52 protein-coding genes and 1 tRNA gene (2 of these 53 only partly in view) are annotated in these 57671 nt (G+C 41.2%); 29 read left to right on the forward strand and 24 right to left on the reverse strand.

Annotated elements, in window-relative coordinates:
• A protein-coding gene (locus HCN54_RS14210) for a hypothetical protein (RefSeq protein ID WP_167598305.1) crosses the window boundary here: on the reverse strand, positions 1-172 show its start. The gene continues 218 nt to the left of window position 1, outside the view; the window shows 172 of its 390 coding nt (coding positions 1-172); the start codon lies at positions 170-172; its stop codon lies beyond the left edge, outside the window.
• A gap of 133 nt (positions 173-305) precedes the next feature.
• Between HCN54_RS14210 and HCN54_RS14215 the strand changes: the two genes are divergently transcribed.
• Together HCN54_RS14215 and HCN54_RS14220 are read left to right on the forward strand one after the other, a co-directional pair.
• On the forward strand, positions 306-1433 hold the full coding sequence (locus tag HCN54_RS14215) for a glycerate kinase (protein ID WP_167598306.1): 1128 nt from the start codon (positions 306-308) through the stop codon (positions 1431-1433).
• A 2-nt stretch (positions 1434-1435) separates the two neighbouring features.
• Complete coding sequence (locus HCN54_RS14220; protein ID WP_167598307.1) at positions 1436-2773, forward strand: GntP family permease; 1338 nt, start codon at positions 1436-1438, stop codon at positions 2771-2773.
• Between the two features lie 77 nt (positions 2774-2850).
• Here HCN54_RS14220 and HCN54_RS14225 read toward each other — a convergent pair.
• Both HCN54_RS14225 and rseP read right to left on the reverse strand, forming a co-directional pair.
• Positions 2851-2924, reverse strand: a tRNA-Asn gene (locus HCN54_RS14225).
• Between the two features lie 178 nt (positions 2925-3102).
• Positions 3103-4419: an RIP metalloprotease RseP gene (rseP, locus tag HCN54_RS14230; protein WP_167598308.1), complete on the reverse strand. Its 1317-nt coding sequence runs from the start codon at positions 4417-4419 to the stop codon at positions 3103-3105.
• Positions 4420-4684: 265 nt separating this feature from the next.
• On the opposite strand from rseP, the gene HCN54_RS14235 reads away from it, so the two are divergent.
• The 6 genes from HCN54_RS14235 to HCN54_RS14260 all read left to right on the forward strand — a co-directional run bounded on the left by HCN54_RS14235 (position 4685) and on the right by HCN54_RS14260 (position 9486).
• Positions 4685-5365, forward strand: a complete 681-nt coding sequence (locus HCN54_RS14235; protein ID WP_167598309.1) for an SCO family protein — start codon at positions 4685-4687, stop codon at positions 5363-5365.
• 93 nt (positions 5366-5458) lie between these two features.
• Positions 5459-5695: a ferrous iron transport protein A gene (locus tag HCN54_RS14240; protein WP_072981740.1), complete on the forward strand. Its 237-nt coding sequence runs from the start codon at positions 5459-5461 to the stop codon at positions 5693-5695.
• Positions 5688-7790: a ferrous iron transport protein B gene (gene feoB, locus HCN54_RS14245; RefSeq protein WP_072980689.1), complete on the forward strand. Its 2103-nt coding sequence runs from the start codon at positions 5688-5690 to the stop codon at positions 7788-7790. Before HCN54_RS14240 ends, feoB begins: the two co-directional genes overlap by 8 nt.
• A gap of 5 nt (positions 7791-7795) precedes the next feature.
• Positions 7796-7936 (forward strand): hypothetical protein, encoded by a 141-nt coding sequence (locus HCN54_RS14250; protein WP_164916909.1) that lies wholly within the window; start codon positions 7796-7798, stop codon positions 7934-7936.
• A gap of 83 nt (positions 7937-8019) precedes the next feature.
• On the forward strand, positions 8020-8754 hold the full coding sequence (locus HCN54_RS14255) for a hypothetical protein (protein ID WP_167598310.1): 735 nt from the start codon (positions 8020-8022) through the stop codon (positions 8752-8754).
• Positions 8755-8757: 3 nt separating this feature from the next.
• Positions 8758-9486 (forward strand): hypothetical protein, encoded by a 729-nt coding sequence (locus HCN54_RS14260; protein ID WP_167598311.1) that lies wholly within the window; start codon positions 8758-8760, stop codon positions 9484-9486.
• On the opposite strand, the gene HCN54_RS14265 is transcribed toward HCN54_RS14260, so the two are convergent.
• The 3 genes from HCN54_RS14265 to HCN54_RS14275 are packed head-to-tail and all read right to left on the reverse strand — an operon-like array spanning position 9483 to position 11467.
• Positions 9483-9908, reverse strand: coding sequence for a hypothetical protein (locus tag HCN54_RS14265; protein WP_167598312.1), 426 nt, complete (start codon positions 9906-9908; stop codon positions 9483-9485). The genes HCN54_RS14260 and HCN54_RS14265 overlap by 4 nt on opposite strands.
• 52 nt (positions 9909-9960) lie before the next feature.
• Positions 9961-10782 (reverse strand): ZIP family metal transporter, encoded by an 822-nt coding sequence (locus tag HCN54_RS14270; RefSeq protein ID WP_167598313.1) that lies wholly within the window; start codon positions 10780-10782, stop codon positions 9961-9963.
• 34 nt (positions 10783-10816) lie between these two features.
• Positions 10817-11467 (reverse strand): metal-dependent transcriptional regulator, encoded by a 651-nt coding sequence (locus tag HCN54_RS14275; protein ID WP_167598314.1) that lies wholly within the window; start codon positions 11465-11467, stop codon positions 10817-10819.
• 89 nt (positions 11468-11556) lie between these two features.
• Here HCN54_RS14275 and HCN54_RS14280 point away from each other — a divergent pair, with 89 nt between their 5' ends.
• The 5 genes from HCN54_RS14280 to HCN54_RS14300 all read left to right on the forward strand — a co-directional run bounded on the left by HCN54_RS14280 (position 11557) and on the right by HCN54_RS14300 (position 17459).
• Complete coding sequence (locus HCN54_RS14280; protein WP_167598315.1) at positions 11557-13917, forward strand: TonB-dependent receptor; 2361 nt, start codon at positions 11557-11559, stop codon at positions 13915-13917.
• 28 nt (positions 13918-13945) lie between these two features.
• Positions 13946-14416, forward strand: a complete 471-nt coding sequence (locus HCN54_RS14285; RefSeq protein WP_167598316.1) for a thioredoxin family protein — start codon at positions 13946-13948, stop codon at positions 14414-14416.
• A gap of 42 nt (positions 14417-14458) precedes the next feature.
• A complete protein-coding gene (locus HCN54_RS14290; protein ID WP_167598317.1) occupies positions 14459-15607 on the forward strand; it encodes a lycopene cyclase family protein in 1149 nt (382 codons plus the stop codon).
• Between the two features lie 64 nt (positions 15608-15671).
• On the forward strand, positions 15672-16601 hold the full coding sequence (locus HCN54_RS14295) for a helix-turn-helix domain-containing protein (RefSeq protein ID WP_167598318.1): 930 nt from the start codon (positions 15672-15674) through the stop codon (positions 16599-16601).
• 93 nt (positions 16602-16694) lie between these two features.
• Positions 16695-17459: an SDR family NAD(P)-dependent oxidoreductase gene (locus HCN54_RS14300; RefSeq protein ID WP_167598319.1), complete on the forward strand. Its 765-nt coding sequence runs from the start codon at positions 16695-16697 to the stop codon at positions 17457-17459.
• Between the two features lie 57 nt (positions 17460-17516).
• Here the strand turns inward: HCN54_RS14300 and HCN54_RS14305 are convergent, their stop codons facing one another.
• The 4 genes from HCN54_RS14305 to HCN54_RS14320 form a co-directional block, all read right to left on the reverse strand.
• Positions 17517-18098 (reverse strand): hypothetical protein, encoded by a 582-nt coding sequence (locus HCN54_RS14305; RefSeq protein ID WP_167598320.1) that lies wholly within the window; start codon positions 18096-18098, stop codon positions 17517-17519.
• 60 nt (positions 18099-18158) lie between these two features.
• Complete coding sequence (locus HCN54_RS14310; RefSeq protein WP_240924896.1) at positions 18159-19514, reverse strand: glycoside hydrolase family 43 protein; 1356 nt, start codon at positions 19512-19514, stop codon at positions 18159-18161.
• 115 nt (positions 19515-19629) lie between these two features.
• Positions 19630-23691 (reverse strand): T9SS type B sorting domain-containing protein, encoded by a 4062-nt coding sequence (locus tag HCN54_RS14315; protein WP_167598321.1) that lies wholly within the window; start codon positions 23689-23691, stop codon positions 19630-19632.
• A 212-nt stretch (positions 23692-23903) separates the two neighbouring features.
• The gene (locus tag HCN54_RS14320) at positions 23904-24653 is read right to left on the reverse strand and encodes a TerB family tellurite resistance protein (RefSeq protein WP_167598322.1); all 750 of its coding nucleotides are present in this window, start codon (positions 24651-24653) and stop codon (positions 23904-23906) included.
• A 432-nt stretch (positions 24654-25085) separates the two neighbouring features.
• Here HCN54_RS14320 and HCN54_RS14325 point away from each other — a divergent pair, with 432 nt between their 5' ends.
• The 6 genes from HCN54_RS14325 to HCN54_RS14350 all read left to right on the forward strand — a co-directional run bounded on the left by HCN54_RS14325 (position 25086) and on the right by HCN54_RS14350 (position 29517).
• Entirely contained in the window at positions 25086-25496 is a 411-nt protein-coding gene (locus tag HCN54_RS14325; protein ID WP_009781878.1) for a BrxA/BrxB family bacilliredoxin, read from the forward strand.
• A 129-nt stretch (positions 25497-25625) separates the two neighbouring features.
• The gene (locus HCN54_RS14330) at positions 25626-27416 is read left to right on the forward strand and encodes a chloride channel protein (RefSeq protein ID WP_072980721.1); all 1791 of its coding nucleotides are present in this window, start codon (positions 25626-25628) and stop codon (positions 27414-27416) included.
• 3 nt (positions 27417-27419) lie between these two features.
• Entirely contained in the window at positions 27420-28079 is a 660-nt protein-coding gene (locus HCN54_RS14335) for a hypothetical protein (protein WP_167598323.1), read from the forward strand.
• A 16-nt stretch (positions 28080-28095) separates the two neighbouring features.
• Positions 28096-28368, forward strand: a complete 273-nt coding sequence (locus HCN54_RS14340; RefSeq protein ID WP_072980725.1) for a hypothetical protein — start codon at positions 28096-28098, stop codon at positions 28366-28368.
• Positions 28369-28458: 90 nt separating this feature from the next.
• Positions 28459-28650, forward strand: a complete 192-nt coding sequence (locus HCN54_RS14345) for a cold-shock protein (RefSeq protein ID WP_009781881.1) — start codon at positions 28459-28461, stop codon at positions 28648-28650.
• A 99-nt stretch (positions 28651-28749) separates the two neighbouring features.
• On the forward strand, positions 28750-29517 hold the full coding sequence (locus HCN54_RS14350; RefSeq protein WP_167598324.1) for an amidohydrolase: 768 nt from the start codon (positions 28750-28752) through the stop codon (positions 29515-29517).
• Between the two features lie 24 nt (positions 29518-29541).
• Here the strand turns inward: HCN54_RS14350 and HCN54_RS14355 are convergent, their stop codons facing one another.
• Positions 29542-31161, reverse strand: coding sequence for an Ig-like domain-containing protein (locus tag HCN54_RS14355; RefSeq protein WP_167598325.1), 1620 nt, complete (start codon positions 31159-31161; stop codon positions 29542-29544).
• Positions 31162-31252: 91 nt separating this feature from the next.
• On the reverse strand, positions 31253-31930 hold the full coding sequence (locus tag HCN54_RS14360; RefSeq protein WP_167598326.1) for a ComF family protein: 678 nt from the start codon (positions 31928-31930) through the stop codon (positions 31253-31255).
• Between the two features lie 53 nt (positions 31931-31983).
• On the opposite strand from HCN54_RS14360, the gene HCN54_RS14365 reads away from it, so the two are divergent.
• From HCN54_RS14365 to HCN54_RS14375, 3 genes are all read left to right on the forward strand, one after another.
• On the forward strand, positions 31984-32865 hold the full coding sequence (locus tag HCN54_RS14365) for a hypothetical protein (RefSeq protein WP_072980733.1): 882 nt from the start codon (positions 31984-31986) through the stop codon (positions 32863-32865).
• Between the two features lie 117 nt (positions 32866-32982).
• Positions 32983-34518 carry a glycine--tRNA ligase gene (locus tag HCN54_RS14370; protein WP_167598327.1) on the forward strand — a complete coding sequence of 512 codons (1536 nt, stop codon included), beginning with the start codon at positions 32983-32985 and terminating at the stop codon, positions 34516-34518.
• Positions 34519-34619: 101 nt separating this feature from the next.
• Positions 34620-37637 carry a GEVED domain-containing protein gene (locus HCN54_RS14375; RefSeq protein ID WP_167598328.1) on the forward strand — a complete coding sequence of 1006 codons (3018 nt, stop codon included), beginning with the start codon at positions 34620-34622 and terminating at the stop codon, positions 37635-37637.
• Between the two features lie 23 nt (positions 37638-37660).
• On the opposite strand, the gene HCN54_RS14380 is transcribed toward HCN54_RS14375, so the two are convergent.
• Positions 37661-41080, reverse strand: coding sequence for a DUF2460 domain-containing protein (locus tag HCN54_RS14380; RefSeq protein WP_167598329.1), 3420 nt, complete (start codon positions 41078-41080; stop codon positions 37661-37663).
• Positions 41081-41199: 119 nt separating this feature from the next.
• On the opposite strand from HCN54_RS14380, the gene HCN54_RS14385 reads away from it, so the two are divergent.
• The 3 genes from HCN54_RS14385 (at position 41200) to HCN54_RS14395 (ending at position 44128) form a co-directional block, all read left to right on the forward strand.
• Positions 41200-41967: an exodeoxyribonuclease III gene (locus HCN54_RS14385; RefSeq protein WP_167598330.1), complete on the forward strand. Its 768-nt coding sequence runs from the start codon at positions 41200-41202 to the stop codon at positions 41965-41967.
• 78 nt (positions 41968-42045) lie between these two features.
• Positions 42046-43005, forward strand: a complete 960-nt coding sequence (locus HCN54_RS14390; protein WP_167598331.1) for an OmpA family protein — start codon at positions 42046-42048, stop codon at positions 43003-43005.
• A gap of 88 nt (positions 43006-43093) precedes the next feature.
• Positions 43094-44128, forward strand: a complete 1035-nt coding sequence (locus tag HCN54_RS14395) for an NADP(H)-dependent aldo-keto reductase (RefSeq protein ID WP_167598332.1) — start codon at positions 43094-43096, stop codon at positions 44126-44128.
• 115 nt (positions 44129-44243) lie between these two features.
• On the opposite strand, the gene HCN54_RS14400 is transcribed toward HCN54_RS14395, so the two are convergent.
• The 4 genes from HCN54_RS14400 to HCN54_RS14415 form a co-directional block, all read right to left on the reverse strand.
• A complete protein-coding gene (locus tag HCN54_RS14400) occupies positions 44244-44945 on the reverse strand; it encodes an FKBP-type peptidyl-prolyl cis-trans isomerase (RefSeq protein ID WP_167598333.1) in 702 nt (233 codons plus the stop codon).
• A gap of 79 nt (positions 44946-45024) precedes the next feature.
• Entirely contained in the window at positions 45025-45717 is a 693-nt protein-coding gene (locus HCN54_RS14405; protein WP_205881691.1) for a ZIP family metal transporter, read from the reverse strand.
• Positions 45718-45724: 7 nt separating this feature from the next.
• Positions 45725-46450 carry an FKBP-type peptidyl-prolyl cis-trans isomerase gene (locus HCN54_RS14410; RefSeq protein WP_167598334.1) on the reverse strand — a complete coding sequence of 242 codons (726 nt, stop codon included), beginning with the start codon at positions 46448-46450 and terminating at the stop codon, positions 45725-45727.
• Positions 46451-46531: 81 nt separating this feature from the next.
• Positions 46532-47896 (reverse strand): acyl-CoA dehydrogenase family protein, encoded by a 1365-nt coding sequence (locus tag HCN54_RS14415; protein WP_167598335.1) that lies wholly within the window; start codon positions 47894-47896, stop codon positions 46532-46534.
• A gap of 163 nt (positions 47897-48059) precedes the next feature.
• Here HCN54_RS14415 and HCN54_RS14420 point away from each other — a divergent pair, with 163 nt between their 5' ends.
• The 4 genes from HCN54_RS14420 to arsB are packed head-to-tail and all read left to right on the forward strand — an operon-like array spanning position 48060 to position 50601.
• Positions 48060-48392, forward strand: a complete 333-nt coding sequence (locus HCN54_RS14420; RefSeq protein ID WP_167598336.1) for an ArsR/SmtB family transcription factor — start codon at positions 48060-48062, stop codon at positions 48390-48392.
• Between the two features lie 50 nt (positions 48393-48442).
• Positions 48443-48910: a DUF6428 family protein gene (locus HCN54_RS14425; RefSeq protein WP_167598337.1), complete on the forward strand. Its 468-nt coding sequence runs from the start codon at positions 48443-48445 to the stop codon at positions 48908-48910.
• A gap of 19 nt (positions 48911-48929) precedes the next feature.
• Entirely contained in the window at positions 48930-49550 is a 621-nt protein-coding gene (locus HCN54_RS14430; protein WP_410503591.1) for a low molecular weight phosphatase family protein, read from the forward strand.
• Positions 49551-49554: 4 nt separating this feature from the next.
• Complete coding sequence (arsB, locus tag HCN54_RS14435) at positions 49555-50601, forward strand: ACR3 family arsenite efflux transporter (RefSeq protein ID WP_167598339.1); 1047 nt, start codon at positions 49555-49557, stop codon at positions 50599-50601.
• Between the two features lie 22 nt (positions 50602-50623).
• On the opposite strand, the gene HCN54_RS14440 is transcribed toward arsB, so the two are convergent.
• The 7 genes from HCN54_RS14440 to HCN54_RS14470 form a co-directional block, all read right to left on the reverse strand.
• On the reverse strand, positions 50624-51754 hold the full coding sequence (locus tag HCN54_RS14440; RefSeq protein ID WP_167598340.1) for a M23 family metallopeptidase: 1131 nt from the start codon (positions 51752-51754) through the stop codon (positions 50624-50626).
• 36 nt (positions 51755-51790) lie between these two features.
• Complete coding sequence (locus HCN54_RS14445) at positions 51791-52867, reverse strand: PA0069 family radical SAM protein (RefSeq protein ID WP_167598341.1); 1077 nt, start codon at positions 52865-52867, stop codon at positions 51791-51793.
• A 174-nt stretch (positions 52868-53041) separates the two neighbouring features.
• The gene (locus HCN54_RS14450) at positions 53042-54304 is read right to left on the reverse strand and encodes a hypothetical protein (RefSeq protein WP_167598342.1); all 1263 of its coding nucleotides are present in this window, start codon (positions 54302-54304) and stop codon (positions 53042-53044) included.
• Between the two features lie 165 nt (positions 54305-54469).
• Positions 54470-55252 carry an enoyl-CoA hydratase/isomerase family protein gene (locus HCN54_RS14455; RefSeq protein ID WP_167598343.1) on the reverse strand — a complete coding sequence of 261 codons (783 nt, stop codon included), beginning with the start codon at positions 55250-55252 and terminating at the stop codon, positions 54470-54472.
• A gap of 30 nt (positions 55253-55282) precedes the next feature.
• Positions 55283-56746: a sensor histidine kinase gene (locus tag HCN54_RS14460; RefSeq protein WP_072980774.1), complete on the reverse strand. Its 1464-nt coding sequence runs from the start codon at positions 56744-56746 to the stop codon at positions 55283-55285.
• A 28-nt stretch (positions 56747-56774) separates the two neighbouring features.
• Positions 56775-57323, reverse strand: coding sequence for a CopD family protein (locus HCN54_RS14465; RefSeq protein WP_167598344.1), 549 nt, complete (start codon positions 57321-57323; stop codon positions 56775-56777).
• Between the two features lie 95 nt (positions 57324-57418).
• Positions 57419-57671, reverse strand: the final stretch of a protein-coding gene (locus HCN54_RS14470) for a VPS10 domain-containing protein (protein WP_167598345.1). It continues 2930 nt past the right edge of the window; only the last 253 of its 3183 coding nucleotides appear in the window; its start codon lies beyond the right edge, outside the window; its stop codon occupies positions 57419-57421.

Below are 57671 nucleotides of genomic sequence, written 5' to 3' on the forward strand. Positions count from 1 at the left end.
TGGCCAGCACCATCCCAATGCCAACAGCAAGGCTAATACTAATACTTAAAACTGTAATGATTTGGGAATCCCATAAAAACTGTGATCCAAAGGTGACCAGAGCAGTTGTAAATACCCAAGCCAAAGACCATTTAGCCAAGCGATTTCTTGAAGCAATAAATTTTGAATTCATACTATTTGATTTTTGATTAATGTAAAGCTTACTTGACAAAAGTACACTTTTTTAAATGTAAAGCAAACTTTACATTTAAATTTTATTTCAAGAAAAACACTAAATTTCTACGAGACACTTATAGCACCATCTTATGTCCAGAATTCTTATTGCACCAGATTCCTTCAAAGAAAGTCTTAGCGCTACACAAGTTTGCAAGGCAATCGCCGAAGGATTACAAAGCATTAACCCTGACGTACACCTAGATCAATTGCCGTTTTCTGACGGTGGCGAGGGTGCATTTGAACTTTTTGAAGCATTGCAACTGGGAAACACAATTGAATGTCAAGTTTGTGATCCTTTGGGTCGACCTTTAACCGCTGCTTATTACGGATTTAAAGATGGAAAAACCGCGTGGATCGAATTGTCGCAAGCTTCAGGTATCGCGCTTTTAAAAGATGAAGAGAAAAACCCCATGCGCACATCTACATTCGGTACCGGATTACAACTGAAGCATGCTTTAGAAAACGGTTATCAAAATATAATTTTAGGCATTGGTGGAAGCGCTACAAATGATGTCGCGACAGGTATATTTACCGCTTTAGGCGGAAAACTTTTAGATCGCAAAAAAAACTCGGTTCAAGCCTGTGGAGCACATCTTAAAGCTATAACCGATCTTGATTTTGACAGTCTCATACCCGAAATCGCTTCGGCGCAAATCACAGTGGCTTGTGATGTGTCTAACCTGCTGCTCGGAGCAACCGGAGCAGCAACGATCTACGCTCCGCAAAAAGGTGCAACGCCAATGCAGGTTACAGCCCTAGAACAAGGCGCCGAACATGTAGCGCAAATAATTCAACAAAAAACAGGAAAGACTATAACGAGCATCACGGGTGGTGGCGCTGCCGGAGGCACTTCCGCAGGAATGTTTGGCTTCTTTAACAGCAAACTCGAGCCCGGCTTTGAATTGCTCAGCAAACTGGCAAACTTGGAAGAACGCGTAAAACAAGCCGATTTGATCATCACAGGAGAAGGAAAAACCGATAATCAAAGTCAGTATGGCAAAGTGCCTTTTAAACTTGCAGAATTGGCGCGCAAACACCACAAACCGCTTTACCTCTTTGCCGGAAGTGTTCAAGCAGACCAAGAAGTACTAACCGCCGCCGGAATTACCAAAGCTATCGCGATAAAAACGGAAACGATGTCTCTGGAATATGCAAAAAGCAACGCCTTTGCATTGCTTAAAACTGCGGTCGCAAAACACCTAAACACCGAACTGTAATTATGGGATTAGATCTAATTTATATTGTACTCGTTGTTGTTTGGATCATTGCAGGTACGAGTTACCTGCGCTGGCATCCCTTTTTTGTGTTGCTCATTAGCGCCTTAGGTTTGGCCTTTCTCCTCCAGATTCCATTAGAAGAAATCCCGGAAACGATAAGCACCGGTTTTGGAGCGATGTTTAAAAACATCGGCCTACTGATTCTTTTTGGCGCGTGGATTGGCGTTGCTTTAGAAACAACAAATGCGACCACGGCAATTGCCAAAGGCATCATTAAAAAACTGACTATTCTACCGTTGCCTTTTGTGATTAGTGCTTTGGGATATTTGGTTTCAATTCCTGTTTTTTGCGATGCGGCTTTCGTTATTTTGGCTCCGTTGACCAAAAAACTGGCGCTCAATAACACCGCCCGGCGCAACGCTTTAACGGTTGCGCTTTCCACCGGATTGTTTTCTGCACATGTTTTGGTACCACCAACGCCGGGACCGTTAGCCGCAGCTGGAAATCTTCAGCTAGAAAATTTATATCTCTTGCTTTTAGCAGGGGGAATTTTTGGTCTTGTACTGATGCTTATCGGTGCATGTTTCTCGTATTACTTTTTCAGAAAAAGCAATCAGCAGGATGCCTTTGATCGTAACAATCTTCAAAACTATTTTGACCGAGACACCGCCCTCCCTTCATTTTCGGCAGCGATTTGGCCTTTAGCGCTCCCTATTCTCTTAATGGCAGCAGCTTCAATCATCCCATTGTTTTTTGAAGGATCCAATCTATTCATCGATATACTTCTATTTCTGGGTGATCCTGTAATTGCGCTTCTCGCAGGGGTGCTGGTCGCCTTCAGCATATGCAAAAAACAACAACAAGATATTTCTGAAATTATCAAAAAAGGAATGACGCAAGCTGCTCCTATTCTCTTAATTACAGCGATGGGTGGCGCTTTAGGAACGGTTATTCAAACCGCAAATCTTACCGAAGGGATCAATTTAGAATCTTTCAGTAATGGATTGGGCTTGGCGATTCCGTTCTTATTAGCCGCATTACTTAAATCAGCTCAAGGTTCGTCTACCGTTGCAATCATCACCATAAGTTCTATAATGCTGCCGTTACTACCCGCATTAGGTTTTGACTCTGAAATGGGCAAGGTATGGGTCATAATGGCCATAGGCGCAGGATCACTTACTGTTTCGCACGCTAATGACTCGTATTTCTGGATCGTAAGTCAACTGGGAGAAATGCCGGTAAAGGAAGCCTACCGCAAACACACATTAGGCACATTACTACAAGGAGTCGTCGGCTTTGTCATTCTGTTTTGTGCGTATAGTGTGTATTCAGCCTTTTGATGGATAGGATTGTGGTACTAAACGAACTATTACAAAACAAAAAAGCCTCAACTACAGGTAGTTAAGGCTTAATTTTGCTCCCCCTCTTGGGCTCGAACCAAGGACCCTTTGATTAACAGTCAAATGCTCTAACCAACTGAGCTAAGGAGGAATTTAATCTTTCAATTTTTAAAGTCACACAGCGTATCGCAATACTTCTGTTTTCGTTGTGCCTTAAAGAACGTTTCGCTTATTTGCTGAAAGCGGATGCAAATATACACAACTATTTAAACCCACAAAACTAATTTTAAAAAATATTTGATAGATTTTTTATCGTCGTGTTTTGTGGCTTAGCTACCGGTAATCCAGCGGTAAATATCATTTCCGTTAGCGTATAATACTAAGGCAATTAGCAAGAAGAACCCTATCATCTGCGCATACTCAAGAAATTTATCGCTAGGCTTTCTTCCGGTGATGATTTCATATAATAAGAACATTACGTGACCTCCATCTAAAGCAGGAATTGGTAGAATATTCATAAACGCGAGTATGATCGAAATAAAAGCTGTGGTTTCCCAAAACGATAACCAGTTCCAGGTATCTGGAAATAATCCTGCGATCGCCCCAAAACCACCTACTTGAGAGGCTCCTTTTTTAGTAAACACATATTTAAACTGCGCTACGTAGTCGTGCAGCTTCCAGTACCCGTGATTGATTCCTTTTGCGATGCTTTCGCCAAAAGAATACTTAACCACTTTTGATTTATAATTAGCTTTAGGGTACACACCAAAGTTTCCGTTATCGTCTAAGGTTACGGTGGTGTTTGCCAGTTGCCCATCACGAGAATAGGTCACAGCATACTCGTTAACACCTTCCTTCTTACTTCCTTTAAAATCAGTCCACGTATTGATTGGGTTATCATTAATTTGAGTAAGCACATCCCCTTTTTTGAGTCCGGCTTTTGCCGCTGCAGATTCAGGAACTACACTATCTAAAACCGGCTTAATGAGTGGCGCCAATGCATCGGTCTCTCCAGACTGAAACATTGTAGTCCCTATATCTTCTGGGATCGTAATCGTCTCCTCGCTTCCGTCAGTGTGTGCAACGGTAATGGAACTCACATCGCGCAACATCATATCACGATTGATCGCCAAATTGTTTTCGTAAGGCGCTCCATTAACGGCTAAAATCTGATCTCCGTCTCTAAAACCGTATTCTTTAAACCCTTCAGAAACCTCAATTCCGTCAGGCATTTGTTCAGGACCTACCACCGGATTTCCGTAATAGGCAATGATCATTATGTAGATAAAAAAGCCCAAAATAATATTCACAGTAACCCCACCGATCATCACGATAAGACGCTGCCAGGCCGGCTTAGAACGGAATTCCCACTCTTTAGGCTCCTGAGCCATCGCTTCCTTATCCATACTCTCATCGATCATTCCGGCAATTTTTACATAACCTCCTAGCGGAAGCCAGCCAATCCCGTAAACGGTCTCACCTATTTTCTTTTTGAAAAGCGAAAACTTAACATCAAAAAAGAGGAAGAATTTTTCTACGCGAATTTTAAAAAGTCGGGCGGGAATAAAATGCCCAAACTCGTGAAGTACAATCAAAAGTGAAAGGCTCAAAAACAACTGAGCTCCTTTTACAAAAAATGGATCCATAAAATTTATCTAACTAGTGGCAACAAACCACCTCCTTATTAGTAGCAAAAAACATTTTTAATAGAAGTCGATCATCAGTGGTTCTACCTAAGGGTAATTTAACTTTTGGTGATCGCCCAGCGATTAAAAAGTGCACAAAAGTAACCTTTTACATTCGCATTAGAAACTTTGATAGTAAAGCTTAATGTAAAATGCAAAGATTGAAGCATTCTGGCTTTGCTAACCAGCGTTCACGGCGTAATTTTGTAAATACAAAACACGTGTTATGCTTCAGTTTTTTGCTAAATACAAAAAGTTTGCCATCGTGATGGTAATCCTTTCCGCAGTGATCCTTTATACCTTTTATACGTTGATGAAACCGGCGCCCAGCCTTCCTATCTATCAACCTACCATGGTTGACCATAGTTTAGTAGATAGCACGGTTCAGTTTGTAAAGAAATACCATAAAATAGCCGATTTTGAATTGGTGAATCAAAACGGAGACACCATTACTCAAAAAGATTACCCCGGGATTTATGTAGCCGATTTTTTCTTTACTACCTGCCAGACGATTTGCCCGATTATGACGGAACATATGGTGCAAATACAAGAAAAATTAAAAGACGACCCTTCGGTTAAATTACTGTCGCACACCGTTATACCAGCAACTGATACCGTCGCACAACTCAAACGTTATGCGCTAGAAAAAGGCGTGAATGACTCCAAATGGAATCTCGTTACCGGTCCCAAAAAGCAAATTTATGAGCTGGCCCGCAAAAGTTATCTAGCGGTCAAAACGCAAGGAGACGGCGGTAAATATGATATGATTCATACCGAGAATTTTATGCTTATTGATTCTAAAAAGCGCATCCGTGGATTTTATGATGGTACAGACCCTGAAGCCATTGAAAAACTTTTAGAAGATATCGCCATCTTAAAAGCGATAGAAGGTGACGAAAACTCTTAAAACATGCCGCTTTAGCCCAGTTTGTGGCTAAAATCTTTTCGCTTCTATTGGTTTTCGTTTACTTTTGCCTTGTTTAAATTCAATCTAAATAAATTGACTACTTCACTCAACTTACTTAAACGTGGGGAAAAAGCAATTATCGTTTCATTTGAACTTGATAATGTCCCTCTTAAATTATTAGAAATGGGGTGCCTTCCCGGCAATGAAGTAGAATTGGTACAGATCGCTCCTTTTAAAGACCCCATGTACCTCAATATTAATGGCAGTCACTTAGCGATACGCCGTGAGACTGCTAGTTTTATCACAGTAGAAAAGCTCTCTCATGAGTAAACAGCTCAATGTAGCCCTTATAGGAAATCCCAATACCGGTAAGACCTCTGTATTTAATCAATTAACCGGACTAAAACAGCAGGTAGGAAACTACCCGGGAATCACCGTCGAAAAAAAAGAAGGGGTTTGTAAACTTCCGCGCGGAGTAAAAGCACATATTCTTGACCTTCCTGGCACGTACAGTCTTAACGCAAGTTCGCTTGATGAAAATGTAGTCATTGAACTGCTTCTCAATAAAAATGATAAGGATTATCCTGATGTTGCTGTAGTGGTTGCAGATGTTGAAAATCTAAAGCGCAATCTACTCCTGTTTACCCAAATTAAAGATCTTAACATCCCCACGATCCTTGCGATAAATATGGCAGATCGTATGGATCGTAAGGCGATAAGTCTGGATATCGAGAAGCTCGAAGAGCGCCTGAATACTAAAATTGCTTTGGTAAGTTCGCGTAAAAACACAGGCTTCGATAAGCTGAAAGAACTTATTGCCAATTATAAAAACATTACGACAGAACCTTGCGTGAATGCTTCGGTGATCGCTCCTGAATATTTTGAACGGTTGCGTAACGCTTTTCCAAAGCAGGATTTATATAAATTATGGCTGGTCATTACCCAAGATGTGAATTTTGGGAAACTTGATCGCAATGAGATGCAAAGCATCAGCACGTTTAAAACCGAAAGCAAATCAAACCTCAAGCGGCTTCAACAGAAAGAAACGATTGTTCGCTATCAATTCATCAACGGGGTTCTAAAAGAAACTTTGAGCATAGATCATTTGGCAGCAAAAGATCTACGCAGTCGCCTTGACCGTATTCTTACCCACAAGGTTTGGGGATATGTGATCTTCTTTGCGATTTTACTTCTCATATTTCAAGCGATTTATGACTGGTCGTCTTATCCTATGGATTTGATCGATGAGAGTTTTGCTGCGATGGGAGAATGGGTGCGTAACACGATGCCTCCCGGCGCATTTACTAATCTAATTGCTGAAGGAATCATCCCGGGACTTGGAGGAATAGTGATTTTTATTCCACAGATTGCCTTCTTGTTTTTATTCATTTCGCTGCTCGAAGAAAGTGGTTATATGAGTCGCGTGGTCTTTTTAATGGATCGAATCATGCGCCGTTTTGGCCTTAGCGGAAAAAGCGTGGTGCCTCTCGTTTCAGGAACTGCCTGTGCGATTCCTGCGATTATGGCGACCCGAAATATAGAGAATTGGAAAGAGCGCCTCATCACGATTTTGGTTACACCTTTTACGACCTGTAGTGCGCGTTTACCGGTGTATTTAATCATCATCTCGCTTGTGATTCCTGATGAGCGCGTGCTGTATATCTTCAACTTACAGAGTTTAGTGCTGATGCTGCTCTACCTTATAGGTTTTGGAACCGCAGTGCTTTCAGCTTGGATTTTAGACCGAATTTTAAAAATAAAGAGCCGTAGCTTTTTTGTGATTGAAATGCCTAATTATAAGCTTCCGCTTTTTAAAAATGTGGCGTATAATGTGATCGAAAAGACCAAATCTTTTGTGGTTGGCGCCGGAAAAATAATCTTAGCGATCTCTATCGTGCTCTGGGTTCTTGCCTCTAACGGTCCGGGTGATCAGTTTGACAATGCAGAAGAAAACAGCATCGCAAGAATGGAAGCCGGCGAGTTTCCTGAAAGCGAACTCGACAAGCATATTGCTTCTCAAAAGCTCGAGTATAGTTATATAGGTTATATGGGGAAAGCGATTGAGCCGGTAGTTCAACCTTTAGGCTACGATTGGAAAATTGGTATAGCTATTGTAAGTTCATTTGCAGCGCGGGAGGTCTTTGTGGGTACACTCGCAACCATCTACAGCGTGGGTAGTGAAGAGGAAGAAACCATTAAAAACCGAATGGCGGGTGAGGTCAATCCTATACTTGGCGGACCATTATTTAATCTTGCCAGCGGGATTTCGCTATTGCTCTTTTATGCTTTTGCTATGCAATGTATGAGTACGCTCGCGATCGTAAAGCGGGAAACCAACACTTGGAAGTGGCCCATTCTACAACTTGTGGTTATGAGTGGTTTTGCTTATGTTGTAGCTCTAGTGGCTTATCAACTTATAATTTAAAAGCTATGTTACAGAATATATTAGTCGTATTGATCTTTCTAATCGCAGTAGGATATTTGGTAACCAAATACATTTGGAAACCGGCTTTCTTAAACGGAAAGTCTAACGATAAATCCTGCGGAAGCGATAATTGCGGGTGTCACTGATTTTATTAAAAATTATCCTTTATTTTTAATAATTTTATTCAAATACCAAATAATAAGTATTATACTTGTGAAAAAGTATAAAAGTGCGCGTATTACCACCCAACGGAAGATATTATTATATTTTCTGTTTCCTTTTAATTCTGGTTTTTTGTCAGCCTGTACTTAGCCAAGTAGCTATTGGTACCACTAATCCTGACGATGGTAGCGCTTTTCAAATAGATAGCAAAGTTGGAGCTTTGGTTCCACCTAGAATGGCGAATTCTGAAATGCTTGCTATACCATCTCCATTAGACGGCTCAATTGTTTACAACAATACTTTTTCTTCATTATTTCTGTATTCCTCAGGAACTTGGAATGATTTAACACGACCAGACCTTCCGTCTGCCGTTTTACGAAGAGAATATCCTTCAGAGTCAACCAATGGCATCGTAGCCACTGGGAATAATACCTATTACAATTTCCCACTGAATACAGCAGATGTTACTTCGATTGACAACTCATATTTTCAAATCACTGGTAATGGGACCTTAAGAATATTAGAAGGAGGAAACTACATGGTATCTTCAGGTTTCGCTGTAAGCAATTTACCCTCTGGGAACAGAAAGTATATCATTGGTGTCTATAGAAATAATAGTCTTATAGGTTATTTAGTGCGTGGTAATGTCAATTTTCCCTCGGGAACTAACGAATGGGGAACGAGCGGTGTTCTCGTTTTTAGCTTTAATGCTAATGATGTAGTTAGTCTTCGCTATGTACTTAATAATTCAGGAACTAGTCTAAATGCTAGATATTTTAACATAGGTATCGTTAAATTATAACCTATGCTTTGTAGAATTTTCACAGTCTTTTTAATTCCTTTTTTTCTAAATCCTCTGTTTAGTCAAGAAACTGAAGAAAATCAGGTAGGTGTCGGTATTGGCACCTCAACCCTGGCTCCGGGTTCCGCGTTTCAAATTGAAAGTACTACTGGGGCAATGGTTCAACCACGAATGACCTCTTCTGAAATGAATGCAATTCCTACACCTCTTGATGGCGCATTTATTTTTAATACTACCGAAAATGCTTGGTACATTCATAAAGAGGGCTCTTGGCAGACTTTTGTGAGAGTGCAGACCCCTTCAATAATACTTAACCGTGGTCAAACAAATAACGCAATTATCATAACTGACACCACTAACATTACACCTTTTCCATTAAATCAGGATAATACACTCGTTTCAGATATTGATTTTTATCAAGCCACAGAGAATAACGGAGAAATACGTATTTTAAGAAGTGGAACGTATTTGATTTCCGCGGGATTTTCAACGACTAACCTCCCCCCAGGAAGTTTAACCTATCGTCTTGAGGTTTCCTTAAACAACACAACTTCGTCAATTATAACAAACGGTGAAGTAAACTTACCGGGATCAGATTATTGGGGTACTAGTGGAAATATTCTTTTAATACTACAGACTGATGATCTTATAAATATTGGATATATCTTAAAAGGCGCATCCGCTTCAACACGCACTGCAGCATTCTTTAATATTGGTGTGTCCAAACTTTAAAACTGACTCCAAACTACATTCAGCACATAATCTTCTTGTTTGATTTTTGGTTGAGTAGCATTAGGATAAGGTAAAACAGACTGACCCATCAATTCTTGAGCTGAAGAATTAAAGAGTGTTTTAGCCGGACTGTTTAAATTGATTTTTCGGCTTTCAATGGGTTTTCCATTTTTGAAGACTAAAGCCTCTATTTCTACAATGCCTGCCCAAACGCAAGTTGTGTTTTGTGGACAACGGGAGTCGATCACTCTGGTAAGTTCTATTTCAACATCCCCAAATGCAACCCGTTCCCCAAAAGGAACTTGAACCACGAGCTGTGGTTCGTGTACTGCCTCACCAATGACGATTTGACCTTGCTGCGCTTGTGCGTTCAGTCCACAATTGAAAACCAATAGAAATAAAACAACGAGAAATCGCATCATAATGTAGTGTTTCTGTTTCTTAAAGACTTCAGAAACAGACCGCTGTTGCAAATTAGCCTAAACCTACGTCAAGCGTCATCATCAAGATAAAACCGCCAATAAAGCCCATTGTGGCAATATCAGTATGGTTGCCTTGTTGAGTTTCCGGCACGACCTCTTCTACCACTACAAAGATCATTGCCCCTGCTGCAAACGCTAAAGCATAAGGCAATATAGGCTGAAAAGTCATCACCGCATAGGCGCCAACCACCGCCGCGATAGGTTCTACAATAGCCGAAAGCTGCCCGTAATTAAAACTTTTCCAACGGCTGAAACCTTGTCGACGTAAGGGCATCGCCACCGCAAAACCTTCCGGAAAATTTTGTAATCCTATACCTATTGCAAGTGCTACTGCACCTCCAATGGTAGCACCATCAAAACCGGCTGCTACCCCGCCAAACAAAACCCCTACGGCTAAACCTTCGGGGATATTATGCAGCGTGATCGCCAGCGTAAGCAATACCGATTTGTGCCAAGGGCTTCTAATTCCCTCTTTATCTTCTTCCTTAAAGTTAACGTGCAAATGCGGCAACACTTTGTCAAGACCAAACAAAAAAGCTGCACCCAAAGCAAAACCAACCGCAGCAGGAATCACCTTAACAAAACCTTCTCCCGGGCTCATTTCAATTCCCGGCGCGAGCAAGCTCCAAAAGCTAGCTGCCACCATCACTCCGCCGGCAAAACCCAGCATAGCATCAAACAATGCGCGGTTCATTCCTTTAAAAAAGAATACTAAAGCTGCTCCCAATGCAGTCACGCCCCAAGTAAAAAGGGTTGCGTAAAAGGCTCCGGTAACCGGACTCAAGGTTTCAAAATAATTGATGATTTCATTCATAATATTAAAATGCTAACTTTTTAAACGGATTAAATTATACACGCACATAGATATGCTCTGTCGCGATTTGAGAAAGCAGAAGTTCGCGATCGTCAATACGCACTGTCATACTTTTATCAAATTCCTGCACACTTAGAATATGGATCACACTACCCAAACGTATGTTTTGCTGATCTAAAAACTGAAGAAACGAAGACGAAGTATCGTTCACGCCAATACACGTCCCGATATCGCCTGGATTTAACTGTGACACCCGCTTTTTTTCCATTTTTACGACATTTCCTTCTTCATCAGGAATCGGATCACCATGCGGATCGTGCTTAGGATACCCTAAAAACTTATCTAATTCGCGTATAAGCTTATCAGATTTTATATGCTCTAACTGTTCGGCAACGTCGTGAATTTCATCCCAACTAAAATCAAGCTTATTGGCCAAGAAAGTTTCCCATAAGCGGTGTTTACGTATAATTTTCAATGCGGAAACTGATCCCGAATCTTTTAAAACCACACCTTGATAAGGTTGATAATGCACTAACCCCTTCTCATCTAGCTTTTTAATCATTTCTGTAGCCGAAGCAGGCTTGGTATCCAAATACTTAGATAGAACATTGGTACTTACACCTTTAGGATGCTCCTTTTGCAAGGCGTAAATAGATTTTAAATAATTTTCTTCAGAAAAAGTCATATTCATTTTTAAATATACCGCAATAATACGCAAAATATATCAAATATATTTTTTAGGTTTGCCTAAACTTTAATTTTTAAAAACCGTAAATGTCTCTCAATAACTACCTTAAAATCGCTTTTCTGTTCATAACACAATTGGTTTTAGCACAAGAGCAAACCACAATAACCGGTGTAATTACAGATGGTACTGCTCCGGTTCCGTTTGCTAATATCATAGTAGAAGGCACCACAAATGGTGTTGCCGCTGACGAGAACGGATCTTTTGAAATCACTTTGTCTCTTGAAGAAGCTACTTTAGTTTTTAAAGCTGTTGGTTTTAAAACCCAGCGTAAAGCGATTCAACCTGAAAATTTTAAAAATAAACCGCTGGCCATTGAACTTCAAGAAGATCTATTAGGTCTGGAAGAAGTTGTGGTGAGCGCCACCCGTAATCGCATCAGTAAAAAGGAGGCTCCTGTGATTGTAAAAGTGCTTAGCCCAAAATTGTTCAAAGCAACACAATCTATTTCGCTCGCTGATGGTCTTAATTACCAGCCCGGAGTGCGTGTGGAAACCAACTGCCAGAATTGTGGTTTTACACAAGTGCGCCTCAACGGACTTGAAGGCCAATACACACAAATTTTGGTCAACAGCAGACCTGTTTTTAGTGCGCTCAACGGCGTGTATGGTCTGGAGCAAATTCCGGTGAGCATCATTGACCGGGTAGAAGTTGTGCGTAGTGGTGGTTCGGCGCTTTTTGGGTCTAACGCGATTGCAGGAACTGTAAATGTCATAACTAAAGAACCGGTAAATAACAGCTGGGAAGTAAACAGCAATCTGGGGCTAATAGATGGTAAAACAGCAGATCGTACATTGAATATGAACACGTCGATCGTTAGCGAAGATCTATCTACTGGAGTTACCCTTTATGGGATGTACCGCGATCGTGATGCATTTGATGCCAACGGAGATGGTTTTAGCGAAATCACCAAACTCACCAATCATTCTTTTGGATCTAAAGCTTTTTACAGACCTAATGATAACAGCAGGATTGGTTTAGATTTTACGGCAATAAAAGAATACCGCCGCGGCGGAGACCGTATTGAGCTGGCGCCCCAGTTTACAGACATTACCGAAGAATTAGATCACAACACGATATTTACCGGGGCAGATTATGAGTTGTACAATGACAAACGCACGAATAATCTTTCGGTGTATGCTTCTGTGCAACATACTGATCGCAACAGCTATTACGGTGGTTTAGGTGGCGGGCGCACGGCTGCAGACTCTATCGCTGCCAACAACGCTTTTGGAAACACTAAAGATCTCGCGCTGGTTTCCGGAGCAAAATTCAGTCATACTTTTAATAATAAAGATGTTTTAACCAGCGGTGTTGAATATCAATTGAATGATACTGAAGATGTGATCTTAGGATACAATCGTGTTGTAGATCAGCAAGTAAATAGTTTTGGGCTCTACAGTCAATATGAGTGGAAACCTTTAAAAGATTTTACCACCCTTTTAGGCGCACGCCTTGATCATATTTCGGTAGATGGATATTACACCATACAGAATATTGAGCGTACTTCAGAAGTCTCAGAAACTGTTTTGAGTCCGCGTATTACGCTGCTTTATGACATTACAGAGGAATTGCAGTTTAGAGGAGGTTATGCTCGAGGTTTTAGAGCGCCGCAAGCGTTCAATGAAGATTTACACATCAGTTCAGTAGGTGGCGAACAGCGCTTTGCTATTTTGAGCGATGACCTGGAAAGCGAATTTTCTAATGCCTATACCGCCTCGCTGAATCTCACTAAAAATTTCAACAAAACTCAGACCTCATTGCTTGTTGAAGGGTTTTACACAACCTTGCAGAATCCGTTTACACTGGTAAGCACAGGTGCTTCATTACCTAACGGCGCTATCCTTGAAGAATCTCGCAATGGTAGTGGCGCTTATGTTGCCGGGACTAACGTAGAACTTACGGTATCACCCAGTCAAGACTTATATTTTCAAGCCGGAATCACCTATCAAAAGTCGATCTACAAAGAAGATCAAGTACTCTTTGAAAGCGACGGAACCGTACTCGGAGAAAACGACGTGATTATCTCTGAGTTTACACGTGCGCCTAATCTTTACGGCTTTTTTAATGCCAACTGGGTGATTAGTGAAGCCTTTAAAATGGACCTTACAGCAAGTTACACGGGCAGTATGATTGCTCCGCACGTGGTGAGCGACAGCGGCTTTATCGCCCTTGAAGAAACGCCACAATTTATAGATGTGACCCCAAAAGTTACCTATCATTTTGACCTCAAAGACGCCTTTCACATAGAATTGAGTACCGGTGTTCAAAATGTGTTTAACAGCTATCAGGATGATTTTGATCGCGGGCCTCTTAGAGATTCAGATTATATTTATGGTCCCAATCGTCCGCGAACATTTTTCTTCGGAATTCGCTTCGGCGACTTCTAGTCCTTGCAGGACAGGCAAAAATTTGTTTATGAAACAATTAATCTTTTTTCTATTTCTTTCTTGCGGAAGCCTTATTGCTCAAAAGAGTGATCAGCAAATCAACTGGTTAAGTTGGGAAGAACTTGAGGATGCGCTGACTGAAAACCCCAAGAAGACTTTGGTATTTTTTCATGCCGACTGGTGTGCGTATTGCAAAAAAATTGACCGGGTGGTCTTTACCAAGCCTGAAGTCATCGCCAAAGTTAACCGAGATTTCTATGCAGTCAGAATGAACGCTGAAACCACAGACACCATCACCTTTGATGGAAAAGTGTTTACCAATCCACTAGCAAAAACACAGCGCAATGCAGTGCATCAACTGGCTGCACTTTTGGGATCGCGAGAAGATCGGGAATTCTCGCTACCGGTAACTTTGATGTTTGACGAACTATTCAAGGTAAAACGCAGGATCTTTGAGTATTACACTTCGTCAGAACTTTTAAAGTATTTAAACCAATAGACCGTTGCCGGGACGCATTTTTAATCCTAGTTTTAAACTCAGATGCAAGATGCCATAAATCACTTTGACTATATCATTCTCGGCGCCGGACTTTCGGGGTTGATGCTTGCGTATCGCATGAGTCAAGATGCTTTTTTTAAGGATAAATCGGTTTTGATTCTTGATAAGTCTGACAAAAAAATCAATGATCGCACCTGGTGTTTCTGGAGTCAACATACTGCTGAGTGGGATGCAGTGATTAGCAAAAAATGGAAAACTATTCGGTTTAAAAGCGCAGAATTTGATGCTGAAATTCCGCTAAAAAAGTACACATACAGTAAAATTGAAGGACTCGATTTTTACAACCAAATTTTTGAACAGCTTCAGGCTTCGAAAAATTTCCAATTTAGAACGGAAACGTACCTGAGTCATCGTGAACATAGAGTTTCGGTTGAAGTTCAAACAAAAAACAACATATATTCCGCTGAAAAGCTCTTTACTAGCATTCTTCCTCCGGAGCGTCTTAAAAAGCAAACGCAATTCCCTGTTTTACAGCAGCATTTTATAGGGTGGGAAGTTGAAATTCCATCGTCAGTTTTTGAGCCCGACATTGCCACATTTATGGATTTTGATATTCCACAGCGTGGTAACACACGTTTTATGTATGTGTTGCCTACGGCGAAAAATAAGGCGCTGGTAGAGTACACGCTTTTTTCAGAAAAACTGCTTCCAAAAGCAGAATATGAAGTCGCAATTCAAGAATATCTTGAAGAATTAGGTGTTACCGAGTATACCATTCACTCCAAAGAACAGGGCAGCATTCCTATGACGGCTTTTCCTTTTGAACAATTCAATTCAAAAAATATACTTCACATAGGTACTGCAGGCGGCTGGACCCGCGGAAGCACCGGTTATACTTTTACCTACACCCTAAAACGCACAGAACAACTTATTGCTTTTTTAAAGGCGGAACATGATCTTTCTAAGTTTAGCATCAAGGATCGTTATCGCTGGTACGATGCAATTTTTCTGGATGTGCTTTACCGAAAAAATCAAATGGGAGCGCAGTTGTTTACCCGAATGTTCAAGAAAAATAATGTGGATGCAATTTTTAGATTTCTGGACGGAGAAAGCAGCCTGAAAGATGATTTGAGCATCATTTTAAGTATGCCAAAAAAGGAATTCATCAAGTCATTTTTAGGGTTAAAGTAATCTTTAGCTCAAACTTACCTAGATCTTCTTACCTTTGAATTTTACAATTAGGTAATTTCGAATCATGCAGCACACCAGTCTGGAAGCATTTTATAAGGAAGCCGCCATTTTTACCGGCAAAGAAATAGAAACGCTGTTGCCTCCGGGCATCAACAAAGAGATCGGGCATTTTAATGTCTTTGATATTTCTGAAACGATCAGGGCGGTAAAAGAAAAAAACGAAATGCCGTATAACCGCAGAGCCTACTACAAAATCAGCTTGATACGCGGTAAAAACAGAGCAGAATATGCTGACAAGGTGATCGAGGTAAAATCAAACGCATTACTTTTTGCAACACCTAATGTACCCTATCATTGGGTTCCCTTAGATGAAGATCAAAACGGTTCTTTCTGTGTTTTTACCGATGCGTTTTTAACGCAAAGTAAAAGCGGTATCGATCTTGAAAAACTTCCTATTTTTCAGCCCGGAAGTCTTCCCGTATTTGAGATTTCAGATGAACAAGCTGAGGCTATTGCGCCTATTTTCAGCAAAATGAAAACAGAAATCGCTTCTGATTATGAGTTTAAGTACGACTTGCTGCGCACCTATTTACTTGAATTGATTCATTACGGGCAAAAGCTGCGTCCGGCGCATCAGGTGAGTAACAATCAGAATGCCGCTAAGCGCATCATTTCTTTATTCATTGAGCTTCTTGAACGTCAATTTCCCATTGAATCACCTCAGCAACGCTTGCAATTACGGTCGGCTAAAGACTACGCAGATCGGCTTGCGATTCACGTGAATCACCTCAACAAAGTACTTAAAGAAAGCTTAGGCAGCACCACAACAGATATTATCAAAAAACGCATTATTCAAGAGTCTAAAATTCTACTAAAACAAACCGACTGGACGGTGTCTGAGATCGCATTTAGCCTTGGATTTGAAGAGGTAGCTCATTTTTCTAACTTCTTTAAAAAGCAAACTCAACTGTCTCCGCTCAACTTCAGAACCTAGATTACTTTGATTTTTACAAACTATGCTTTGATGCTTGCAAAGCAATAGCCTTTAGTTTCCCGCAACTTTGCAGTATAATTAAATACTACAACTATGGAAACTAAAAACAAAATCGCTTTGATAACCGGCGGAAGCCGTGGATTAGGCAAAGATATGGCGCTTAGCCTTGCAAAAACCGGTGTTGATGTTCTCATCACTTACCACAGTAACGCAGATAAAGCACAAGAGGTGGTGACTGCAATCGAAGCCTTAGGTCAAAAAGCTGCTGCATTTCAGCTAGATACTGCCAACGTTAAATCTTTTGATGGTTTTATCGCACAAATTACCAATCATTTAAAAGAGCAGGAAAGCCATCCCAATTTTGACTTTTTGATCAATAATGCCGGAACTGCGCTGTATGCCCCAATCATGGAAACCACCGAAGAACAATTTGATGAGATGGTGAATATACATCACAAAGGTGTTTTCTTTCTAACGCAAAAAGCATTACCGTATATGAATGACGGCGGAAGAATCATTAATATATCTTCAGGTTTGGCGCGTTTCAGTTTACCGGGATCTTCAACCTATGCTTCTATGAAAGGTGCAATTGAAGTACTCACGCGTTATCTCGCTAAAGAATTGGGTGACCGAAAAATCACAGCAAATGTGGTTGCACCGGGCGCTATTGAAACCGATTTTGGAAACGGACACGTACGTGATGATGCCAAAACCAACGATATAGTTGCTCAAATGACGGCCTTAGGTCGCGCAGGATTACCGGAAGATATTGGCGGTGTTGTTGCCTTTTTATGTTCGCCGGAAGCACGCTGGGTCAACGGCCAACGCATAGAAGTTTCAGGCGGAATGAATTTGTAAGTTCAGCACATATTAAAACAGCACAAAGATTGCTTAACGGTCTTTGTGCTGTTTAATTTAATCTTCAATCAGTTGAGCTGGAAGTAGCCTTTCTAAAATTGCCTTTTGCTTTTCTTCTAGCACTAGAAATTTCCAATCTGTAACTCCATTTTCAGAAATGCTATAAACGTCTTTTTCTGAATGAATCAAGTATTGATCTAGGCTATCATTATAAACCACATTATCCTTACCAAAAGATTGCTCAAAGGCAGCTTGCGTTAAGCTCACCCGCATACCCTTCTCCTCGCTTGTTTCATCTGCTTCTGCTTGTAATTGTATTTCCATATCGTTAGCATAAGTCAACAAAGCGTAGTACTTTCCATCGATCTTTTGTGCATCTTCAACTTTTAAAATTTCAGGATTTTTTATTTTAAAATGAATATCGGGATTATTGAAGGTCTGCTCCATTAAACCCACTAACTGTTCTCTAGGAACAATTTCAAAAAACTCAGGCAACATATAATCCATTGATCTCTCGAATTCTAGATTTACAATAGCGTCTAGATAGTCTGAAAAAGATGCTTTAATATTTGATTTATAATCTTGTGCCTGAGAAATAGTTTGAACTAAAAGAAAAAGGATCACTACTACTCGTCTCATAATTTTAAAGTTGAATTGCGGTTTAAATGTACAACTAAACATTCATTAAAAATCCTACTATCAAGGCGTATACGGCGCAACAACCCTGAGTTTATCTCCTGAAAGATCTACCTCAAACAAATGTGGAACTCTGTGATAGTTACCATTTACCACCGCGTGACTGTGCGCTGCCATAAGTGTTTTATCATCAAAAGTTGTAAACAACATACCGTGACCATAATTGCGTGGCGTGATCGGTTTTTCTTCCTGAATCCACGGTCCGTTTAACGTGCCACTTTCAGAATAGGCTACGCCTTGCACATACTCGTCATAGATCCAGCTGGTCCACAGCATTCCTAATTTTCCGGTTTCGGTTTTAAATAGGAATGGACCATCAGTAACTTTATTGGGTTTGTCATTTCCATCTTTATCTTTTTCGCGAGACCAGGGAGAATCACTCGCTCTAAATAACAATTCGGCTTTTCCCATCGAACCGCTTAGATCAGGTTTCAGTTCAATTTTCTCTATGGTCCCGTTGCCATTATGCAACCATTCGTAACAATACACCATATACGGTTTACCGTCTTCATCTACCCAAAAAGTTCCATCTAAGGTTGGCATATCTGCGGGTAAATAAATGTCGTCTTCCATAGGTTTGTAAGGTCCATCCGGAGTGTCGCTAACCAAAATATGACTCGCACGTCGCTCGATAACATTTCCGTCAACGGTATCGATCTTCACCGCCCTGTTAGTGAAGGTCGCAAAATCATAATACTTGTCTTTGTATTGATGTAATTCTGCCGCCCAGATCATAGGTTTAGGTCCCATCCACGAATTGGGATCGGTTTCTACAACATCAAACGGACCTTCCCAGTATGCCAGATCTTTGCTTTTCCACATTTTACCGCCGGTGCCGGTCATATAGTAGGTTTGGGTCGCTTCATCTGCTAAAATATAGGGATCACTCAGCCTGATAGAATCAATAGCCGTCAAATTAGTTCTATCCTTTTTTACGTGAATAGACTGCCCGGTAAGCTTCCAACTGCCTTTGATTTTTTCGAGCATTCGTATTTCTATAGTTTTGCTTACACTACCATCTGCTGCCGTTGATTGCTCGTCGTGACTTACCCAAGCCTCATCCCCATTGATATGAAATTTATAATTTGAATTCACCGAAGTTCCTCCGTTGCCCATCATACCTTCCGGTGGGTTGATCATCAGTTGAGGGTCAAGATCAATCACCTCCCCATCTCCCGTAGAGATCAAAATTCGACTATAGGGTTTGACCGCCCAGCAGCTTGCGTGACCTTCCACATCGCCTGCACGCCAAGTAGCTGATTCTTTCTCTAAAACATTGATGATCTCGCGTTCTTCTGCGGTTTGGGCAATGGCATTGACAACTACTAACAAAAGCAGCGCTAAAATTTTATTTTTCATAAGAAAGGCATTCTGAATTTGGTTAATCTTCAACCCTTCTAACTTACTGATAAAATTCGGTTTACGATAAGTTTATGAAAATGCATAGGGTCGAAAGCTCTCAAATCAAGTCTTTCTATCTCTTGAGCGTAAAATGCGATTTGAATACTGCCGGAGTATCTTCAAATGTATATTCTACCGTGAACCAGTAATCGTCAGACGGCATATTCTGATTGCGATACGTTCCGTCCCAGCCGGGACCTTGAGGCGATAAACTTTTTAATAATTTTCCGAAGCGATCAAAAATAAAGATCTGCGCTTCAGGGAAATCTTCAAGCGAAGTAATATTCCAGGTGTCGTGATAACCATCATTATTGGGTGTAAAATACTTTGGAAAATCAATCACTTGAACCTCTACCGAAGCAGCACCGCAAGTACCGTTAACTCCGCGTACGGTGATGAGATGCGTACCCGGAGAAACATTTATAAAGCGTGGCGTGTTTTGAAATGCTTGATCGTCCAAACGATATTCATATTCTCCAAAGCCGGCCGTTACCGTAACAGCAATTTCAGAGACATTTTCAAAAGGTTGAGAAACTTCAACATCAAAAACAGGCTCAGCCGACTCAAAAACCTCAACTGTAGTGGGATTATAATTACAGGCTGCTCCTACTTCAGGATTCAATTTTTGGGTAGAAACGCTGTAAACACCAGCTTCGACAGCTGTATACGTGCTGCCCTGCCCTGCTAACTGCCCATCTAAAAACCAACTCACCAAAAACTCTGAAGCATCAAGACCAGAATCGAGTAGCACAGGATTTTCTACTTCTCCGGTAGTAGCATTGCGACACAGTGTTCCACCTTCCACAGAAAAATTTAGAAGTGGATAAACGGTGACTTCAAATACATCTTCGGCAAAACAGTTTGCATTATCAGTGGCTTCGGCATACTTATAAATCGTATAAGTACCCGGCAGCAATTCGTAATCAGCAGGATCAATAGGAGCTTGTTTATTTGGCCCCAAATAATAGCCTTGTGTAAAAGTGGCTTGAGATAAGGTTGGAAGCATGTAGCTGCCACACTGCTCCACATCAGGCTCCGGAACCAAAACCGGAGTTTCAGAAATGGTAACTGTAAAACTACTTTCATCTTCACAGAAAAAGCGGGTTCCATTACGCGTGTAAACAAAAACTTCCTGAGTTGTAATCAATACATCTCCGGGGTTCAGTTGGGTTCCCTGTCCACCAGATTCAGTAAAATAATCACCCACAGCCAGCGCCGGTAAAGTGTAGCTGTCACATTGCGCCGTGTCGTTAAATTGCTCGACCTCCACCCCAAGAATATTTATCGTAAATGTATTTTCGCTATAACAAGAGGTAAAATCATCATACGCGTTATATACATAAATTGTACGCGTAGCAGTGATGACTTCTCCCGCAAAAAGCTGATCTCCCGCTCCCATAGGCTGTGTAAAATATTGTCCATTCTCTAATTCAGGAAGCACATACGGTTCACAACTGTACACGAAGGTCAAATTATCTACAGGAAGTAACGGTCGTATTTCAACTTCAAATTGAGTTTGATTCTGGCAACCGCTTACTTCATTATTGATATAAATAATTTGCGATTCATTGATCACATCTCCGGCGAAAAGCTGCGTGCCGCCGCGTTCGGTTTCGGTAAAATATTCTCCATCGGTTAAAGTGGGTAAGGTGTATGTTTCGCCCTCGCACAACAATTGATCTGGCAGCGTATCTACCGGCGGAATCGCGATCACATTAACATCAAAAAATGCATTTGTGGTACAATTAGATCCTGTAGTTGTATTCACATAATAATAGATACGTTGAGAGGTGGTAAACACCGTACCTTCTGGGATGACACTTCCTCCGCCCGCAGCCGCGGTATAAAACGCACCCTCCTCTACTTCGGGAACGGTATAAGAACCACAAGCATCCAGATTGTCAAATTCAGGAACTATAAAAACACGCCATTCGTGAGAATTGGTGCACCTGGTATCGTCGTTAAAGATATAGATGGTTTGCGTAGAAGAAATGACATCGCCTGCGTTTAGAAGAGTACCGGTGCCATCGGGCTCGGTGTTGTAACTCCCATTGGTTAATGCGGGTAAGGTATAATTATTACAAGCCACTACATCTGCCGGCTCATCAACAGGAGGAAGCGGAAAGACCGTAATATTAAAAGCCTCATCACGACATACCGCACCATTTTCTTCAAAATAAAAATAAATGGTTTGTGAAGTGGTAAGCGCATCTCCCGGGTTTAAACGTGTTCCGCCCCCGCCGGGTCCACCTGCTGCCGTATAAAAACCACCGGCTAAGGTCGAAGGAATGATAAAAGCACCACAAGACTCCCGGTCTGACAAGTCGTATTCAGAAACAAAAGTAATACTGAAAGAGGTCTCATTACTACAACCGTTAGCATCCGGACCGTTATAAATGAATAAGACCATATCTTCTGTAATAATGTCTCCTGCGTTATACGGAGTGCCTCTTCCGTTGGAGCCTGAGAAGTAATTGCCGTTTGTCAAAGGCTCCAGTTCGTATGCATTACACGTGATCACATCTGCCAATTGATCTACTGGTGGTAAATCATTGACTTCAACCGTAACCTCTACCGTCTCGTAGCAGGCATCTTCGTCTGCAAATGAAATCCTTGCCACAAAGTTTTGCGTTGTTGTGCCTTCGGAAATCACATAAGGTGAGAAGACTTCGTTGATCATCGCATCTGCATCGGCTTGATTTTCATAATAGGTAATATTGAAAAGTGCCGGATTTTGACCATTTAAGATTTCGTTATTAAGCTGTGTCAAATCGACTGCCACGTCATTTCCGGGGCGTGCACAGGCTTGTAAAGGGTTGGGAGTAGTAACTCGAATTTCAGGGCGTTGCTCAAGCATAAAAGAATAGCTGCCTCCGCAAAAATTACCTGTATTTAAATTACGCAAACGAATAAATATGCGCTGACCAGTACTCTGAAACGCGTTCAATTCAGACTCTGGAATAGGTTGATTTGTGCTTAAAGCTGTTGTGCTGGCATAATACACCACCTCAAATTGGGCATTACTCAGCCCCAAAGCACTCGCATCGTTTTGGGTCAAATTGAAACTTGAAGGATTTCCGTTATTATAACAAGCAATTAGATCTTCGGGAGCAGTAATTGAAAGCGGACTTACCGCAACTTCGTCTGCGATCACGCAGCCATTATTAGAAACTTCTACGCGGTACGTACCATTATTGGAAACAGTTAACGTACTTCCGGTTTCACCGGGAATAGCACTTCCGTTTAAAAACCATTGATGCGTATAGACCGTAGCGTCTAAACCTGTAGAAAGTGTTGTTGAATCTCCGCTGCATAAAACCAGATCAGGGCCTAGATCAACACTGGTATTGAAACTTCCGCCAGCCAAAAAAATCGCCGAATCAAAGTTAGTATCATTGGAGTCTCCTATCACAATGCGAATATTATAGGAGGTACCGGGCGTCAAAGTACTAGAAGCCGTAAGCACTTGGGTATAGCCACGCATATTAATGGTAGATTGTGCATTGGTCACCTCATACGAATCAAAAAGCCCCGGATTGACCGAATTACAGCTCGCATTATTCTGATCATCCCGAATATTGCGCACGGAAACCTCTTCTCCCGAAGGTGTGAGTGCCAAGTTTTGTGAAGTTCCGGTGTTCAGATCAGTAAGGATAAATGCCACTACATCCTGTGAGGAACACTGCCATTCTCCATATTCATTAGAAGCAAAAATAAAATCAAAGCTAAAATCGCTAGAAAGCGGTACGAAATCAAATTCTAAAAAAGCCGTTTCTTCAATAGGTGCACTTGTACCGGTAGCGTCGTTGATGCTCTGCAAATACGCATCTCCGTTGGTGTTGAGTTCGCTGCTCAATTGAGCTTCATTTCCTGTGTAAGCCCCGCCACTTAATCGTGCATTACCCGTACGTAAAACCACACCATTAGCCAACGGAAACGGACCGCCATTATTAGAGAATAATCCTGCAGCTTGAGTTGAAGAAACAGCAATATTGCTGATCTCAGCGCAAGCATCACCTACAAGAGTGTTCACCAAATCCTGCGCAGGTCGCGGACTATCAACACTTACCTGCTGCGTATAACCGCCTAGGTATGTAAATAAAAAAACTAAGACAAGTAGGTAGTACTTGTTCATCAGAGGGGGCTTTAAAGCGTTAATTAACAACAGTGTAACGTATGGAAACTTTAAAAAGTATGGCCTTCAAAAAAGTTACACCATAAAAATCTTCACATCAAAAATAACACTTAAAAATCTGAAAATCAAAACACTACATACACAACTAAAAAGCCCTTTAATTTCAATAATTAAAGGGCTTTTTAGTTGTACGGATTAACTTCTAGCAAATACTACATCCCGCGCTCTTTTTGAATGGTTTCATACGCGTCCTGCACATTTCTAAACTTTTCTTCTGCTCCGGCGCGATAGGCTTCATCCATATGCTGTAGTTTATCTGGATGGTATTTTTTTGCCATATCGCGATAAGCTTTCTTTACTTCGGCATCAGTTGCAGATTTATCAATCTCTAATATTTTATACGCACTATCAGAATTTTTAAAGAACATCGCTTTAAGTCCTTCAAACTCATTGCGGCTTAATCCTAAATACCCCGCAATACTTGAGATCTGATTCACCTCTGCGGTAGAAACGTTTCCGTCTGCCTGAGCGATCCCAAATAAAAAGTGAACAATTTGTAATCGAACTTCTCTGCGTGTACGCTGTACCAAATACGCACAAATACGCTGCGCATTTACCTCACGCTTTTTCACCACCTCATTAAAGGTTCTAAAAGTCGCATTGGCGCGCTCTTTACCATAAGCTTGCACAAAATACTGGCGCACATAATCCATCTCCCGCTGACTCACTTGCCCATCTGCTTTGATAACTATAGAGCAAAGCGAAAGTAAATTCAGCTCAAAATCTCCCGGAGTTACTGTTTGCTGCCCACCACTAAATGGCGAGCGACTTCTGCCCGAAGCTTGACCGTCACTTTTATTGAAAAACAAATTATCTATGAGCATCCCAATCACATAGCCTGCAACCGCACCTAGAAATCCTCGGTAAGCAAAGCCTATGATGGCTCCTATCCATCGTATCATTTAATCTTTTTTATTCGGTTTTGGTTTATTTGCTTGTTGCAATCAACCCTCCTACTTTTTAATTACTAGCCAACCCGATGATCATCGGGACAGAGTTTTATACCTTTTGGCAGTGTTTATAAACCCGTGCAAAAATAAAGCCTTTGCTACAGGTAGGTCGCAAATATGACAAATTGTTACTCGCAGTGATAGGATTGTACGTCACGTGTTTGGTCAAGACCTGCTTTGTTCTTTAAACGTATGCGCAAAGGATTGAGGCCTTGTGGAGCTCGTTTGCAATGAGCAACATTGCAAACAGCGACGGCCGAAAGCCTGACTTTGCCCCTAGGCAAAGATGCGCCCAAATAAAAAAGCAGATGCTCAACGTAGGGTTTACAACTTATGCCCGACTATTATTTTATATCTTTGTAAACCAAAATTAAAAAAGAACTTATGTATCCAGCAGAATTAGTAAAACCTATGCGTGAAGACCTTACTTCTGTAGGTTTCACAGAATTACATACAACAGACGATGTACAGGCAGCTATGAAAAAAGAAGGAACCACGCTTGTTGTGGTAAATTCAGTATGTGGTTGTGCAGCGGCAAATGCCAGACCGGGAGCGCGTATGGCTTTACAAAATGCAAAAACTCCAGATAATTTATACACTGTTTTTGCCGGTGTAGATCGCGAAGCAACAGAGCTTGCACGTAATTTTATGGTGCCGTTTCCTCCTTCTTCACCTTCAATGGCGTTATTTAAAGATGGTGAATTAGTACATATGTTGGAGCGTCATCATATTGAAGGGCGTCCTGCAGAACTTATTGCAGATAATCTTGTAGATGCTTTTAACGAGTATTGCTAGTAACGTACGCTTGCTAAAATATTGAAACCCTGCCTCTTCGGCGGGGTTTTCTGTTTTGTATAATTAATTTCTAATTATACTATATTTTGATTTATACACCTTACTTTTGCGGCAATAAATCGAGTGATAATGCCTGGTAAAAAACCTCTTTTACATCGCTTTCACGCCTGGCGCTACAAGCATATTTCTAAGACCACATTTATCTATTTTTTAAGTGTGATCACAGGGCTTCTTGCCGGTCTAGGAGCTGTTTTGATCAAGAACTTTACTCACGTAATTCAAAATCTTCTTGAAGGAAAACTCGTTGAGAATTACAGGTATGGGTTTTACTTTTTGTTCCCGATTATAGGTCTTGCTCTTACGGTACTTATCGTAAAATTTATCATTAGAAATCCGCTGAGTCACGGGGTTCCTATGACGCTGCGCGCTATCGCAAAGCGAAAAGGTTTATTACGCAATTATCAGGTTTACGCTTCTTTAATTACCGCGCCGATCACCGTAGGTTTTGGAGGATCGGTAGGATTAGAGAGCCCTACAGTGGTTACCGGTGCAGGAATTAGTTCGTACCTCTCCCGCATCTTTCATATGGATCAAGCGCACCGCAATTTACTGTTAGGCTGTGCTGCAGCGGGTGCTATGTCTTGCATTTTTAAAGCCCCCATAGCAGCGATCATATTTGCCGTAGAAGTCTTTAGTCTAGACCTTACTTTGTTATCGCTGATGCCGTTACTTTTGGCATCACTTTCGGCGATCTTAACTTCCTATTTCTTTTTTGGATCAGATACTATTTTACCTTTTGAGCTTAAGGATGCTTTTACTATTGCAGATTTTCCATACTATATGGTTCTTGGCGTAGTTGCAGGATTGACTTCGGTGTATTTTAGTAAAGCCTATTTTGCGACTCAAAAGTTCTACAGCAGGTGGACCTCAGCTACAACCAGACTTATCATTGCGGGCGCTTCGCTGGGTGTGCTTCTGTTTTTTATTCCACCCTTGTATGGTGAAGGTTTTGACATTATCAACCAGCTGCTTGAGGGCAACACGATAAGTGCTCTGGGCGAAACTTTTTTTAGTGATTATCTTGAAAACATTTGGGTGGTAATCGCACTGCTTGCAGGTCTGGTACTTTTTAAAGTGATCGCTTCTGCCATAACCTTTGCCGGTGGTGGAATAGGGGGTATTTTTGCTCCTGTTCTTTTTATGGGCAGCGTGATGGGCAATTGCATTGCAAAAGTCATCAACAACTTGGGCATTAACGGTGTTCATATTTCAGAAAGTAATTTTACCCTTGTGGGAATGACCGGTTTACTTGCGGGAGTACTTCACGCACCACTTACTGCAATTTTCCTTATTGCCGAGATTACTGGTGGTTACGGGCTTTTTATTCCACTGATGATCACTGCGGCCATCGCCTATGGAATTAATAAATACTTTTTGCCGCATTCGGTTTACGGGATGGAACTTGCCGTAAAAGGCGAACTCATCACACACGATAAAGATCAGGCGGTGCTTACCTTACTAAATGTTGATCAGATCATTGAGTCTAATTTCATTCGGGTTAAACCGAATATGACTTTAGGCGAAATGGTAAAATGTGCAGTCGCGAAATCTACCCGAAATTTATTTCCGGTGGTGAACGAAGAAGACGAACTCGTAGGCGTAATCACCCTTGATGATATCAGAGAAATTATGTTTGATGCGTCGCTGTATGACACGACAAAAGTGGGCAGCTTAATGCACGCCGCGCCGGAGTATATTTACCTAGAATCTGATCCCGCAAAAGAAGTGATGCGCAAGTTTCAGGACAGTGGCGCGTGGAATTTACCCGTGATCAAAGACGGAAAATACCACGGCTTCATTTCAAAATCAAAACTCCTTACCGCGTATAGACGTATGCTGGTGAGCTTTTCAAGAAAATAGCCCATGTTCAAACAAAAGTACGTTATCATTATATGCTGCGTTTTTTGTTTTTCGGCATACGCTCAAGATATCAGTCCGTCAGTTTTTGCCAAACTCAACGGCTTTAGAAACAAGAGTTTTAAAGAAAATGGATTTTATGATATTCAGCTAGGCTTTGGTTTATTCTCAGACTTTTGGATCGCTCCTAAACTGGCTTTTAAGCATAACATTGGGGCGCTAAACGATGCTTCGGTTTTTACGGAAACTACAGAAGAACAGCTACGCACCAATTACACAGGTAATCTTGTAAGCGTAGGAACTAAAATCAGGCTCTCAAAGCCTGAAGACGTTTGGCTCTTCTTTTGGCCCGAATATAGCTTTGGAAACTTTAAGTATACCAGTTCGTATTTTAAAACTGAAAATAACCCCGCACGATTGCAGCTGCAAGAATCAGTTAATTATAAGAACCGACAGGATTACTTTGATTTTGCCCTGGGGCTTGAAGGTTATCTTGACTTTGATCAGCGTTTTTTAATTTCGGCATACTTGGTTTATACGACTTTAGACTTACGTCAGGATTTTGATCAACTTTCATTTACGCAAACCAGGCAACGCCCCATTCCTGAAAAGAACAGCAGTTTAGGGATAGGTGTAAGTTTTGAATATCATTTCAGTAAAAAATAAATTAACTCAAAGTACTATGCGCAACGCGATAATCATACTTTTTTGCATTCTTTGTTTAACCTTAGGTTACGGCTTTTATCTCAGATATTTTACGGAAGATACCCTAACGGGTGATCGGTTTTTAGGCCTAACCATTTTGGCCGTTGCCTTTATTTTGATGCCGATGTTTTTATATCACCGTTGGAAAGACCGCAACGTGAAAGATTATATGCTTGATGAAGATAACATAAGGAAGATGAGAGACTTCAATGAAAGTAAAGAATCACGCAAAAATTCTGAAAATCAATAACTTTTGTAAAAATAAATTTACCTTAAGTTAACTTTTGTGTTGTTTAAACACGTAGCTTTGTATCAATATTAATTTTTTTACAACTTTATAATGAAAGGTACAGTTAAATTTTTCAATGAATCAAAAGGTTACGGATTCATTACTAACGATGACACAGGCAAGGACATCTTTGTACACGCAACCGGTCTTAACGGTGAAGTGTTAGAAGAAGGTGACCAAGTTGAGTACATCGAAGAAGAAGGAAGAAAAGGTATGGTAGCTGCGCAAGTACGCGTACTATAAGCCAAGATATATATAAGTATATTTAAGATTCCAATACCCGCTGCGTTGCAGCGGGTATTTTTTTGTCCTAACCTCAACAGCTTTTTGTACTTTTAAATTATGCAAGACACCTTAAAAATAGCAGCAATTCAAGCAGATCTCGCTTGGGAGAACCCGGAAGCTAATCGTTCGTATTTTGATCAAAAAATAAGCGAGATAGGTGGTGTAGACCTCATTGTTCTACCCGAAATGTTTGCAACAGGTTTTAGTATGAATCCTAAAGGTATTGCTGATACCGGCGATATGGTTGCGTGGATGAAAGCTACTGCAAAAGCTAAGCAAGCCGCACTTGCCGGAAGCTTGATGATTCAAGAGCACGATAACTATTACAACCGCTTTTATTTTATTACTCCTGACGGCAACAGCACTACATATGATAAACGCCACACCTTTACCCTAGCGGGTGAACACAAGGTTTACAAACGCGGTGAAAAACCTGTAATCGCTACCTACAAAGGCTTTAAATTTTTATTGCAGGTGTGCTATGACTTGCGTTTTCCTGTTTTTGCGCGCAATACATCTAATTATGACGTGATGCTCTATGTCGCCAACTGGCCTAAAAAACGCGTTTTTGCGTGGGATACTTTACTTAAAGCACGGGCAATAGAAAATATGAGTTACTGCATAGGTGTAAATCGTGTAGGCCTTGATGGCGGCAATTATGAATACAACGGCTATAGCGGAATTTACGACAGTCTGGGCGCTACTTTAGCTTTCGCGGAAGCGGAAGAAAAAACTATTTATGCAACCTTAAGCAAAGCCCATTTAGAAGAAACCCGCAACCAACTGAATTTTCTCGCCGATCAGGATGCGTTTGAATTGAAATAGCAAAATTTTAATGTGATGTTCAGCTTATTCCTGAGTTAGAATAAAAGTATTTTTAGGATACCAGCCCGAGCGTAAATCCAGCAAATCCGGATAGTATAAGACTTCTTCCGGTTGCTTTTGCTCCAAATAATTTCCGGTATCGTATTTACCATTCTCGTTAAGATCTACGATCACACGTGCATAGTATTTTCCGGGTTCAATTCGGTTAAACTGAAATACTGTGGTGCCCGGTGCTCCAATTATTTCACGTTTTACATCACCTTTTTCGGTCACTAATTGCACTATGTGTTGTACGTCTGCGGCGCCTTGCAACGTTAAATCATACTCACCGTAATCGCCGTAGGCTTTTGTTGAAGCACTAAAATTGAGCGTATCATTCTTAGATTCGTAGAAATCGGTAAGCGCTTCCGGAAGCATTTGAATGCTGTACGATTCATTTTCTTCCGTTTCAAATTTGAGCGACATCTGCAATTTCTCAGGGAATAAATTCACCTGAAACGCTTCAACTAATGTTGAGTCCTTTCGGCTGATTTTGATTTTTGAAGTGTCAACCGCCACCACAGGGATGGTTGTGTTGAACAGATAAGGCTCTTCTAAGATCAAGCTGCTGGTCACCGATTGAATCTGAAGCGAATCTGGCTTTAAACCACGCTTTCTAATGTACATCGTATCTAGCAACTGCTTATTTCCGTAAGTTTCAAAAATCAACGAATCTGTTTCTACCTGAGGCTTGTACCAGTATTGTAACGAATCTTGACCTTTTTTAAGTGTTACCAGGCGTTCAAAACCTTCGGGTTTAGCACTGATCAATTTTACATCTATACTATCAGGATTTCCGGTAAACGGAAACGCAATGCGCTGTGCTGATGCTTGTTTTGGTCTTCCGGTTTCACTTTTTAATTGCTCGTTAAACAAGCGCAAAACATATACGCTATCTGTAGGCACCTCAATAAAACCATCATAAAAAGCGATTTTATCTTTATCTGGCTGAAAGGTATAGTTGTTTGCATCGTCCTTCATCGCTACCAACTTATAACGCCCCTCTTTCACATTGGTAAGTTCAAAAACCACAGTGCTGTCTAAAGTGTTAGTAATGTAGCGCGGCACATCTTTATAAACGATAGAATCAGAATACGTCGAGTCGGCCTCATAAAGCATCACGGTCACATACTCATCTGGTTTTTGCAAGAGCGCATCTCTGATAACCCCGGTTACATTAAGAGAATCTATATAATCCCCAGTAGAAAAAACATATTTAAAAAACGGAAACGCATTACCCTCATTGTTATCTGTAACACTTTCGCCAAAATTGAATTGATAGGTAGTATTTGGCGTAAGCGTATCTGTGATCTGAATATCAATATACCGCGATGCACTCCCCTGCGGACTCACTTGCGCTTTAGGGTTCATCGGTGGAGAAACGATAAGGTTTTTACTTATATCCTTAAGTTTGATATACTCGTCAAAATAGATTCTGATTTCCTTTCGGTCAAAATTTGTGGTGTAATTGGGAGGATCAGCACGCACCAAAACCGGCGGTGTTTCATCTTTGGGCCCTCCTGTAGGAGTACCACGTTTGGCACATTGTACCACAAAAAGCAGTAAAATAGAAACAGAAACGAGCTGTAAAACCTTTTTTGACATAACAGCGCAAAGTAACGATTATTTTTAAAGATGAGACAGCAGTGCTTTTTGATAATCATCAGAAAAGAAGCTGCGTTCTAAAACGAAAAAATCACTGGGCTATTGCCATCACGGCAACGCTCAATTTAATGTCTGGTATTTGCTGCAAGGCGAGCGCACAACCTTCGATGGTTCCTCCTGTAGTGATTAGATCATCTACTAGCAAAATATGCTTCCCTTGAAGGCTTGCGGTTTCGGTAACTGCAAAAGAGTCTAAAACTTCGGTTCCTCTAAAAACACGGTTTAAAAATACCTGTGTACGCGTTGCTTTTGTTCGATATAAAATAGCATCGTGATACGGCTTATTTAAGCAGTGCGCAATCGCTTTACCAAATCCCGCCACCTGATTATAGCCGCGTTCTCGTAATCGAGATTTATGTAAAGGTACCGGGATGACGCAGTCTATCGCAGTAAATGCAGGAGCTTCAGCAAGCTGGCTCCCCAACCAGTTTCCCATAAACGGGCTAAGTTGTTCTTGCCTGCGATATTTTAAATTGTGTATAAGTTGCTGAACCCGTGTTTTCTTATCAAAATAGAACAAAGACGCCTCAAGGTGAATAGTTGTTCTGCCGTATAATAATTTTTGTATAGGGTTGAGCGTTGTAGTATGCAAATGAGTCACAGGCAGGGTGTGCCTGCACGAAGTACAAACAAACGCTTCTCCCTCGCTCAGCAGTTCGTCACAAGCGCTGCATTGATCAGGAAAGAAGAGTTTCAGCAAAGACTTCATCTCATTTTGATTAATTATTATAACTTTCGCACTAAGATATCAAAATAGGCTGCATGAGTGCTACTCGCAATAACAATGCTTTAAAGATTCTTATCGGTATACTTTTTCTATTGCTCCTGGGGATGGGTGGCTACACCTACAAATTTTACCACGAGCTAAGCGCCAGTAAAGTGGCGCTGTCTGAAGAAAAAGAACTTCTCAAAGAAGAGTTGAGTGACCTGTTAACCAATTACAATTCTGAAATTGAGACGAATAAATTGCTCACTTCAGAATTGAAAGAAGCCCGCTCTCGTATTCAAAACTTACTGTATCGTTTAGAGCAATCAAACAGTACACAAAGTACGCTTCAAAATTACAGACGCGAGCTGGCCATCTTGCGTGACGAGCGTGATGCGTTGCGCAAAAAAGCCGACAGCCTGCTGCTCGAAAACGCCCTATTAGTAACTCAAAAAACCAATGCCGAAGCTGCTTTTGATGAAAGCATTGTAGAACGGGATTCACTAAAACAGCAAAATGAAGCGCTACAAGAAAACCTCACAAAAGGCGCTCAACTCACGGTTAGCAAATTTAGAACCAGCGGGGTGATCTTGCGCCGCAGTGGTAAAACGGTGCCGAACGACCGTGCGGGCCGCATTGATAAAATTGAAATTTGTTACACCATCAACGAGAATGTGTTAGCGGCACCCGGAATTCACGATTTCTACATTCAGGTGATCAACCCCAAAAATAATGTGATGGGCGAGCACGTTTCGCTTGCTTTTGGTGAGAATATTTTGATCTATAGCGCGTACCAGCAGATCAACTATCAAAACGAAGAACTACAAAGTTGCGTTTGGATCAACCCAATGGCAGAAGAATTTGACCCCGGAATATACCGTATTAATTTGTTTGAAAATGACCGCTTACTCAGCAATAGCGTTGTAGAACTCGAATAAGGCGGCTTTAAAAATCATCGTATAAAAAACCGCTGCATTGCTGCGGTTTTTTTATTTTTACCTCCTTGTTTCGCAACAGCCAAACAACCAAAATCAAATACAAAAGCAACATACCAAATGGCACAACAGGAAGATCATTTTAAAAAGGTAATATCACACGCAAAAGAATACGGCTACATCTTTGGGAGTAGCGAGATTTATGACGGCTTGAGCGCTGTTTACGACTACGGTCAAAACGGAGCCGAGCTCAAGAAAAACATACGTGATTACTGGTGGAAAAGTATGGTGCAAATGCACGAGAATATCGTGGGTATCGATGCTTCGATCTTTATGCATCCCACTACGTGGAAGGCTTCCGGGCACGTTGATGCATTTAACGACCCACTTATTGACAATAAGGATTCTAAAAAGCGCTATCGTGCCGATGTGTTGATCGAAGATTATGCTGAAAAGCTGAATCAAAAAGCGCTTAAAGAAATAGCAAAAGCAAAAAAACGCTTCGGAGACAAATTTGACGAGCAGGAGTTTGTAACCACAAATCCACGTGTTTTACGTTATCGCAAGGAACAGGAAACCGTTTTACAACGTATGGCGCGTTCTCTTGAAGCAGAAGATCTTGCTGATGTAAAAGCTTTGATCGAAGAGTTAGGCATCGCAGACCCGGATACCGGTTCAAAAAACTGGACAGACGTGCGTCAATTCAACTTGATGTTTGGGACTAAATTGGGTGCTTCCGCAGAAACTGCGACCGATCTCTACTTAAGACCAGAAACCGCTCAGGGAATTTTTGTAAACTTCCTGAACGTGCAAAAAACCGGAAGAATGAAGATCCCTTTTGGGATTGCTCAAACCGGAAAAGCGTTTAGAAATGAGATCGTAGCGCGTCAGTTTATTTTTAGAATGCGTGAGTTTGAACAAATGGAAATGCAATTTTTTGTACGTCCCGGTGACGAACTTAAATGGTACGAGCACTGGAAAGAAACCCGTCTAAAATGGCATTTATCGCTAGGGCTTGGTGAAGAAAATTATCGTTTTCACGATCACGAGAAGCTAGCACATTATGCAAATGCAGCAGCAGATATCGAGTTTGATTTTCCATTTGGTTTCAAAGAATTAGAAGGAATTCACAGCCGTACCGACTTTGACCTTAAAGCACATGAAGAATTCTCTGGTAAAAAGCTTCAGTTTTTTGATCCTGAATTGAATGAGAACTACGTGCCTTATGTGGTGGAAACTTCAATAGGTCTTGACCGTATGTTCTTAGCGGTATTCTCAAAATCTTTAGAAGAAGAAGAATTAGAAAACGGTTCTACCCGTACCGTTTTAAAACTTCCTGCGATTTTAGCGCCTGTGAAAGCTGCGATTCTTCCGCTAATTAAAAAGGATGGATTACCTGAAGTTGCTCAAAAAATCATCGACGATTTAAAATACGACTTCAATGTAACCTATGACGAAAAAGATGCTGTAGGGCGCAGATATCGCCGTCAGGATGCTGCCGGAACGCCATTTTGTATCACTGTAGATCACGATACTTTAGAAGATGAAAGCGTAACCATTCGCGATCGCGACACCATGGAACAAAAGCGTGTAAAAATCAGTGAACTGGCTACAATCTTACACGAAAAGATAGATTTTAAACATTGGGCGCAATAATCACGTCTCATTTTAATAGATAAAAAAGAAGCTCCGCAAGGGGCTTTTTTTGAACCTTATAGGCTAAACTTTCGTACATTTAAAGACCTAATACACTGAAAATGAAACAACGCTACACCTTGAAATTCCATCATACTACTCTTTTAGCTTTTTTTATTGTATTTATTATTAGCAGTTTAGGCACTACTGCTTTTGGTCAGGAAAAAGAAAAGCCTACACTTTATGGTAAAATGCGATTTGTGCGCGAAGTTCCAAGCCTTGCTTCACAGCTTAAAAATGGTACGTTCAAGGCCGCTGATAGATCCCACAATCCAGAAGAAATTAACCCGAAGCGACGCCGCGCAAATCAAGTGGTTCCGGGAAAGGGCTTCCCAAAAGATGGTGACCCACTGATCAAGAAGCAAGACCAAAAAAACAAGTCTGATTCTAAATCCTACACGTTAGAGCCCATTAACGTATTTGAAGCTAATGTTTCAAATTTTACGCCTTCTGACCCTACAGGCGCTGCCGGTCCCAACCATTATGTAGCTGCTTGGAATGTAGGTTTTGCAATTTTTGACAAAAACGGAAACGCATTAACCGAAGCCGCCAGTCTGGGAACTCTTTTTGAAGGAAATGAAGCCGGTGATCCAATTGTGTTGTACGACGCACCCGCAGATCGCTTTATCATTACCCAATTTGAAAATGAGGATGAAAGCGATGCAGACAACGACTTTGACAATGGTTTAAACATTGCTATTTGTCAAGGTTCTGACCCTGTAAATGACGGTTGGTATGTTTATACCGCCGGTTTTGAAACCGGTGCATTCCCTGATTATCCTAAATATTCTGTGTGGCACGATGGCTATTATATTACTTCAAACATTGCTATTTCGGGTGGCGATGCGACCGGGGATGCTGTATTTGTAATGGAGCGTGAAAAAATGCTTCAAGGGTTGAGCGACGTGGGATTTTTAGGATTTCCGTTACCTACCCTGCAACGAACCGGCTTTTATAGTCCGCAATTTTTCAATATCAGCACAGCTAATGCTCCAACGACCGGCGGGGCTACTGTTTTATATTTTCAAGATGACGGCTGGTCTGGAGTTGATGATGATCACTTAAAATTATGGACGGTGGACGTCGACTGGGACACGCCAGAAAATTCAAGCATTTCTCAACCCGAAATTCTTACCATAAGCGATTTTGACGGTGTTTTTGACGGCGGAAGTTTTTCTAACTTACCTCAGCCTGCAGGCGCAGAGATCGATGCGATGCAAGGGACCGTGATGAATCAGGCACAGTTTAGAAAATTTGACGATCACAATTCGGCTATTTTTAATTTTGTGGTTAATGTTGCCCCTCTTGGCGAAGAACAAGCCGGAATTCGCTGGTATGAACTACGGCAAACAGGCGATGGCCAACCGTGGACGATTTATCAGGAAGGCACTTATGTTTCTCCTACCGGAAACAACGCCTTTGGTGCTAGTATGGCAATGGATGGCGCCGGCAGCATCGCGATGGGTTATACCACCGTAAGTGCAGATCTGCCGGTTACCTTAAACTTTACAGGAAGATATACTAATGATCCATTAGGTGAAATGTCTGTCCCTGAAGCGTTTTTAGCGAGCAGTACAGGCGTTAGCACTTCAGAGCGTTATGCAGATTATACACACCTTACGATTGACCCGGCTGATGATGAAACCTTCTGGTTTATTTCAGAATACTTTAATCCGCAGCGCACCGATATTGTAAGTGTTTTTAAACTGGCGCCAGACAATGCAAATGACGTTCAGGTTATTGCTATTGATAGTCCACAAGATGGTGCGCTCTCTGCCACCGAAAGCATAAGCATAACCATTAGAAACGCCGGGAGTACCACGCAAACCAGTATTCCGGTAAGTTACACTGTAGATGGCGTAACGGTTGAAGAAACCTACACAGGATCGCTTGCTTTTAACGAAACGGCAAGCTACACCTTTACACAAACCGCAGATCTATCTACCATTGGTGCAGATTACACCATTGAAGCGTCTACCAACCTTGAAAATGATGAAGATACCAGCAACGACACCATGTCGATTACGGTGAAAAATCTTTGGCAAAATGATGTTGGTGTGGCTTCTATAGACACTCCTGAATCTGACTCAGGTCTAGGCGCTGCAATCGCAATCTCGGTTACAGTTACTAATTACGGGCAGGATGCTCAGAGCAACTTCCCCGTATATTATCAATTGAATGATGGCGAGCAGGTCACAGAAACTTTTGATCGAAGCATCGCCGCACAGACTTCAGAAACATTTACATTCAGCACCACAGAAGATTTTTCGGCAATTGGTACTTATGAGATTACCGCGGGTACCGCTTTAGAAACCGATAGCGATACTTCTAACGACATCGCTTCGGTAACGGTTACCAATGACTATTGTCAACCCGTCTCTAATTGTAGTGGTTTTGGCGATGGTGTTACTCAGATAAATTTAGAAGGAACCACAGTCACCACAGCATGTTCCGAAACCGGCTATACTGCTGATCTTGACACCGTTTTTGATCTTGATATTCAGAACGATCCTTATACAGGTGTGCTTCAAGTGGGGTATCAAAATTCGGATTATGCCATTTTTATCGATTTTAATAACAATGGTGGCTTTGAAACTTCTGAACTGGTTTCTAGCGGAACCGCACCATTTGCCGATGTGGATGCCGAATTTGAACTTGAATTGCCGGAGGGCGTTGCCTTAGGAACATATAGAATGCGCGTGCGTGGGGCTGATTCTGAATACGAAGGTGATGTGACAGACGCTTGTGGCGAACTCGCGTATGGTCGTACCAATGATTACAGCGTGCGTATTTTTAATAGCCTCTCGGTTGAAGAGAATATTTTTCCTGAGAGCGAACTCGTAATTCTTGAGCCGGAACAAAATCATTTTCAGATTTCTTTAAGCACCGAAGAAACCACCGAAAAAATGGCGGTAAGTGTTTATTCTATTCTTGGTCAGAAATTAGCCGAAAACTGGATCGAAAATGAATACGGTAGCTATGTTTATGATTTAGATATGTCTTACGCCTCAAGTGGAGTTTATATCGTACGAATTGGTAACAGAACCGGCGGACAATCAAAAAAGATCATCGTTAAATAAGGTTTTAAATTTTATACTGAAGTTTAAAAAATAGCACGCAGTTGCACGGTGCCCGTGTGAATCGTTCTTGAATCCTCGCTGTTTCTACCGAAATAGGCCAGATTCAAATCTAAAAATTTGGTCAGGCGCTTCTGTGCTAAAACATTCCAAGTGAAATTAGATCCGGGCTGTAAGCCTTCGAGCATCTGGTAAGCTACTGGCGAAAACGCACTACCGCTAAATGAGTTTTTGATATAATTTGCTTCGATATTAAAGGAGACTTTTTCGGCGTTGCTATATGCGAAAGCCATCCCAAAATTTTGCTGGTTTAATTGCTCCAATTCACCTAAGGTATTTTCTTTCCTATTAAGCGTGTAAAAAGCTTCTAAACGGGTATTGTCATTAAACAAATAAGAAAGTTTTGGGTTTAGTTCAAAGGTTTCTAAACTGTAATTGCGCTGTTCAAAATTCTCTGATGTGCTGCTGTTGGTTCCTAAATCTGCATTAAAATTAAACAGATAGCTGGATTTTATCTTGTGTAAAAAGGTGAACTGATGACTGCGCAATTCATTAGTTTGTAATCCTAACGAAATCAAATTGCGCGTTGAATTTGCTAAATAAGTATAACTTGAGGTATACTTTTGCTTCCCTCTGTTAAAGAAAAACGTATTTCTAAAATTCAGGTTCAATCCTAGCGTATTATCTACTTCTTTAAAAGGATTCAAGTTAAAAGTATCACCTTCCCGCAAGACCCTGCGGTCAATTAAATAACTGGTTTGATTGTAAAAGTGAGAAGCAAATTTTTTGAATCCGTTTTTACCACTCCACTGTTGCAAATTAAAGGTGATGATCTGGCTCAATTTATTTTGATGGGTTTTCACAAAAATCTGATTGGGTAACAAAACCCGCACAAAGTCTGCCTGATCTTGAAATTGCGCCACCTCAAACTCTTCGAGTTGCTGAACACCGTCTGCGTTGTAATCTATCCACGTATAAGTTCCTAAACCCTCATCTACTTTCACATAGGTAAATTCTTGCTGAGGCAAAGTTCCGCTACTGGTTTCAAAAACCGTATTGAGCCGTATCAGATTTTTGAACAACTTTTGATCATATAAAATTCGGGAGTTTAGCGATTGCTCATCTTCATAACTTTGGTCTGTATATCGTAGTTGTCGGTAATTTGCATATAGCCCTAAAGACGTGTTTTCATTCTGTATCAGTTGGGATTTTAAATAATACGTATTGCTATGGTTTACCTCTTGCAAGCTGTTGCCCCTTAAACTATCATTCACACGATAGCGATAGCCCAATTCCACAAAAACTGCTGTACTATCTCCTTTACCCACAAAACCTTGATACGCTTTAAAACCTTGACTCAACGGGTCATAAACCCCAGAAACCGGATTCCGGCTCACATTATCTTCTGCTTGAACTTTGGCTCCCACCCAGGCTTTTCTGAATCCATAAATTGTTGCGGCATTCAATCTAAAAAATCGGGTGTTTGCGGTGTCTGCTTCAGACTTTAAATAGCTGGCATTAAATTGCGTGCGTAATTTTTTAAACCGAAGCGCTCCGCTTAGCATATTTCGATTTCCCGAATAGTTCTGACTATACTGTAGATGTTCAAAGCTATAATTCACAACCCCTACTGCGGTATCTTGATATTGTATTCCTGAAGTGATCAAGGTTTGATCGCCTTGAGGAAGCAGCGGCAAATTCCAATCTCTACTGAACTCAATTGCGTAGGTACGCTCTACATTTTGAAAGGTATTCTGAATATGATCAAGCGTCCCAAAGGCCGTAAGCTGCTTGCTTTGGTTTTGTTCATAAAGCGTCTGCGCCAGGTTCAATCGACCTGCAAAACCTTTATTATTACCATCATCTAAATCTGAAAACAAATTGAGATCCTCTTTGCTTGCTGCACCTTCGAAGGATACACTCGTTTTCTCTGAAGGATTATACGCCCCTTGCACCACCGCCATTCGTAATTGTGTAGGCGCAAATAAACGCGATACAGGCGCATAACTGCCTTGTGCAACACCGTTGATCGGAGCGACATATTCATAAATCCTGTTGATCGCCGAAGCATTGGTCAACACATAATTTCCTTGATTAGCACCAACCTCAGTAAACCGCACATTGTACAACTCCTCTTCAGGATTATTTGAAAACTCATAAACCGCTCTTCCGTCTTGAAAAAACTTTCGGTATAAAATCTTGTTTTCATTGTACGAGTCAAGATTGGCACTGGGTGCAATCATCAATTCCTTGTTATCGCCGGCTTCTTGCAACACAGCGACTTGCTCTTGATTTAAGTTTTGCAACAAAGGTTGGTTTTTAGCATCATTCTCAGAATACACATGCGCATTCAACTGCAGTTTACCATCATCACTGCGATGCCCACCACCGGCATACGCGATAATTCGGGTGAAATTTTGCTCGCTATATTGATACTCTACCGAAATACGCATCTCGCTGGTTATGGGAAATGTGGGGTTAAAACGTAATTCTCCCGCATTATAATCTATCACATAATCTGCAGTTTCTCCGCGTTCTAATAAAACCCCATTCACAAAAACGCGCTCGCTTCCGCTAACGATGAGTACATACAGTTCGCCGTTGGGACCCGTAAGTTTGTAAGGACCTTGATTGCCTTCCTGCCCGGTAAATCTGCTTTGTGTAAAAACGCCGCGTACGAGCGCTCCTGTGGCAAAAGCTTCGGTTTGTGAAGACTCGTGATTGATACGCCCGTAAAGCGATAACCCCTGAACCTTTTTTGTAAACCTTCCAAAATAAGAGGTGTTGTTTTCGAGATTGATATCACCGGCTCTGATGTTCCAATCGTCGCTGAACAATTCAATAAAAATCTGATCAAATTCATCAAGCCGTTGAGAGTAACCTCCATTTTGCTGCGGAAGATTAGCATCTTGCAGTGACGCGCGCAGCGATACCTTTTCACTCAATTTCCCCGTAATCTGTAGATCCAATTCACTGGTTAAAGTACTGTTTTGATTGTTTCCGGCAGTCACACCGCGCACCAAACTCCCGGAAGTGGTCAAGCCGTCAAACGGAGTAAAAACCGCTGTATTCTCTTCTTCCTTTAGCGCGTAGACTTTATTCAGATTACCCGAACTGTTAACTACACGATCAGGATCATATTCAAAATAGGTTTTGGTTAAAAAATCAGGAAACACCCGGTACTTAAACTTCAAAGAATCTACTGTAGGCGCTTGCGCGTTTAAGCTGAAAAGAGCCCGCCCATAATCAATAGCATAGGCGGTACTGTCGAGTTGCATTCCTGAAAGTGTATAAACGGCAAATTCCACCGGATTGATACTTACCGAATCTATCAGCATTGTGTCCCGCACCGCCAGGCGTTTGACCCTGCTGTCACTAAATTGAAAATCCTGCGCAATACCAGTTGCAGCAATCCCAAAGCATAATATCAAAACAAGGTGACGCATCGGCTATAAAACTACGTGAAAAAGCCTAAAACCTACTATGCTCAATAGAATTGTATTGCAACCGCCAACACCCATTTTATACCGAAATACCTAACTTCGCCAAAATCCAAAATTTAAGCATGAAAATAATCACCTATAACGTAAACGGAATACGGGCTGCAATACGCAAAGGGCTCCTTGATTGGTTAAAGGCAGCCAACCCAGATGTGCTTTTACTACAGGAAACCAAAGCCCATAAAGAACAATTAGACATTGATCTTTTTGAAGAAACCGGTTACCACGATTATTGGTTTAGTGCTCAAAAAAAAGGCTATAGCGGCGTTGCTATTTTAAGCAAGAAAGAACCAGACAATATCGTGCACGGCACCGGAATTGATTACATGGATCACGAAGGCCGAAATATCAGAGCAGATTTTGGTGATCTGAGCATTATGAGTATGTATTTACCTAGCGGAACCAATATTGACCGCTTGGAGCATAAACTAAGATATATGGCAGATTTTCAGGAATATGCTGAAGAATTGCGCAAAACCAGACCTAACCTTATTGTGAGCGGCGATTACAACATCTGTCACGAACCTATAGATATTCACGATCCTGTTAGGCTCAAAAATGTAAGCGGTTTTCTCCCGGTAGAACGTGAGTGGCTAAGCGGTTTTATCAACAGCGGATTTACAGACAGCTTCAGACACCTTAATCCCGATGTTGAGCAATACAGCTGGTGGAGTTATCGCGCAAATGCCCGCGCAAATAATAAGGGCTGGCGCCTTGATTATAATATGGTCAGTGAACCTTTAAAAGATAAAATAAAACGCGCAGTAATCCTGCCTGAAGCCAAGCACAGTGACCACTGTCCTGCCCTTTTAGAACTTGATCATCAATCTTAAAATTGCTGCTTTTTTAGTCAAAGCCGTGCCAATATTTTTACATAGTCGGCGTTGACTATTAAAAAACAACTCAACCTTATGTTTAGAAAATTTTGCATCATTGCAGGCGCCGCAGCTACCTTATCTTCGTGTGTTTCGGCTAAAGTCTATAAAGACTTAGAATCTCGTTTTGCCGGTCTCAAAGCCGAAAATCAAGAGTTACAACAAGAGCTTTCTCAAGAAGAACGCCTGAGAAAACAATTTGAAGATCAGGCGGCACAGCTTGAAAAAGACTTGGCTCAGGCCACTAGTGAGCGTGATGATTTGCAGCGCAAATACACCACTGCACAAACCAACCTTAAAAACCTTCAGGAGTCTTACGACGCACTTGAAGCCAATAGTTCTAAGGCACTAGCCGAAAACTCTAAACAAAACCGGGAGCTTCTCGCGCAGTTAGATGAGAAACAAGCTAATCTTGCTGCTGAACAAACCCGTCTTGAAAAAATGCAGCGTGACCTCACCGAACGTTCTCGCCGTGTTGAAGAATTAGAGGCGATGATCGCTGCAAAAGATGCAAAAATGCGCGCGTTAAAAGATGCGATTTCTAAAGCTCTCGTGGATTTTGAAGGCAACGGTCTCACCGTTGAGCAACGTGATGGCAAAGTGTATGTTTCTCTAGAAAATAAACTCCTTTTTGAAAGCGGAAGCTGGAATGTAGGTGCTAAAGGAAAACAAGCCGTGAATCAGTTGGGAAGCGTACTGGCTCAAAACCCAGAAATCGCGGTCTTGATTGAAGGCCATACTGATGATGTGCCTTACGGCGGAAACGGACCATTAAAAGACAACTGGGATCTGTCTACTAAACGGGCTACAGCAATTGTAGAGATCTTACGCCAAAATGCGCAGATTGACCCTAAAAACCTTACTGCAGCGGGGAGAGGCGAATTTGCTCCCGTAGCGACCAACAGTACCGCAGAAGGAAAAGCAAAAAACCGAAGAATCGAAGTAATTCTCACACCAAAACTAGATGAAGTGACCAAATTGCTCAACGATATTTAAGCACTTCCTGTTATAAAAATCTTAAGCCTCACCAATTGGGTGGGGCTTTTGCATTTTTACAATACTTTCGCAACATCAATTTTTAATTATGCGATACACAAAACTCCCCGGAACTTCCATCGAAGTAAGTAAAATTTGCCTGGGCACTATGACCTGGGGCGAGCAAAACACCGAAGCAGAAGGACACGCACAACTTGACTATGCAATAGATCAAGGCATCAATTTTATAGATACTGCAGAATTATACAGCGTTCCGTCACGCGCGGAAACCTATGGCAGCACCGAGCGTATAATTGGCTCTTGGCTCAAAAACAGAGGCAAACGTGATGATCTTATCATCGCTTCAAAGATTGTAGGACCAGCAGCTATGTCAAAACACATTCGCACCGGTGGCTATACTAAAGAAGAATTTAAAGACGCGATTCATAAAAGCTTAAAGCGCCTGCAAACAGATTATCTTGATTTATACCAATTGCACTGGCCCGAGCGTAATACTAACTATTTTGGTAAACTAGGCTATACGCACAATCCTGATGAAGAATGGAAAGATAACTTTGCTGAAGTTTTAGGGTATTTGCAAGACTTTGTAAGTGAAGGACTCATTCGTCACGTAGGAGTGAGCAACGAGACCGCTTATGGATTGTCACGTTATATGGAAGAAAGCCGAAAAGGACTTCCTAAAATGATCACGGTTCAAAATCCTTATAATTTATTAAACCGAAAAGATGAAATTGGCCTTACCGAAGTAATGCAACGCGAAGAAGTGGGCTATCTGGCGTATTCACCGTTAGGTTTCGGAACGCTATCAGGAAAGTATATTGAGCAAAAAGATACCGAAGCTTCACGTATCAATAAGTTTCCGCAGTACAGCAGGTATTCTAACGAGCAAGCTGTTGAAGCAACCAAACGCTATCTTGACCTGGGCAAAAAACACGATTTGTCGCTTACCCAAATGGCCTTAGCCTTTGTAACCGACAGACCTTTTATGACTGCAAATATCATAGGTGCAACCAACTTGGAACAATTGAAAGAGAATATTGACAGTGTGAATATTCAGCTTTCTTCAGAGCTTCTAGAAGAGATTGAAGCAATTCATAACGCTATACCCAATCCTGCTCCTTAAGTAAAGCTGTAAGCTAACTATGGGCAAACCTTTGGGGTATTCGTTTGAAACTAAAATATAACTTTTGGTACTACCACTAAAAAAGCCGCGTTTCGCGGCTTTTTTAATTTTCTGGTTATTTCACTTTGATCAATTCAATATCAAAAATCAAAGTCGATCCCGGTGGAATTTCACCAATATCCCGATCTCCGTATGCCAGATCTGCCGGAATGTATGCACGATATTTTGCACCTTCTTTCATCAATTGTAAGACTTCCGTCCAGCCTGCGATGACTTGACCAACACCAAAAGTGATCGATTCGCCTCGCTCGTACGAACTATCAAAAACGGTTCCGTCAGTTAAGGTGCCTTCATAATGCACTTCTACACGATCTGAAGCTTCTGGTGAAGCACCTGTTCCTGCGGTGATAATCTCATACTGCAAACCACTTTCGGTAGTAATTATACCTTCTTTTGCAGCATTTTCTTCTAAAAAAGCCTTTTGCGCGGCGATGCGTTCTTCCTTCAGCTTTTCTTGAAGTTCCAGCAACTCGCGAGAATACCTGCCCATTACCTGACGACCTTCCTTTTCAGAAATTTGTGCGCTGTCTTTTAAGGCTTCTTGAAAACCAGTTAAGAACACTTTTTTGTCAAAGTAATTCTCATACGTGGCTTTGTCTTTCTTGATGTTTTCAGCAATAGAAACCCCCATATAATACGCCACCGAATCTTGAAACGATTGAAATAAAGGCGGCTCTGGAGTTTCTGCTAATTTTTTAGTTCCGCCACAGCTTGCCAATGCAATTGCCGCAGCTCCTGCAAGCACTAATTTTTTCATTGAACTTAAATTCGTTAGTTATGCTGCTAAACTACTCAATAATGCGCAGTTTGCTAGGGGTTTTATTCAACTGATTCATTTATCCCAAACTATTGAGATAAAATGCCAACACCAACCCAATCGCGGTAGCGATACCGGCCCAGTATGAATCTTGTTTATACGCTTTAGGAAACACTTCAATCGCAAGCGAAGCTACTACAGCCCCACCGGCAAAACAGCGAATGTAAGCAAGGAGTTCTTCAGAAACATCTGCAAGTGCCCAATTTCCTATCAAAGCCGCTAAAGAGAGTATCAAAGCGGTTGCTGCCCAAAGCAGAAGAATCTTCTTTTTTGATGCGCCGTTTTCGGTCATTTCTTTTGCGCCACCGGCGGCTTCAGGAAGATTAGATAGAAAAATAGACCCGGAAAGTGCGGCCACTGTCAAAGCATCAGCACCTATGAGCGCCACGCCTAAAGCTAAATTTTCGGGAATACCGTCAAGCGTGATCGCGGCAAGTAAACCGCCACCGCTATCTGATCCCCATTTTTGCTTTACCAGATAATCAAGGCCCGTAAATACCCCTGCTCCCAGTAAAACAATACCTAGCGCGATCAATACATTAGCCTTTTCTACAGCCGGATTGATCAACTCTAATACGGTAGAAACAATAAGGGCTCCTCCTGCCAAAGCAACGAGAAAGCCCTCTGTTTTCTTTTGTAAATTTCCGTAAATGCCCCAAATCGCTCCTAAAATAAGGGCTCCCGAGACTACGGCAATTACAAGATATGTCAAAATCTACTTATTGTTTGATTACGTCAAGAAGCTCAACAGTGAAGATCAAAGTCTCACCAGGACCAATTTTAGGCCCAGAACCACGCTGACCGTAAGCAAGATCTGCAGGGATGTAGAATTCATATTTTGCACCCTCTTTCATTAACTGAAGTCCTTCAGTCCAACCTGAGATTACTTGGTTTACACCAAATGTAGCCGGCTGCTGACGCTCATACGAACTGTCAAAAACGGTTCCGTCAAGTAATTTTCCTTCATAATTTACCTGAACCTGATCTGTTTCTGCAGGAGATTCCCCGCTTCCTTCTTCGATCACTTTGTATTGAAGACCGCTTTCTGTAGTCTGCACGCCTTCTTTCTTAGCATTTTCAGCTAAATATGCTTGCTCTGCTTCTTTCTTTTCAGCAGCAACTGCAGCTTGCTCTTCTTGTTGTTTCTCGCGTAATTGCGTTTGAAACTGATTCATAATGCGACGCATATCTGCCTGCGGAATTTCAACACTATCCGTAAGTGCTTTTTGTACTCCGCTATAATATACATCTGCATCAAAAAACTCTTCAGCATTATCTCCTAAAGCTTGCTTGAATTGTGCTCCGGTATTAGCACCGATGATATATGAGACAGAATCTTTAAAGGTTTTAAGCTCAACATTGCCTCCTGAACCCATTTTTGAATCGTTACAATTCACCAAAGTAAGCGCAACAGGTAACGCCAGAAATAATCTATTGAATTTCATTTTATAGTTTTTAAAAATTTCAGATGCAAATAACGGCATATTAAAACACCTATAAAAATCTTTTAGAGTTGATTGTGTTTTCTAGCTCACAAATGCGCTGTAGCCTGTAATTGCTCGACCTACGATGAGCGAATTGATCTCTTTTGTGCCTTCATAACTATAGATCGCTTCGGCATCAGCCACAAAACGCGCTACATCATATTCTAATAAAATACCGTTACCACCCATTACTTCGCGTGCTCTACTTACTACATCACGCGTACGCATAGAACAGAACACCTTAGCCAGAGATGCGTGCTCGTCGGTCAACTGACCGCCGTCTTGCATTTCGCTAAGGCGAAAGCATAAAGTTTGCATAGCCGTAAGATTGGAAACCATCTCTACCAAATGATTCTGAATCAGCTGAAAGCTTGCAATAGGTCTACCAAATTGCTCTCGTTTTTTTGTATACTTCAATGCAGCTTCATACGCTCCGCGCGCGCAACCTACCGCCTGCCAAGCCACACTCGCACGCGTCATTTGTAGCACTTTGGCCGTATCTTTAAAGGAGTTTGCGTTTTGTAAGCGATCGCTTTCCGGTACGCGGCAATCGGATAAGGTGATCAGGGCGTTTTGTACAGTACGCAACGCCATTTTATCTTTCATTTTCTCAGCGTGAAAACCGGGGTTTTCTTTACGTACAATAAAGCCTTTAACCCTTCCGCTATCTTCATCGCGTGCCCAAATGATCGTAATATCAGAAAAGGTTGCATTCCCAATCCATTTTTTCTCACCATTTAAAACCCATTCATCTCCTACTTTTTTACAGCTGGTTCCCAGACCGCCGGCAGCTCCTGAGCCTACTTCAGGTTCGGTAAGACCAAAAGCTCCAATTTTTTCAAACTTTTGCATTTTAGGCAGCCACTCTTGCTTTTGCTCCTCGCTTCCGCAGAGGTAAATTGATCCCATGGCGAGACCGCTATGCACACCAAAAAAGGTAGAGATAGACACATCTACACGCGCCAACTCCATTGCTAAAATTCCTTCAAGCAAAAAGGATTGTCCGGGACAACCGTAGCCTTTATAAGCAATTCCTGCTAAGTTTAATTCGGCAAACTTTGGGATGATCTCGTGTGGAAATTCGGCTCTATTCCAATATTGGTTAGCAATTGGCTTAACCTCATCTTCCATAAAATTGCGCATCTTCATTTGAATTTCACGCTCTTCAGGGGTGAGTTTTTGGGCCAGATTGTAAAAATCGCCATCAATTGGCGGCAGTTTGTGCTGCCCTTTTTTCGCTTGCGAATTCAGCATCTTCATCAAGCCTTTCAATTGGCGGTCATCTAAGTTGCCCACCGCGGCCATAACTTGCGACAAATCTACTTTTTGAGATAATTTATTGAGCGCTTCTAAGTCAACCGATTTTAAAAGGCCTATGGTATTCTTTACTTTTCCAAATAACGACATCGTTTGCGGTTTTAAATTTCAATCTAAAAATACCAAGCTTTGCTCGGGTGTGCAGCCAAAAAACTGTTAATAACAGGTTGATCACAGCGCTGCGTAAAAAAATGAGGCCATTTCTTTGTCATGAATTTCATTCATCGTAATATTGCAATGTAACAATTAAACAATGGGTTTAGCCAAAACCGAAATATTCTCTGATAGCCAAAATGCGATCGCCAAGTTTGCAAAAGCATTTGCGCACCCTGCGCGGGTATCTATTTTACAACACCTGTTTAAAATAGATTCTTGTGTTTGTGGTGATCTGGTTAATGAGATTGGTCTGGCGCAACCTACCATATCTCAACATTTAAAAGAGCTTAAGCATCTTGGTTTGATCAAAGGAAACGTTGAGGGCACTAGTGTTTGCTATTGTATTGACAAAGAAAACTGGACAGAGATGAAAAAATTAATGACCAATTTTCTAGACCAAGATCTATCTAACAGCGCAGATTGCTGCTAAAAAAAATTTAAAATCAATCATCGTAATATTGCGATATAACAATAAAGAATATGAAACTATCACAGGTCAAAAACGTTTTAAAAAACATAGAACAAATAGGGTTTCAATTACCTGACGGAAGTCTGGTTCCTAATCATTTTCACGTAACCGAAGTAGGCAAAGTGTCTAAGCATTTTATTGATTGTGGCGGCACATTGCGCCAAGAAGAGGTGGTGAATTTTCAATTATGGAATGCCGATGACTACGATCACCGACTGCATCCTGAAAAACTGCTCAGCATCATTGAGCTTTCTGAAAAAGTATTGAAGATTGAAGACCACGAGGTTGAAGTGGAGTATCAAGGCGAAACCATCGGAAAATTTGGGATCGATTTTGACGGAACAAATTTCCTTCTGACTACAAAACAAACCGATTGTCTTGCTAAAGACGCCTGCGGAATTCCTGCTGAAAAACCTAAAGTAAAATTATCAGATTTAAACCAAGAGCCTTGTTGCGGGCCTGATGGCAACTGTTGTTAACCCATTTAATCACGTTATGATGAACACTGTTTTATTTCCGGAAATCGACCAATTTATAAGTACGCTAAAGCCGGAAACTATTTCCGAAGAACGCAAAGCAACGCTTCAGCCTTTAATCGCTTTTATTCAAGAAAAAGTGAGTGCCAATGCAGCCGTACGCATCAATTTTATTTGTACGCACAATTCACGCAGAAGTCACCTCTCTCAAGTTTGGGCACAAACGATGGCCGCACATTTTAATATTGATAATGTAGTTTGTTTTTCCGGTGGAACCGAAGCAACGGCTTTGTTCCCGATGGTTGCAGAAACCTTAACAAACACAGGTTTTCAGATCGCAAAACTTTCTCAAGAGAACAATCCGGTTTACAGTATTAAATATGCCGAAAATGCGCACCCGGTTATTGGATTCTCAAAGCGACTAGATGATGCGTTCAATCCTACTTCAGCATTTGCGGCAATCATGACGTGTTCGCAAGCCGACGCCGTTTGCCCGTTTGTGCCGGGAGCAGAAAAACGTATTCCTATCACGTTTGACGATCCTAAAGCCTTTGATAATACGCCGCAGCAAGCTGAAAAATATCACGAGCGCAGTGAGCAGATCGCTACAGAATTATTCTATGTATTCTCAAAAATAAGCTAGTAGCATGAGTACCAAAAAATTAAGCTTTTTAGACCGAAACTTAACCTTATGGATTTTTGTGGCGATGGCGCTTGGCGTTGCCATTGGCTACTTTGTTCCATCCTTCCCCGAAGTGGTCAATACGATGAGTAGCGGCGCCACTAATATTCCGCTGGCGATAGGATTGATCTTGATGATGTATCCGCCGCTGGCAAAAGTGAATTACGCCCTATTACCCAAAGTATTCAAAAATGTCAAAATTCTTTCCATTTCTTTAATCCTGAATTGGATCATTGGGCCGGTACTGATGTTTATCCTGGCCATTACCTTTCTTCAGGACTATCCTGAATATATGGTAGGATTGATTTTAATAGGTCTTGCGCGGTGTATCGCAATGGTTCTGGTATGGAATGACCTTGCAGAGGGAAGCAGCGAATACGGCGCAGGTCTCGTAGCATTAAACAGCATTTTTCAAGTGTTTGCTTACAGTTTTTATGCGTGGATCTTTATCACCGTACTTCCGCCCTATTTTGGATTTGAAGGTGCGATCGTAGATATTTCCATTGCTACCATTGCTGAAAGTGTTGCCATCTATCTAGGGATTCCGTTTGTGTTGGGAATATTGAGTCGGTCAATTTTGGTACGATTAAAAAGCGAATCCTGGTATAACGAGAAGTTCATCCCCACAATTTCGCCAATTACGTTGATCGCTCTGCTTTTTACGATCGTGGTGATGTTCTCGCTTAAAGGCGAACTCATTGTCGAAATTCCACAGGATGTTCTGATCGTGGCCATCCCACTCTTGATCTATTTTGCTTTGATGTTTATCATAGGTTTCTTTTTTACCAAAGCAACGGGCGCGACTTATGACAAGACGGCTTCTGTAGCATTTACCGCAGCCGGTAACAATTTTGAATTGGCGATCGCAGTGGCCATCGCTGTTTTCGGGCTCAATTCCGGGCAGGCGTTTGCGGGTGTTATTGGTCCGTTAGTTGAAGTTCCGGCGTTGATCTTTTTGATACGTGTTTCGTTTTGGTTTAGAAAGAAATACTTCCCAAAAGCTACCGCATAAATTATCTCGCAGTATCAAGAAACTACAAAGCTTTTACTAAACTTTGATGCACAAAAGCCCGCTGGGCAGTAGACGTTTCAACGTGGAGCCAATCGGCACTTTTACCTAATAAATGCACGGTATCCTTTCGCGAAAGCGAACCAATTTTTTGTGATTTCGCCGAAGCGCTACTTCTCAAATTGGCTTGTGCAGTTTTGATCGTATAGGTTTTATAAAATTCTGTTGAAGTATCAAGGGCCGATAACTCCGGCTCTTCTTTTACAAACGGCAACGGATTGATCGCTCCGCGGCTGTACACGCCAAAATGTAAATGTGGCGGAGTGGTACGTGCGTTTCCTGTGTTGCCCACGAGCCCCAAAGTGTCCCCCACTTTTACACGTTGGCCGCTGGTCGCGATAATGCTGTCCAAATGCGCATAGTACAGGCTGTTGCCAAACAACCCCTCACGCAACCAAATCTGCTTACCGCCCAAACCGCGATTTCCGGTTCTGCTTACATAACCATCAACACTTGCGACTACCGGCGTACCCCGCTTGGCAAAAATATCTATCCCCTCGTGGCTGCGCTTACCACCATCACGCGCTGCTCCCCAAAAGCTCTGAATGGATTTTGCAGAAGCGCCGCTTACCGGAAAATAATACGAAGGCTTGCTCTGAATGCGTATTGCAAAACTTGAACTCGTATTCAATCCCGGCTGAAAAAGAACTTTATAGGTGCCTGAATTTTTAGGTGAAAAACCTAAAGTGGAAGCTTCATAATCGGCTTGCTGTATCAATTTATAAGGACGGATACTGTCTGAAGTCTTTTCATAGAGATCGATAAAAATTTTCGGTTGAAGCGTATCTGTCTGAATACTGAAGGTATAGCTGCGTCCGCGTTCCAGATTAAGATCATAACCATACACCGGTTGAATTTCCGGATTGAATATTCCGGTTTCTTGATAGGGAGAAGCAACTTGCAAACTATCGTTCAACGCATTTTGAAAAGCGTTCGTCCACAAACGATACGGTAACAAATCTGCATCAAAATTACGCGCGTATACTTCGCGTGCGGTAGGCTGCGTGATCACATCGGTCACTTTAGTAAGCTTTCCGCAGGAAAAACAGAGGAGCACTATAACGACTCCAATAAATTTTAAAAAATGATTTTTCATAGCTTCTGATAATAATCAGAAACTGTGCCAATTGCGCTAAAATAGCGATAGTTGTCCCGGGCGGTATTGCTCAAAGAGTTCGCAATTGAGCGGAGCGATACTTCGGCCTTTAAGATATTTCTTTCTGCCGAGCTCAATTTGTGCTGCGATTTGCTTTGCAAATTCACCGCTACCGCGCATACGGCGACCAAATTGCGAATCGTTCAAGTTGCCCTCGTGACACGCAGCGATCTGATTAAGCACTTTATCTGCGCGGTCTGGCATCGCGGTTTTAAGCCACTGCTCAAAGATCTTTCCAATAGCACCATTCAAACGCACCACAGTATATCCTACCGATTTTGCTCCGTGATCTGCCGCGGCTTTGATCAAAGGCAACACCTCATGGCTGTTGATTCCCGGAATGATGGGCGCGGTCATCACATTTACCGGAACTCCAACTTCTGCGAGTTTTTTAACCGTTTCCAGGCGTTTTTTGATGCTGGCAGTTCGCGGCTCTAACAAGCGACGCGTTTTTTCTTCTAAAGTAGTGATCGACATATTGACCTGAATCAGATTATAAGAAGCCAACTCTTTAATGACGTCCAAATCCCGCTGAATCAACGCATTTTTTGTAATGATCGCCACCGGATGCCGGTAATTGAGAAAGGTCTCGAGTAATTTACGGGTGATCTTAAATTGCTTTTCTGCAGGCTGGTAACAATCGGTATTTCCTGAAAGGACAATGGGAGACACTTGCCAGGATTTTTTAGCCAGTTGTTTTTCGAGCAGACGCACCGCATTGCGTTTTACGAGAATGCGGCTCTCAAAATCCAAGCCTGCATCGTAGCCCCAATATTCGTGCGAATTACGCGCATAACAATACACACAACCGTGCTCACAACCCTGATATGGATTTAAAGAATAACCCATTCCCACATCTGGGCTTTCTACTTTATTGACGATGGTTTTTGGGAAGGTGTCTATAAGAAGAGTTTTCAGATTTTGAGGCTCATCCCCTTCTTGCGCGCAGTAATTGAGAAAATCATCTCGCAGCTCGTGACTGTTGGCATCAAATCTATTGGCGATATGACGCTGTGCTCCACGCCCTTTTAAATGTTTTCCTTCGGCTTGCATAAAATCGGATTTATTACAAATATATGGAATATTTCCTATTTAAAATTACTCGATTTCATAACTGGCGAAGACCATTTCTGATTATTTCATTAACGTTTTTGCGCATATATTTCATAATCCGTCAAAAAGCGAACAACAAGTGACATCATATATTTTCATCATTAAACATTTTAATCAAATTCTTGTTGTTTTATAAACTTTATCCTTATTAACTTCTTTATAATTAAATATTTCTTTAGTTAATGTTAATATTTGCAAATCCCAAGTAAACCCATACAACTTACCCAAAAACCGACCATTTCTTTCAATAAAAGATAACTTTAATCGATCCTTTTTTAGATAGACTGAGCCTATATATTCTACCTGTTGTTTTGACTCACTAATTTTTCGAAGTCTGACTAAAAATTTATTTTGAACATCAAAATCTGTAATCAGATGTCCGTTATAAAAGGATAGTATACTTCCATCTTCATCTTCATACCAAGTACCTTTTAAATTTTCCATTTTATATAAAAACCCTCTTTTTTCGGCAGAAGTAATCTCATTATCAAATAAATACGAATTTCTAAAGTTATTGTTTGATAAGTCAATCGCTTCATTTTTTGTCCATCTTTTCGTCGATAATGTTTCTGAATTAAATGGATAATATGGATACTTAAAATTTAAAATTTCTTTTATAAATGATGTTATGTCTTTAACAACATCTCTTGGATACTTAATAACTTGTTCTTCCGAATAACGCAAAACAATAATTCCATTTTCACTAAACCGAGAGTCCCTTCTATAATCAATATATGAGTCTTCCTCTTCAACATATTGATTATTAATATAATGAATAATTTCTCCACTTTCTGCTATATAAGGTTCATCTATTTCAATATTTATTATTATCCTAAAATCAAAGTAATTGATAATTATTAAAAGATCCGGGTTTCCAATTTCATATTCTTCATCCTCGACATAGATCAAATCTTCATCAAAATATGGAGACTCTACTTTGATAATCTTTTTATTTATTAAAACGCTATCACCAAATTCTTGCAGTAATTCTTTTCTAAAAATTCTCTCACCAACACCGGTTTTCAATTCAGCATCAATAAATTTTAAGTCTAAATTTCTTTCAAAAAAAGATTTATATTTTTTTTTGACTTCCTCAATATTGGTTTTATAAAATTGAATTGTTTCCTTTTTTAAATCCGTTTCATATTTGACAACATCTCTTTCATATAAATTTCTCTGATTTTCAAATTCCGTTTTATCATTTTCGTATTGAATAAATCTTCTTCTGCTTATACCAAAGATAAATTCCCATGTATTTCTTATTTGAGGCCTTTGTGGAAATAATTGATTAAAAGAAGGTTTTGTTGTATTCAATATTTTTTTATCGCACTGATAAAAAAAGTCTGAAATGAAATAGAATGGGTAATATTCATTCATCAATAATTATCTTTCTATAAATGTTTTACGATTCGTTCTATCAAAACAAATATAGCCGTTTAGCACTTCTACTTTACAAAAACCAACAATTTACCTTTGATTATCAGATTATAAAACAAAAACCCGCTTAAAAGCGGGTTTTTAAATTCTTTAAGGCAGTGCCTTTTACTTCCCCGGAAATTCCGGTTTGCGTTTTTCTAAAAATGCAGTGGTTCCTTCTTTAAAATCTTCGGTGGCGAAAGAGGCACCAAAACCTTCAATCTCGGCGTCGTAACCGTTTACTCCGGGTTTAAAACCGGCATTTACCGCTTGTATCGCGGTGGCAATGGCAACACCGCTATTGTTTAAGATCTTACCCGCAATTTTTTCGGCAAGTGCCATCAACTCTTCTTGCGAAGTCACGTGATTCACTAAGCCCGATTGAAAAGCTTGATCGGCATCGATCATCCCGGCAGTCATAATCATTTCAAAAGCGCGGCCTTTACCAACCAACTGTGGCAATCGCTGCGTGCCGCCATACCCGGGAATCAAGCCCAGCGAAGTTTCCGGCAAGCCCATGCGCGCGTTGTGACTGGCAATACGTATGTGTGCCGCCATCGCGAGTTCGAGGCCGCCACCCAAAGCAAAACCGTTGATCGCCGCAATGACCGGTGTGCTTAGATTTTCAATAAAATCAAAGAGTAATTTTTGACCCTTTCGCGCTAGCAAGGCACCTTCTTCCTCTTCAAAATCAGCAAATTCGCTGATGTCTGCACCGGCCACAAAAGCCTTCTCCCCGCTTCCGGTTAAGATGATCACACCAATATCTTCATCGGCATCTGCTTCAGCAAATGCGTCGTGCAGTTCTTGAATGGTTTCTTTGTTGAGTGCGTTTAATTTTTTAGGTCGGTTTATGGTGATGATCGCCAATTGATCATCTACCTCATAGATGAGATTTTCAAAATTCATAGTCAATATTTTTGCTCCGCAGCGCGGAAATTAAGCTTCAGCTTTAGGGAAGGTCACTTTAAAAACAGTGCCTCGATCTTCCTTAGAAGTAAAGGTAATGGTTCCGTTATAGGTTTCCACAATATTTTTAACCATTGCCAGCCCAAGTCCCATTCCGCTTGACTTGGTGGTGAATTTTGGCTCAAAAACCTTTTCGATATTTTCTTCCGGAATTCCGTGACCATTATCACAGACCAAAATACAAACCTGGTCTTCATCACTTTTAATCTCCACACGAATCTTAGGATCTTCAACCCCTTCTGTCGCCTGAATTGCATTTTTAACCAGATTGGTGATCACGCGTATGAGTTGCGTACGGTCTAATTTTACCGTGATCTCGTCAGCATCGGTGCCAAAAGTGAGGTAATGTTCTGTAAAGATATCCAGTGCCAATTTGGTCACGAAAACCACATTTAGCGTCTCGTTTTGCTGCGCCGGCATTTTAGCAAAATTAGAAAACGCCTCAGCAATCGAACTCATCGTATCTATCTGCTGAATCAAGGTTTTACTGTATTCATCTAGCTTTTTATGAATGTCCGGATCGTTGGGATCAAAACGCATTTGAAAACTCTGTACGGTAAGACGCATTGGCGTCAACGGATTTTTGATCTCGTGCGCCACCTGCTTTGCCATCTCGCGCCAAGCCGCTTCCCGCTCACTCTGCGCCAATTTTGCCGCACTGTTTTCAAGTTCGTCGATCATTCCATTATACGAGCGCACCAGGTTGCTAATCTCTTCGCTGGCATCATCGATCTCAATACGCTGGTTGCGTTTATCAAGCCGCGTCTGGATCATCTTATCGCTTATGGTTTTTAAGCTGGAAGTTATATAACGAGATAAAAAATAAGAGAGTACCGTTGCAATCAACAACATAAACAAATACCCTTCTGCCAGTCTACGTAAGAATTCATCAAGTTCGCGGGTGATAAAATCATCATCCTGAATGTAGGGCAAATTCATTATCGCCAGCGGCTTGAATTTATTATCGTTGATATAGGTATAGGAAGATTGATATTTTACGCCATCGATCTCAGATTGTACAATCCATCGTTTTGTAGGCGTGTTAGCCAGTCCTTCTAAAACCGAAGGATTCAAGCTGGTTTCCAGAGTGTCTTCGGTAAAGGTTTCTTTAGATTTGACGAGTAGTTTTCCGTTAAGATCATAGATGTTTATAGGCAGTTCGTGAACATCGGCAATGCGATAAATATCATTGTTGTACTTTAAAATAAACGGAATGTTCTTAGAGATAACCTCATAAGTGGTCTGGTCCAGTACATAATCAATCTCTGCGCGTATCTGATCTTCTTTACGCAATAAGCGGTCGCGATGATACTCTTTTGCTTCCTCTTTATACTGAACCACGCTGATGATCCCGATGAGAATAGAAGCTCCTAAAATGAGCAACACCATCCCAAAAAAGATACGCAGGCGTAAAGAAAGCTTGTTGAATTTCATCGAAAACTAATTATCAAAAATCGCGCCGTTAGGCATTAGGATTTTTTTCGCGAATGCTTTTATAAAGTTTAATTCCCAACATTAAAAGCACTGCTAGACAGATTAAACCGGCTAATCCCCAAATCCAGTTGGTGGCACTTTTAGTAATTACCAAAAAGATCACCGCAAATAGAATTAAGGTTGGGCCCTCATTCCAGATGCGCATATATCTGGTCGTATAATTAATCTCACCGCGTTGCAGTTGCTTAAATATTTGATGACTTTTAAAGTGATAGGCATACAACAACACGACAAATGCTAATTTAATTTGCATCCAAGGTGCATACAAAAGCCCCGGATTTAAATGCAACATCACAAATGCAAATAGACTGGCTAAAATCATCGAAGGCCAGGTGATGATCTTCCAAAGGCGTTTGGTCATCAAAGCCAACTGATCGCCCAGAATGCTTCGGTCTGGTTCCGGTTTTTGGGAAGCCTCAATCTGATACATAAACAGGCGCGGTACATAAAACAGTCCCGCAAACCAGGTTACAATAAATATGAGGTGCAGGGATTTAAAGTAGTTGTAGTATTCCATAAGTCAAAGGTAACCCGAAATAATAAAAAACGATTCGTCGCCTATGCGAAAGGCGAGAATCGTTTTCTAATTTCTATTATATTTAAGCGCTTTACCTATTCTTCTGCTACAAACAGATAATTGAGCTGCATCGCATTGAATTCTTTGTTAAACGCGGCAACCTCATCGTTTACCAGCGTATCAAACTTGTTTAATTCTGCATCTATTTTAGCCGTTAGTTCATTTTTCACCGCGATATCTTGATCTGTAGGTGCAAAATCTCCCATTCCCACTAACGAATTCAAATGCGCCAATTTATTGGTCAATTTGATCGGGAAATTAAGCGGATCCTGACCACTTCGGTTTTTG

Origin of the sequence: Leeuwenhoekiella sp. ZYFB001 (assembly GCF_011784865.1) — a bacterium.
In the GTDB taxonomy this organism is placed as follows: Bacteria; Bacteroidota; Bacteroidia; order Flavobacteriales; family Flavobacteriaceae; genus Leeuwenhoekiella; species Leeuwenhoekiella palythoae.

Coding starts and splice junctions, on each gene's coding strand:
- HCN54_RS14305 (WP_167598320.1), bottom strand. CDS start 18,098: ATGAGACGAGTAGTAGTGATCCTTTTTCTTTTAGTTCAAACTATTTCT.
- HCN54_RS14270 (WP_167598313.1), bottom strand. CDS start 10,782: ATGAATGAAATCATCAATTATTTTGAAACCTTGAGTCCGGTTACCGGA.
- HCN54_RS14315 (WP_167598321.1), bottom strand. CDS start 23,691: ATGAACAAGTACTACCTACTTGTCTTAGTTTTTTTATTTACATACCTA.
- HCN54_RS14325 (WP_009781878.1), top strand. CDS start 25,086: ATGTATCCAGCAGAATTAGTAAAACCTATGCGTGAAGACCTTACTTCT.
- HCN54_RS14465 (WP_167598344.1), bottom strand. CDS start 57,323: ATGGAATACTACAACTACTTTAAATCCCTGCACCTCATATTTATTGTA.
- HCN54_RS14460 (WP_072980774.1), bottom strand. CDS start 56,746: ATGAAATTCAACAAGCTTTCTTTACGCCTGCGTATCTTTTTTGGGATG.
- HCN54_RS14215 (WP_167598306.1), top strand. CDS start 306: ATGTCCAGAATTCTTATTGCACCAGATTCCTTCAAAGAAAGTCTTAGC.
- HCN54_RS14285 (WP_167598316.1), top strand. CDS start 13,946: ATGAAACAATTAATCTTTTTTCTATTTCTTTCTTGCGGAAGCCTTATT.
- HCN54_RS14360 (WP_167598326.1), bottom strand. CDS start 31,930: ATGAAGTCTTTGCTGAAACTCTTCTTTCCTGATCAATGCAGCGCTTGT.
- HCN54_RS14400 (WP_167598333.1), bottom strand. CDS start 44,945: ATGAAAAAATTAGTGCTTGCAGGAGCTGCGGCAATTGCATTGGCAAGC.
- HCN54_RS14365 (WP_072980733.1), top strand. CDS start 31,984: ATGAGTGCTACTCGCAATAACAATGCTTTAAAGATTCTTATCGGTATA.
- HCN54_RS14250 (WP_164916909.1), top strand. CDS start 7,796: ATGTTACAGAATATATTAGTCGTATTGATCTTTCTAATCGCAGTAGGA.
- HCN54_RS14335 (WP_167598323.1), top strand. CDS start 27,420: ATGTTCAAACAAAAGTACGTTATCATTATATGCTGCGTTTTTTGTTTT.
- HCN54_RS14410 (WP_167598334.1), bottom strand. CDS start 46,450: ATGAAATTCAATAGATTATTTCTGGCGTTACCTGTTGCGCTTACTTTG.
- HCN54_RS14295 (WP_167598318.1), top strand. CDS start 15,672: ATGCAGCACACCAGTCTGGAAGCATTTTATAAGGAAGCCGCCATTTTT.
- arsB (WP_167598339.1), top strand. CDS start 49,555: ATGAGTACCAAAAAATTAAGCTTTTTAGACCGAAACTTAACCTTATGG.
- HCN54_RS14280 (WP_167598315.1), top strand. CDS start 11,557: ATGTCTCTCAATAACTACCTTAAAATCGCTTTTCTGTTCATAACACAA.
- HCN54_RS14340 (WP_072980725.1), top strand. CDS start 28,096: ATGCGCAACGCGATAATCATACTTTTTTGCATTCTTTGTTTAACCTTA.
- HCN54_RS14450 (WP_167598342.1), bottom strand. CDS start 54,304: ATGAATGAATATTACCCATTCTATTTCATTTCAGACTTTTTTTATCAG.
- HCN54_RS14385 (WP_167598330.1), top strand. CDS start 41,200: ATGAAAATAATCACCTATAACGTAAACGGAATACGGGCTGCAATACGC.
- HCN54_RS14320 (WP_167598322.1), bottom strand. CDS start 24,653: ATGATACGATGGATAGGAGCCATCATAGGCTTTGCTTACCGAGGATTT.
- HCN54_RS14445 (WP_167598341.1), bottom strand. CDS start 52,867: ATGCAAGCCGAAGGAAAACATTTAAAAGGGCGTGGAGCACAGCGTCAT.
- HCN54_RS14440 (WP_167598340.1), bottom strand. CDS start 51,754: ATGAAAAATCATTTTTTAAAATTTATTGGAGTCGTTATAGTGCTCCTC.
- HCN54_RS14330 (WP_072980721.1), top strand. CDS start 25,626: ATGCCTGGTAAAAAACCTCTTTTACATCGCTTTCACGCCTGGCGCTAC.
- HCN54_RS14235 (WP_167598309.1), top strand. CDS start 4,685: ATGCTTCAGTTTTTTGCTAAATACAAAAAGTTTGCCATCGTGATGGTA.
- HCN54_RS14290 (WP_167598317.1), top strand. CDS start 14,459: ATGCAAGATGCCATAAATCACTTTGACTATATCATTCTCGGCGCCGGA.
- HCN54_RS14380 (WP_167598329.1), bottom strand. CDS start 41,080: ATGCGTCACCTTGTTTTGATATTATGCTTTGGGATTGCTGCAACTGGT.
- HCN54_RS14390 (WP_167598331.1), top strand. CDS start 42,046: ATGTTTAGAAAATTTTGCATCATTGCAGGCGCCGCAGCTACCTTATCT.
- HCN54_RS14375 (WP_167598328.1), top strand. CDS start 34,620: ATGAAACAACGCTACACCTTGAAATTCCATCATACTACTCTTTTAGCT.
- HCN54_RS14455 (WP_167598343.1), bottom strand. CDS start 55,252: ATGAATTTTGAAAATCTCATCTATGAGGTAGATGATCAATTGGCGATC.
- HCN54_RS14355 (WP_167598325.1), bottom strand. CDS start 31,161: ATGTCAAAAAAGGTTTTACAGCTCGTTTCTGTTTCTATTTTACTGCTT.
- HCN54_RS14425 (WP_167598337.1), top strand. CDS start 48,443: ATGAAACTATCACAGGTCAAAAACGTTTTAAAAAACATAGAACAAATA.
- HCN54_RS14220 (WP_167598307.1), top strand. CDS start 1,436: ATGGGATTAGATCTAATTTATATTGTACTCGTTGTTGTTTGGATCATT.
- HCN54_RS14415 (WP_167598335.1), bottom strand. CDS start 47,896: ATGTCGTTATTTGGAAAAGTAAAGAATACCATAGGCCTTTTAAAATCG.
- HCN54_RS14265 (WP_167598312.1), bottom strand. CDS start 9,908: ATGATGCGATTTCTCGTTGTTTTATTTCTATTGGTTTTCAATTGTGGA.
- HCN54_RS14370 (WP_167598327.1), top strand. CDS start 32,983: ATGGCACAACAGGAAGATCATTTTAAAAAGGTAATATCACACGCAAAA.
- HCN54_RS14260 (WP_167598311.1), top strand. CDS start 8,758: ATGCTTTGTAGAATTTTCACAGTCTTTTTAATTCCTTTTTTTCTAAAT.
- feoB (WP_072980689.1), top strand. CDS start 5,688: ATGAGTAAACAGCTCAATGTAGCCCTTATAGGAAATCCCAATACCGGT.
- HCN54_RS14430 (WP_410503591.1), top strand. CDS start 48,930: ATGAACACTGTTTTATTTCCGGAAATCGACCAATTTATAAGTACGCTA.
- HCN54_RS14420 (WP_167598336.1), top strand. CDS start 48,060: ATGGGTTTAGCCAAAACCGAAATATTCTCTGATAGCCAAAATGCGATC.
- HCN54_RS14345 (WP_009781881.1), top strand. CDS start 28,459: ATGAAAGGTACAGTTAAATTTTTCAATGAATCAAAAGGTTACGGATTC.
- HCN54_RS14395 (WP_167598332.1), top strand. CDS start 43,094: ATGCGATACACAAAACTCCCCGGAACTTCCATCGAAGTAAGTAAAATT.
- rseP (WP_167598308.1), bottom strand. CDS start 4,419: ATGGATCCATTTTTTGTAAAAGGAGCTCAGTTGTTTTTGAGCCTTTCA.
- HCN54_RS14310 (WP_240924896.1), bottom strand. CDS start 19,514: ATGAAAAATAAAATTTTAGCGCTGCTTTTGTTAGTAGTTGTCAATGCC.
- HCN54_RS14275 (WP_167598314.1), bottom strand. CDS start 11,467: ATGACTTTTTCTGAAGAAAATTATTTAAAATCTATTTACGCCTTGCAA.
- HCN54_RS14350 (WP_167598324.1), top strand. CDS start 28,750: ATGCAAGACACCTTAAAAATAGCAGCAATTCAAGCAGATCTCGCTTGG.
- HCN54_RS14300 (WP_167598319.1), top strand. CDS start 16,695: ATGGAAACTAAAAACAAAATCGCTTTGATAACCGGCGGAAGCCGTGGA.